General features: G+C 67.1%; 47 protein-coding genes, 1 tRNA gene and 2 riboswitches (2 of these 50 cut by a window edge). Of the genes, 24 read left to right on the forward strand and 24 right to left on the reverse strand.

What is annotated here, in order from left to right:
• Positions 1-515: the 3' portion of an Hsp33 family molecular chaperone HslO gene (locus LVB87_RS00850; RefSeq protein ID WP_232899035.1), read on the forward strand. Its footprint begins 424 nt before the window's first position; 515 of the gene's 939 nt are visible here — the last part of the coding sequence; its start codon lies beyond the left edge, outside the window; the stop codon is at positions 513-515.
• A 139-nt stretch (positions 516-654) separates the two neighbouring features.
• Positions 655-1,500: a hypothetical protein gene (locus LVB87_RS00855; RefSeq protein WP_232899036.1), complete on the forward strand. Its 846-nt coding sequence runs from the start codon at positions 655-657 to the stop codon at positions 1,498-1,500.
• Between the two features lie 29 nt (positions 1,501-1,529).
• Here LVB87_RS00855 and LVB87_RS00860 read toward each other — a convergent pair whose 3' ends face one another.
• The 7 genes from LVB87_RS00860 to LVB87_RS00890 all read right to left on the reverse strand — a co-directional run bounded on the left by LVB87_RS00860 (position 1,530) and on the right by LVB87_RS00890 (position 17,191).
• Positions 1,530-3,095: a sulfotransferase gene (locus tag LVB87_RS00860; RefSeq protein ID WP_232899037.1), complete on the reverse strand. Its 1,566-nt coding sequence runs from the start codon at positions 3,093-3,095 to the stop codon at positions 1,530-1,532.
• Positions 3,092-4,663, reverse strand: a complete 1,572-nt coding sequence (locus tag LVB87_RS00865) for a sulfotransferase (protein ID WP_232899038.1) — start codon at positions 4,661-4,663, stop codon at positions 3,092-3,094. The genes LVB87_RS00860 and LVB87_RS00865 overlap by 4 nt, the downstream gene beginning before the upstream one ends.
• A 106-nt stretch (positions 4,664-4,769) precedes the next feature.
• On the reverse strand, positions 4,770-7,844 hold the full coding sequence (locus LVB87_RS00870) for a TonB-dependent receptor (protein ID WP_232899039.1): 3,075 nt from the start codon (positions 7,842-7,844) through the stop codon (positions 4,770-4,772).
• 298 nt (positions 7,845-8,142) lie between these two features.
• A complete protein-coding gene (locus LVB87_RS00875; protein WP_232899040.1) occupies positions 8,143-11,232 on the reverse strand; it encodes a TonB-dependent receptor in 3,090 nt (1,029 codons plus the stop codon).
• A 333-nt stretch (positions 11,233-11,565) separates the two neighbouring features.
• Positions 11,566-14,580 (reverse strand): TonB-dependent receptor, encoded by a 3,015-nt coding sequence (locus LVB87_RS00880; protein ID WP_232899041.1) that lies wholly within the window; start codon positions 14,578-14,580, stop codon positions 11,566-11,568.
• Between the two features lie 238 nt (positions 14,581-14,818).
• A complete protein-coding gene (locus LVB87_RS00885) occupies positions 14,819-16,570 on the reverse strand; it encodes a phosphoenolpyruvate carboxykinase (GTP) (RefSeq protein WP_232899042.1) in 1,752 nt (583 codons plus the stop codon).
• 33 nt (positions 16,571-16,603) lie between these two features.
• Positions 16,604-17,191: a TetR/AcrR family transcriptional regulator gene (locus LVB87_RS00890; protein ID WP_232899043.1), complete on the reverse strand. Its 588-nt coding sequence runs from the start codon at positions 17,189-17,191 to the stop codon at positions 16,604-16,606.
• 139 nt (positions 17,192-17,330) lie between these two features.
• On the opposite strand from LVB87_RS00890, the gene LVB87_RS00895 reads away from it, so the two are divergent.
• Together LVB87_RS00895 and LVB87_RS00900 are read left to right on the forward strand one after the other, a co-directional pair.
• The gene (locus tag LVB87_RS00895; protein ID WP_232899044.1) at positions 17,331-19,805 is read left to right on the forward strand and encodes an acyl-CoA dehydrogenase; all 2,475 of its coding nucleotides are present in this window, start codon (positions 17,331-17,333) and stop codon (positions 19,803-19,805) included.
• Between the two features lie 61 nt (positions 19,806-19,866).
• Positions 19,867-20,274: a hotdog fold domain-containing protein gene (locus tag LVB87_RS00900; RefSeq protein WP_232900395.1), complete on the forward strand. Its 408-nt coding sequence runs from the start codon at positions 19,867-19,869 to the stop codon at positions 20,272-20,274.
• Here LVB87_RS00900 and LVB87_RS00905 read toward each other — a convergent pair.
• Genes LVB87_RS00905 through LVB87_RS00915 form a run of 3 tightly spaced genes read right to left on the reverse strand, consistent with a single transcriptional unit; the run spans position 20,271 to position 23,225 of the window.
• Positions 20,271-20,624 (reverse strand): DUF1304 domain-containing protein, encoded by a 354-nt coding sequence (locus LVB87_RS00905; protein ID WP_232899045.1) that lies wholly within the window; start codon positions 20,622-20,624, stop codon positions 20,271-20,273. The two genes, LVB87_RS00900 and LVB87_RS00905, sit on opposite strands and share 4 nt — an antisense overlap.
• Position 20,625: 1 nt before the next feature.
• Positions 20,626-21,867: an NAD-dependent epimerase/dehydratase family protein gene (locus LVB87_RS00910; protein ID WP_232899046.1), complete on the reverse strand. Its 1,242-nt coding sequence runs from the start codon at positions 21,865-21,867 to the stop codon at positions 20,626-20,628.
• Positions 21,864-23,225: an MFS transporter gene (locus LVB87_RS00915; protein ID WP_232899047.1), complete on the reverse strand. Its 1,362-nt coding sequence runs from the start codon at positions 23,223-23,225 to the stop codon at positions 21,864-21,866. Before LVB87_RS00915 ends, LVB87_RS00910 begins: the two co-directional genes overlap by 4 nt.
• Positions 23,226-23,316: 91 nt before the next feature.
• On the opposite strand from LVB87_RS00915, the gene LVB87_RS00920 reads away from it, so the two are divergent.
• Complete coding sequence (locus LVB87_RS00920) at positions 23,317-24,903, forward strand: choline dehydrogenase (protein ID WP_232899048.1); 1,587 nt, start codon at positions 23,317-23,319, stop codon at positions 24,901-24,903.
• Positions 24,904-24,924: 21 nt separating this feature from the next.
• Here LVB87_RS00920 and LVB87_RS00925 read toward each other — a convergent pair whose 3' ends face one another.
• Positions 24,925-26,829, reverse strand: coding sequence for a M48 family metallopeptidase (locus LVB87_RS00925; RefSeq protein WP_232899049.1), 1,905 nt, complete (start codon positions 26,827-26,829; stop codon positions 24,925-24,927).
• Positions 26,830-26,841: 12 nt separating this feature from the next.
• Positions 26,842-27,438, reverse strand: a complete 597-nt coding sequence (locus tag LVB87_RS00930) for a LemA family protein (protein ID WP_232899050.1) — start codon at positions 27,436-27,438, stop codon at positions 26,842-26,844.
• 82 nt (positions 27,439-27,520) lie between these two features.
• Here LVB87_RS00930 and LVB87_RS00935 point away from each other — a divergent pair, with 82 nt between their 5' ends.
• Positions 27,521-28,927, forward strand: a complete 1,407-nt coding sequence (locus LVB87_RS00935; RefSeq protein ID WP_232899051.1) for a serine hydrolase domain-containing protein — start codon at positions 27,521-27,523, stop codon at positions 28,925-28,927.
• Between the two features lie 91 nt (positions 28,928-29,018).
• Here the strand turns inward: LVB87_RS00935 and LVB87_RS15655 are convergent, their stop codons facing one another.
• The 5 genes from LVB87_RS15655 to LVB87_RS00960 all read right to left on the reverse strand — a co-directional run bounded on the left by LVB87_RS15655 (position 29,019) and on the right by LVB87_RS00960 (position 33,224).
• A complete protein-coding gene (locus LVB87_RS15655) occupies positions 29,019-29,459 on the reverse strand; it encodes a hypothetical protein (protein WP_343223403.1) in 441 nt (146 codons plus the stop codon).
• Between the two features lie 757 nt (positions 29,460-30,216).
• The gene (gene gcvH, locus LVB87_RS00945) at positions 30,217-30,612 is read right to left on the reverse strand and encodes a glycine cleavage system protein GcvH (protein ID WP_232899052.1); all 396 of its coding nucleotides are present in this window, start codon (positions 30,610-30,612) and stop codon (positions 30,217-30,219) included.
• Between the two features lie 54 nt (positions 30,613-30,666).
• A complete protein-coding gene (gene gcvT / locus LVB87_RS00950) occupies positions 30,667-31,767 on the reverse strand; it encodes a glycine cleavage system aminomethyltransferase GcvT (protein ID WP_232899053.1) in 1,101 nt (366 codons plus the stop codon).
• A 50-nt stretch (positions 31,768-31,817) separates the two neighbouring features.
• On the reverse strand, positions 31,818-32,255 hold the full coding sequence (locus LVB87_RS00955) for an NfeD family protein (protein WP_232899054.1): 438 nt from the start codon (positions 32,253-32,255) through the stop codon (positions 31,818-31,820).
• Between the two features lie 3 nt (positions 32,256-32,258).
• Entirely contained in the window at positions 32,259-33,224 is a 966-nt protein-coding gene (locus LVB87_RS00960; protein ID WP_232899055.1) for an SPFH domain-containing protein, read from the reverse strand.
• 97 nt (positions 33,225-33,321) lie between these two features.
• On the opposite strand from LVB87_RS00960, the gene LVB87_RS00965 reads away from it, so the two are divergent.
• The 3 genes from LVB87_RS00965 (at position 33,322) to LVB87_RS00975 (ending at position 35,678) form a co-directional block, all read left to right on the forward strand.
• Complete coding sequence (locus LVB87_RS00965; protein ID WP_232899056.1) at positions 33,322-33,894, forward strand: sigma-70 family RNA polymerase sigma factor; 573 nt, start codon at positions 33,322-33,324, stop codon at positions 33,892-33,894.
• On the forward strand, positions 33,887-34,465 hold the full coding sequence (locus LVB87_RS00970; protein ID WP_232899057.1) for a hypothetical protein: 579 nt from the start codon (positions 33,887-33,889) through the stop codon (positions 34,463-34,465). Before LVB87_RS00965 ends, LVB87_RS00970 begins: the two co-directional genes overlap by 8 nt.
• 67 nt (positions 34,466-34,532) lie before the next feature.
• Positions 34,533-35,678, forward strand: a complete 1,146-nt coding sequence (locus tag LVB87_RS00975) for a PDZ domain-containing protein (protein ID WP_232899058.1) — start codon at positions 34,533-34,535, stop codon at positions 35,676-35,678.
• 12 nt (positions 35,679-35,690) lie between these two features.
• Here the strand turns inward: LVB87_RS00975 and LVB87_RS00980 are convergent, their stop codons facing one another.
• Positions 35,691-36,662: an aldo/keto reductase gene (locus tag LVB87_RS00980; RefSeq protein WP_232899059.1), complete on the reverse strand. Its 972-nt coding sequence runs from the start codon at positions 36,660-36,662 to the stop codon at positions 35,691-35,693.
• Between the two features lie 289 nt (positions 36,663-36,951).
• Here LVB87_RS00980 and LVB87_RS00985 point away from each other — a divergent pair, with 289 nt between their 5' ends.
• The 5 genes from LVB87_RS00985 to dusB all read left to right on the forward strand — a co-directional run bounded on the left by LVB87_RS00985 (position 36,952) and on the right by dusB (position 42,065).
• A complete protein-coding gene (locus LVB87_RS00985; RefSeq protein ID WP_232899060.1) occupies positions 36,952-37,512 on the forward strand; it encodes a TMEM165/GDT1 family protein in 561 nt (186 codons plus the stop codon).
• Positions 37,513-37,567: 55 nt separating this feature from the next.
• Positions 37,568-38,701 (forward strand): GGDEF domain-containing protein, encoded by a 1,134-nt coding sequence (locus LVB87_RS00990; protein ID WP_232899061.1) that lies wholly within the window; start codon positions 37,568-37,570, stop codon positions 38,699-38,701.
• Between the two features lie 92 nt (positions 38,702-38,793).
• The gene (locus tag LVB87_RS00995; protein ID WP_232899062.1) at positions 38,794-40,089 is read left to right on the forward strand and encodes a nucleoside transporter C-terminal domain-containing protein; all 1,296 of its coding nucleotides are present in this window, start codon (positions 38,794-38,796) and stop codon (positions 40,087-40,089) included.
• A gap of 4 nt (positions 40,090-40,093) precedes the next feature.
• Positions 40,094-41,053, forward strand: a complete 960-nt coding sequence (locus tag LVB87_RS01000) for a ribokinase (RefSeq protein WP_232899063.1) — start codon at positions 40,094-40,096, stop codon at positions 41,051-41,053.
• A 13-nt stretch (positions 41,054-41,066) separates the two neighbouring features.
• A complete protein-coding gene (dusB, locus tag LVB87_RS01005) occupies positions 41,067-42,065 on the forward strand; it encodes a tRNA dihydrouridine synthase DusB (RefSeq protein ID WP_232899064.1) in 999 nt (332 codons plus the stop codon).
• 181 nt (positions 42,066-42,246) lie between these two features.
• Here the strand turns inward: dusB and LVB87_RS01010 are convergent, their stop codons facing one another.
• A complete protein-coding gene (locus tag LVB87_RS01010; RefSeq protein ID WP_232899065.1) occupies positions 42,247-43,254 on the reverse strand; it encodes a metal-dependent hydrolase in 1,008 nt (335 codons plus the stop codon).
• 102 nt (positions 43,255-43,356) lie between these two features.
• On the opposite strand from LVB87_RS01010, the gene metK reads away from it, so the two are divergent.
• The 6 genes from metK (at position 43,357) to LVB87_RS01040 (ending at position 49,389) form a co-directional block, all read left to right on the forward strand.
• Positions 43,357-44,583 (forward strand): methionine adenosyltransferase, encoded by a 1,227-nt coding sequence (metK, locus tag LVB87_RS01015; RefSeq protein ID WP_232899066.1) that lies wholly within the window; start codon positions 43,357-43,359, stop codon positions 44,581-44,583.
• A 43-nt stretch (positions 44,584-44,626) separates the two neighbouring features.
• Positions 44,627-44,704, forward strand: a riboswitch (S-adenosyl-L-homocysteine riboswitch).
• Between the two features lie 16 nt (positions 44,705-44,720).
• Positions 44,721-46,142 carry an adenosylhomocysteinase gene (ahcY, locus tag LVB87_RS01020; protein WP_232899067.1) on the forward strand — a complete coding sequence of 474 codons (1,422 nt, stop codon included), beginning with the start codon at positions 44,721-44,723 and terminating at the stop codon, positions 46,140-46,142.
• A 62-nt stretch (positions 46,143-46,204) separates the two neighbouring features.
• Positions 46,205-47,038 (forward strand): methylenetetrahydrofolate reductase [NAD(P)H], encoded by an 834-nt coding sequence (metF, locus tag LVB87_RS01025; RefSeq protein WP_232899068.1) that lies wholly within the window; start codon positions 46,205-46,207, stop codon positions 47,036-47,038.
• A gap of 87 nt (positions 47,039-47,125) precedes the next feature.
• The gene (locus LVB87_RS01030) at positions 47,126-47,803 is read left to right on the forward strand and encodes a hypothetical protein (protein WP_232899069.1); all 678 of its coding nucleotides are present in this window, start codon (positions 47,126-47,128) and stop codon (positions 47,801-47,803) included.
• 28 nt (positions 47,804-47,831) lie between these two features.
• Positions 47,832-48,419 (forward strand): hypothetical protein, encoded by a 588-nt coding sequence (locus tag LVB87_RS01035; RefSeq protein WP_232899070.1) that lies wholly within the window; start codon positions 47,832-47,834, stop codon positions 48,417-48,419.
• A 49-nt stretch (positions 48,420-48,468) separates the two neighbouring features.
• Positions 48,469-49,389, forward strand: a complete 921-nt coding sequence (locus LVB87_RS01040) for a branched-chain amino acid transaminase (protein ID WP_232899071.1) — start codon at positions 48,469-48,471, stop codon at positions 49,387-49,389.
• A gap of 3 nt (positions 49,390-49,392) precedes the next feature.
• Here the strand turns inward: LVB87_RS01040 and LVB87_RS01045 are convergent, their stop codons facing one another.
• From LVB87_RS01045 to LVB87_RS01060, 4 genes are all read right to left on the reverse strand, one after another.
• A complete protein-coding gene (locus LVB87_RS01045) occupies positions 49,393-50,721 on the reverse strand; it encodes a HAMP domain-containing sensor histidine kinase (protein WP_232899072.1) in 1,329 nt (442 codons plus the stop codon).
• A complete protein-coding gene (locus tag LVB87_RS01050; protein ID WP_232899073.1) occupies positions 50,708-51,391 on the reverse strand; it encodes a response regulator transcription factor in 684 nt (227 codons plus the stop codon). Before LVB87_RS01050 ends, LVB87_RS01045 begins: the two co-directional genes overlap by 14 nt.
• A gap of 341 nt (positions 51,392-51,732) precedes the next feature.
• Positions 51,733-52,650: a 30S ribosomal protein S6--L-glutamate ligase gene (gene rimK, locus LVB87_RS01055; protein ID WP_232899074.1), complete on the reverse strand. Its 918-nt coding sequence runs from the start codon at positions 52,648-52,650 to the stop codon at positions 51,733-51,735.
• Complete coding sequence (locus LVB87_RS01060; RefSeq protein ID WP_232899075.1) at positions 52,647-53,096, reverse strand: RimK/LysX family protein; 450 nt, start codon at positions 53,094-53,096, stop codon at positions 52,647-52,649. Before LVB87_RS01060 ends, rimK begins: the two co-directional genes overlap by 4 nt.
• A 160-nt stretch (positions 53,097-53,256) precedes the next feature.
• On the opposite strand from LVB87_RS01060, the gene LVB87_RS01065 reads away from it, so the two are divergent.
• Positions 53,257-53,330: transfer RNA gene (locus LVB87_RS01065), tRNA-Gly, on the forward strand.
• A gap of 58 nt (positions 53,331-53,388) precedes the next feature.
• On the opposite strand, the gene LVB87_RS01070 is transcribed toward LVB87_RS01065, so the two are convergent.
• Positions 53,389-55,221 carry an autotransporter domain-containing protein gene (locus LVB87_RS01070; RefSeq protein WP_232899078.1) on the reverse strand — a complete coding sequence of 611 codons (1,833 nt, stop codon included), beginning with the start codon at positions 55,219-55,221 and terminating at the stop codon, positions 53,389-53,391.
• A 78-nt stretch (positions 55,222-55,299) separates the two neighbouring features.
• Between LVB87_RS01070 and thiS the strand changes: the two genes are divergently transcribed.
• The 3 genes from thiS to trmB all read left to right on the forward strand — a co-directional run.
• Complete coding sequence (thiS, locus tag LVB87_RS01075; protein ID WP_232899080.1) at positions 55,300-55,500, forward strand: sulfur carrier protein ThiS; 201 nt, start codon at positions 55,300-55,302, stop codon at positions 55,498-55,500.
• 60 nt (positions 55,501-55,560) lie between these two features.
• Positions 55,561-55,651: riboswitch (cyclic di-GMP riboswitch) on the reverse strand.
• 192 nt (positions 55,652-55,843) lie between these two features.
• Positions 55,844-56,647 carry a thiazole synthase gene (locus tag LVB87_RS01080; protein WP_232899081.1) on the forward strand — a complete coding sequence of 268 codons (804 nt, stop codon included), beginning with the start codon at positions 55,844-55,846 and terminating at the stop codon, positions 56,645-56,647.
• Positions 56,647-57,243 carry the 5' portion of a tRNA (guanosine(46)-N7)-methyltransferase TrmB gene (gene trmB, locus LVB87_RS01085; RefSeq protein ID WP_232899082.1) on the forward strand. 144 nt of this gene lie beyond the right edge of the window, so only the first 597 of its 741 coding nucleotides appear in the window; its start codon is at positions 56,647-56,649; its stop codon lies beyond the right edge, outside the window. Before LVB87_RS01080 ends, trmB begins: the two co-directional genes overlap by 1 nt.

The raw sequence follows: 57,243 nt of genomic DNA on the forward strand, positions 1-57,243 counted from the left end.
ACCCGCAGCGCTACCAGGGCCTCGTGCCGCTGGAAGGCGCCGACCTGCGCGCCGCGTTCGAGCACTACTTCCAGCAGTCCGAGCAGTTGCCCACGCGCCTGCTGCTGGCCTCCGACGGTGATCGCGCCGCAGGCCTGATGCTCCAGAAGCTCCCGGGCGACGGCGGCGACGACGACGGCTGGACGCGGGCGACGGCGCTGTTCGACACCCTCACCGAGGACGAGTTGCTCGGGCTGCCCGGCCCCACCCTGCTCCATCGCTTGTTCCACGAAGAGGCACCGGAAATCCTGGCCGGCCGGCCCCTGCGGTTCGGCTGCTCCTGCTCGCGGGAGCGGGTCGAGGCGATGCTGGTCTCGCTGGGCGCCGACGAAGCCAGGGCGGCCGTGGCCGATGGCACCGCCCGGGTGCGTTGCGAGTTTTGTGGGCAGAGCTACGTGTTTACCGGGGAAGAGATCGAGGGGTTGTTCGCCCCTTCCCCGTCGGCTCCCATGCCCGCGCCGGAACGTACGCAATGATCGGGATCGGGACCGGTTTCATGGTTCGGAGGCAGCTTCCGCAGTAGAAAACGATTGTTAAATAAACATAAACGGAATAGGATCGTCGCACCCGTCCAGCAAGGAACTTCGCCCGACCGACCCGGTCACAGGCACCGCCATGCGCAACCTGTTCCGCCACCGATGCCTGACCGTCGCAGCCGCTCTTTTGCTGGCTGCTGGCGCGCATGCGCAGGTGCGTAACAAGCAGGGCACGGTCGAAGTTCCTGTGTATAACCAGGCGAGCGGCAAGGTCGAAGCGGTGCTGCTGCTGGAGCCGACGACCCAGTCGTTCGGCGTCCGCAAGCAATTCAGCGAAGGCGCGATCGAAGCGGCCTTCGGCCTCGGCGACGGCGATTCCCTCGGCCTCCTTTGCGACCGCCAGACGGGCCTGGGCGGCGCGATCTCCAACCTCGCCAACCACTGCCTCCTCGCCTCCATGGGCGACGACGGCACGGAAAGCCACCATTTCAACGCGACCACCGCGTTCAGCCGCAACGGCGGCCGCGTCGGCCTGAGCCTCGGCACCGGCCAGGAAACCCTGCCCGCCTGGCTCAGCCCGAATGCGCGCGGCAAGGTCGAACAGCACGACGTCGCGGTCTTCGGCCAGAAGGACATCGGCCGCGAAGGCTTCATCACCATCGGCGGAACGCTCGCGAAGGCACGACTCGTGTCGGCCGCGGACGAGCCGGAACTCGCCGATCGCTGGAACACCCGCAGCGTCACCATCGGCGGCGGCTACGGCAACTTCAGCGGCAACATCATCGGGCGCGTCATCGACGTCCCCGGCCAGCCGAACCAGTGGCAGGGCCTCGGCCTCGGCTTCACGTGGCGCACGCCCTGGAGCGGGCAGCTCACGGTCGGCGCGGAGAACGTGATCACCCGCGGCAAGAATCCGTTTGCGGTTCCCGCGGGCTCCGAAGAACAGGGCACCGTGCCCTACGTGCAATACCAGCAGGATCTCTGATCCCTGGCACGCGCCTCACGGGCGCGCGCTCATTCCCTGCGCAACGCTTCGATCAACGGCTGCAGCTGCGCCTCGTAGGGCGCCCACTTCGGCGTTTCGCGCGCCACCACCTTGTTGCGCACTTGCACCGCACTCGCGGTGGCCACGCCGCGCTTGCGCTCCTGCATCGCCAGCATCGCCGGATCGAACTCCAGTTCGCAGAACGCGGCGACGTCGCGCATGACGGTGTCGGGGTCGCGCGTGAGCCCGGCATAGTCGACGTCGAAGATGCGTCCCGGCCACACCGTGTGCCAATGCGCCATCAGGCGCTTGTATTGCGCGTGGAAGTCGCCGAGTTCGGCCTGGTCGTAGGAATACGGATTGGCGTCGGAGAACAGCTCGCGCAGGTTCGAGAAGCAGGTTTCCAGCGGGTCCCGCACCATGTGCAGGATCTTCGCGTGCGGCAGCGCGCGGCAGATGAAACCCAGGTTGAGGAAGTTCGACGGCAGCTTGTCGGTGAAATGGCGCTCGCCGGCGAGCCGCCATTCCATGTCGCGCAGGTAGCCCGCGCCGACCGCCGCGAGATCCGCCGCGCCCGACCGTTCGACGATCGTGCGATCGATGACGCCGCGGCAATGGTGGTCGGTCGCCAGGCGCATCTGGCTGGTGAAGTCGTAGAGCTCGCCGACGCCGCGCACGTCCGGATGGCCGTCGAGCAACTGTTCCAGCAGCGTCGTGCCGGAGCGATGCATGCCGACGATGAAGATCGGCGTGCGTGCACCCGGGTCGGGCGTCGCCGCGACATCGCCGGCGGGCACCGCGACCAGGTCGTCGACGAGGGCGCGTGAGTCGGCGGCGCGGTAATCGAGCGTCGCGCGCTTGGTGCGGCACATCAGCTCCAGCGCGGACCAGGCGCCCGGATAATCGCCGAGCTCGTCCAGCGCCTTGTGCAGCGCTTCGGCGAGCTGCGCGACTTCCTGCGGACGCCGTCCCGGCCGCTGCAGCTGCGTATGCAGCTCGGCGACGATGTTCGACGCAGGCGTCTGCTTGCACAGGCGCGAGAGCAACCACCAGCCTTGTGCGATTTCGGGGGCGCGTTTCACTGCGGCGCGCGCATCCTTCTCCGCCTCGTCGAATCGGCCCAGGTACATGAGCACGTGCGAGCGCGCGAGCAGCGTCGGCGGGAACATCGGATCGGCACGGCGTGCCTCATCGAGCAGGGCGAGCGCGCGGTCCTGTTCGTTGAGGTAACTGTATTGCGCCGCGCACACGAGGAGCACCGGGATCGGGACGCTTGCGAGCGGGCCTTGTGCGCGCACGAGTGCGTCGAGTTCGCGCGCGGCATTGAAGGTACGCAGGCGCGGTGCGAGCTCGCGGATCACGCCCGGATCGCGCGGCGCCAGTGCGGCGGCGCGCAGCGCGTATTCGCGCGCGGCGCGATAGCCACCGGCGAGCGACTGCACGTACGACAGCTGCACGAGCACGCGCGCGTCCCTCGGCCGGCGCGCATGCAGCGATTCGAACAAGGCGATCGCCTGCGGCCACTCCTGGCGGCTCGCATGCCATTCGGCCTGGCGCCAGGCCGGGTCGGCCTGCAGGTCCTGCGGGGTGCTCATGCCAAGGCTCCCGCACCGAGGCGATCGACCAGCGGCGCGAGCGGGCCGGCGTAACGACGCCAGGCGCCCACTGCGCGCGCGTGGATCGGTTCGCGCACCTGCGAACTGCTTGCCGTCGACGATGGGGTCGTGTTGCGCGTGATGTCCACCGCGGCGGCATCGAAGGGCAGCCCGCAGAACGCCATCACCGCTTCGGTCGTGCGCTCGGGCTCCGACACCAGCGCTTCGTAGGACACCGCCATGAACCGCCCCGGCAAGCTGCGCTCCCAATGCGCGACGAGCGCGCGGAAGCGCAATGCATGGTCGGCCAGTTCGCCAAGGTCGTAGCTGTAGGCGTAGGCGTCGCCGGCGAACAGCTCCTTGAAGTTCGAGAAGCACGCATCCACCGGCTCCCGCACGAGGCACAGGATGCGTGCCTGCGGCAGCGCGCGCGCGATGAAACCGGCGAAGAAAACGTTGAGCGGATTCTTGTCGACCAGGTGCGTGTGCGTGCCATAGCGATGCGCGGTGCGCGCCATGTACTCGCGGCCCGCGGCATCGAAGTCGATCCGCGACAGACGCTCGACCATCGCCTCGCTCGGCGGCGAGGAGACGAACAGGTCGCCCGCTTCCGCGAGCGCATGCGCAAACGCGTTGAGCTCCCCTGCACTGCCGACCTGCGCGTGGTTGCCGAGGATGCGCTCGAGCACGGTTGTGCCGGATCGCGGCATGCCGACGACGAACAGCGGTGTATGCGGCGCTGGCGTCGCATCAGGCGGCGCCAGCGCCGGTAGTGCGTGCAGCGCGTCGATGCCGCGCGCTTCGGCCGCCGCGTCGTAACGCGCCTGGCTGCGCATCAGTCGTGCACCGGCCGCGAGCTCGCGCCAGGCGGAGTCGGCATCGCCCGCATCGTCGTATTCCTTGAACAACGCGTAGCGCAGGTGCGCCTGCGCGATGGGATCCTGCGCATTCGCGGCAAGCGCCTGCGTGATGCGTGCGACGCGGCTGCGGGGCGGATCGGACTTGGCGTGGTAGGCCAGCGACCAGTGCGCGTAGGGATACGTGGGCGCGAGCGCGATGCTGCGCTCGAATTCGTCCGTGGCCTCGCGCATGCGCCCGGAATAGCGCAAGGCATTGGCGCGCGAGTAATGCAGCAGGTGGTGCGGCTGCGCACGCTGCATCGCCGTGTCGATCAGGCGCAGCGCCGCATCGAACTCGTCGATCAGCCACAGGTGTTGCGACAGCACCGCCGACTGCGCGAGCACCGCGGGTTGCGACCAGTCGGCATCGAGGATCAGGGCGCGCACGCGATCGCGCTCGTCGAACGCGAGCAATCGCATCGTCGCGAACGGCAGCATGTCCCAGCGGCGCATGTCGCCCACGAGGTCCGCGGCCGCGATCGCCTCGCGTCGCGCATCGCGGTAGCGACCCTCGCGCGCGGCGAGCTCGGACAGGCGCAGGCGCACCATCGGTTGGCGCGGCGCCGTCGCGAGGATCGCCTCGTAATGCGCGCGCGCCTGCGACAGCTCGCCCTTCGCTTCGCTCGCCTGGGCCTGCCGCCAGCGCTGTTCCAGTTCCTGTTGCTGCATCGGCGTTCCCGGGGTGGGTCGCCAGCATATCGGAGCGGCTTTCCGCGGCGCAAAAAAAGACGGCCACCCGAAGGTGGCCGTCCTCTTGAAGCTACAACCGTATCGCTTAGAAGTCGTACTGGACCATGAAGCGGACCGAACGCGGCGCCTGGAACGAAGCCGGAGCGAGGTACGTCTCCAGCGGCGTGCCGGTGGCGGCGTCTTCGGCGACTTCGGAGACCGAGGTGACCTTCTGCGAGTTCAGCACGTTGAACACGTCGATCTTGAACTGCAGGCCTTCCGCCCAATTCGGCGCGTAAGCCACGTTCATGTCGATGTTCGTGGTCCACGGCAGACGACCGGCCGTACCACGCGGCACCGGCGAGTTCAGGCAGCGCATGAACGACGAGCCGTACGGGTGCGGGTTGAAGCCCGGGCCCGGCAGCGTGCCCGGAGCGCGGTTCGGGTCGCGGTCGAGGTCGCCGAGGCAGTTGATCGGACGACCCGACTGCACGAGCAGGTTCGTACCGACCGACCACTGGTCGGTGATCTCGTAGTTGCCGAACAGCTTCAGGCTGTGGCGACGGTCGTTCGGCAGGTAGCCGTACGTGTCGACGGTCAGCTCGATGTAGTCGAAGTCCTGCGTGACCGAGGTGTTGTTCTGGCCGATGTCCGACTTCACGCCGCCTTCGGTGTTACCGATCGACTTGGCGTAGGTGTACGAACCCTGCAGGAAGAACTTGTCCCAGTTGCCGTCGAAGAAGAACTCCATCGCCTGGTACTTACGCTTGGCCTTCGGGCTGAGCGTGGCACCCGGAACGGTGACGGTGGTCAGGTTGCCGTTGTTCTGGAAGTCGGTCACGAAGATCGCGTCCGCACCCGGGTTGAACATGCGGCAGTACGGGAAGCCATCGTTCGGGATGACCGCCGCTTCACCAGCGCTGTTCAGCCACGCACCAGCAGCGTCGTCGTAGTTGTAACCACCGGCGTGCATGACGGCCGTGTAGTCGCAGTTGTCGTCGATCGCGGCCTTCAGGTTGCGGTAGATCGCGCGGACGCCGAGCGAGAAGTGATCCGTCAGCGCCTTCTGCATGCCGAGGATGTACTCGTCCTGGTACATCGGATCCAGGTTCTTCGAAGCGATCGTCAGCGGGTTCTTCGGCGTGCCGGCTTCGCCGTTCACGTAGCGGAAGGTGCCGCGGCTGGTCGCGCCGTTGTGCACGTACGGGTTGCCGGCGGCGTCCAACGGGGCGCCGGTCAGCGGGTCGACGGTGCCGCCCACGGTCGTGAAGTTGTAGTCCTCACGCGTGAAGAGCGACTGCGAGGCACCACGGACCGCGACGCTCGGGGTGAGCGGCAGGGCGTAGCGACCGGCGTTGCCGAACACCTTGAACGTCGAGTCACCGAAGACGTCCCACGAGAAGCCGAGGCGCGGGCCGAACTGGTTGTTGATCTTGACGAACGTGTTGCCCAGGCCGTCGATGTTCTCGAACGTATCCCAACGACCGCCGAGGTAGGCGATGAAGTTGTCGGTGATGTTCCAGGAATCCTGGATGTAGTACGCGTGCTGCTTGACCTTGTTCGTCGAACCCTGGTTGACGATCTGCTCGCGAACGCGATCGACGTCGTCAGGCGTGTCGAGCACGCCGTCCGGACCGGCGGCGGTCGAGTAGCGCCATTGGCGGCCGCCTTCGATCGACTGGCCGGCGATGGACTCGTAGTTGTCCACGTCGTAACCGAAGCGGACCAGGTGGTCGCCCAGCTGCCATTCGGCGTCGATGCGGAACTGGTCACGCTTGTCGCCCGAGTCGGTACGATCGATCGAACCGCCGGTGATGTTGCACTGGCTGACGTACGTACCGGTGATGTTGCGGCGGTACGCGCGACGCGCGTCCGTGATGACCGGGCAGCCCGACGCCGGGTTGTTCAGGTCGCCGGAGTAGGCCACGTCCACGCCGCCTGCGGTGCGCAGGTGCTGCGAACGCGAGAACTCACCGTGGCCGTACAGGGCCGACAGGGTGAACGTGTCGGTCAGGAAGCCGGTGTACTTCAGGATGTAGTTGTCGCCACCCTGTTCGGCGAAGTTCGTGCCGATCAGCGCACCGCGGTCGAGCGAGCCCGGGACGTTGCTGTAAACGTCGGTGTCCGTCTTCTGCTTGTCGGAGAAGGCGGTCAGTTCGAGCAGGTTGCTGTCGGTGATGTTCCAGTCCATCTTCAACAGCCAGGCCGGGGTCTTGGCAGCGGCGCTGGTGTTGGTGGAGGAAACGATCGAACCGAACGCTTCGTCATCCTGCTTGCGGTAGGAGACGAGGCCGTAGGCGAACAGCTTGTCCTTGATCAGGGCACCGGAGGCCCAGGCCGAGGCGACCCACTGGTTGGTGGTGTCGTTCGAGTTGTCCTGGCGCAGCGTGCCGTTGGTCAGGAACACGTCCTTGCCGTTTTCGCGCAGTTCTTCCGGAGCCCAGAAGACGTTGCCGCCGGCGTGGAAGTCATTCGTACCGCGCTTGGTGATCTGGTTGACCACGCCACCGAGCGAGCGGCCGAATTCGGCGCCGTAACCACCGGTCTTGATCTGCTGTTCCTGGATCGCTTCGAACGGAACGTTCGAGAAGTTCAGGCTGCGGAACGAGTTGGTGATGTTGAAGCCGTTGACGTAGTACTGGTTTTCCGCGACGGACGCGCCGCCGAACGAAGCCAGGTTGCCGAACGCGGCGTCGCCACGCACGGTGCCCGGGGCGAGCAGCGCCACCGAGGTCGTGTCGCGCGGAACCGGGATCTTCGCGATCTGTTCGGCCGTCAGGATGGTGGTCGACTCGACCGACGAGACGTCGATCGGGTTGATCGCACCGGCGCCGACGACTTCGATCGTGTCGAGCTCACCGCCCGATGCGGCGACGAAGTCGACGTTGGCAGCCGTACCGACGCTCACGTTGACAGTGCGCGGGGCACCGCCGTTGCGCGAGACCTGGTACTGGCCGATCGGCAGCTGCGAGAAACGGTAGGCGCCATCGGCGCCGACGGTGATCGTGCGCGAGAAGCCGGTGGTCGGATTGGTAACGGTGATGGTGTCGCCCGATGCAGCCTGACCGGTGACCGCACCCGCGGTATTGGTCTGTGCGGAGACGCCGCCGACGAAGCAGAGACCGAGTGCAACGGTCAGCGCGCTTCGCTTCAAGCCTTTCGACAGGTACTGAGAAGCCATGTGTATGAAACCCCCAAGGGACTTGTTTGATCTGGTGTACGCAACGTCAGCCGCAATTGGCGACCGACCGACTCTACAGTCGAAACAAATCCTTAACAAGGCCTTTTCTGGACTTTAAGAACCCAATTTCGCATTCAGGCGGGAAATCATCCTAAGCGCCTGAAATAGCGGGATTTCCGGGTTCTGTGACGGCGCACACGCAGTGACCCGGAGGGTCCAATTCATTCGCTTTTTGTTAGCCAAAACGCAGGACGGCCGCCTTTCGGCGGCCGTCCCGTCCCACTTTTGCTGCAGTGCGTCAGAACTCGTACTGGACCATGAAGCGGATCGAGCGCGGCGCCTGGAAGCTCGCCGGCTGCAGGTACTGCTCGGACGGCAGGCCGGTTTCCGGCACTTCCGCGGTTTCGATCACCGAGGTGACCTTCTGCGAGTTCATGATGTTGAAAACGTCCATCTTGAACTGCAGGCCCTTCGCCCAACCCGGCGAGTACGCGACATTCAAGTCGATGTTCGTGGTCCACGGCAGGCGACCTGCGGTACCACGCGGCACCGGCAGGTTGTTGCAGCGCATGAACGACGAACCGTACGGGTGCGGGTCGTAGGTCGCGTCGATGGGCGGCGTACCAGGCGCACGGTTCGGGTCGCGATCGAGCACGCCGATGCAGTTGAGCGGACGGCCCGACTGGATCAGCAGGTTCGCGCCCATGGACCACTCATCCGTGATCGAGTAGTTGCCGAACAGCTTCAGCGTGTGGCGGCGATCGTTCGGCAGGTAGCCGTACGTATCCTGGGTCAGCTCGATGTAGTCGAAGTCCTGCGTGACGCTGGTGTCGTTCTGCCCGATGTCCGACTTCACGCCGCCTTCGGTGTTACCGATCGACTTGGCGAAGGTGTACGAACCCTGCAGGAAGAACTTGTCCCAGTTGCCGTCGACGAAGAACTCCATCGCCGTATAGTTGCGCTTCGCCTTCGGCGAGAGGCGCGCACCCGGGATGGTGTTGGTCGTCAGCACGCCGTTGCCGAGCAGGTCGGTGACGAACACCGCGTCGCTGCCGGGGTTGAACATGCGGCAGTACGGGAAGCCGGGGTTCGGCAGCACGGCCACGTCGCCGTTGGCGTTGACGAAGCCACCGACGTTGCCGTCGTAGGAGAACCCGTTCGCGTCGAGCACGGCGGTGTAATCGCAGTTGTCGTCGATCGCCTGCTTCAGGTCGCGATAGATCCCGCGGATGCCCAGGGAGAAGTGGTCCGTCAGCATCTTCTGGAAGCCGAGGATGTATTCGTCCTGGTACATCGGGTCGAGGCTCTTCGACGCGATGGTCACCGGGTTCTTGCCGCGACCGTCTTCCGAGTTGAGGTAGCGGAACGTGCCACGGCTTTCGGCGTTGCCCGAGGTGTATTCCACGCCGTTGACGTCCAGCGGCGCGCCCGTGATCGGGTCGACCGTGCCGCCCACCGAAGTGAAGTTGAAGTCCTCGCGGCTGAACAACGAAGCCGATGCACCGCGGACGGCCACGCTGGGCGTCAGCGGCAGCGCGTAGCGGCCTGCGTTACCGAACACCTTGAACGTCGAGTCACCGAAGACGTCCCACGAGAAGCCGAGGCGCGGGCCGAACTGGTTGTTGATCTTGACGTAGCTTTCGCCGGCGCCGTTGAGGTTTTCGAAGGTATCCCAGCGGCCGCCGATGTAGGCGATGAAGTTGTCGGTGATGTTCCAGGAGTCCTGGATGTAGTACGCGTGCTGCTTCACCTCGACCGTGGCGCCCTGCTGGAAGAACTGCTGGCGCACGCGGTCGACGTCGTCGGCCGTGCCCAGGACGCCGTCGGCACCCGCGGCCGTCGTGTAGCGCCACTGGTAACCACCTTCGATCGCAACGCCGGCCTTGGACGTGAAGTTGTCCTCGTCGTAGCCGAAGCGCAGCAGGTGGTCGCCCAGCTGCCACTCGGCGTCGACGCGGAACTGCTTGCGCGTATCGCCCGAGTCGGTGCGGTCGATGGTGCCGCCGGTGATGTTGCAGGTGCTCGCGTACGTGCCGGTGATGTCGCGGCGGAACTGCGGACGCGCATCGACGATCTGCGGGCAGCCCGTACCGGTCGAGTTGATGTCACCGGTGTATCGCACGTCCAGGCCGTTGGCCGTGCGCAGGTGCTGCGAGCGGGAGAACTTGCCGTACCCGTACAACGCCGACAGGGTGAAGGTGTCGGTGAGGTAGCCGGTGTATTTCAGGATGTAGTTGTCGCCACCCTGTTCCTGGAAGTTCATGCCGAGGAACGAACCGCGCTGCGTCACGCCCAGCGGGTTGTTGTAAACCGTCTGGTCGGTGTTCTGCTTGTCGGAGAACGCCGTGAACTCGAGGATGTGCTTGTCGGTGATGTTCCAGTCCATCTTCAAGAGCCAGGTCGGGCTCTTGATTTCGTCGTGCACGTTGGTCGAGGCGACGATGGAACCGAAGGTTTCGTTCTGCACGTAGTTATAGGAGAACAGGCCATAGGCGAACAGCTTGTCCTTGACCAGCGCGCCACCCGCCCAGACCGAGGCCGAGTAGCCCTCGACGCTGTCCTGCGAGTTGTCCTGGCGCAGCGTGCCGTTGGTCAGGTAGACGTCCTTGACGTCCTCGCGGCCCCAGTCGGGCCGCCAAAAGACGTTGCCGCCGGCCTTGAACTCGTTCGTACCGCGCTTGGTGATCTGGTTGACCACGCCACCGAGCGAACGGCCGAATTCCGCGCCGTAACCACCGGTCTTGATCTGCTGTTCCTGGATCGCCTCGAACGGCACCTGCGAGAAGTTGAGGTTGCGGAACGAGTTGGTGATGTTGAAGCCGTTGACGTAGTACGCGTTCTCCGCGACCGACGCGCCACCGAAGGACGCGAGGTTGCCGAACGCCGCGTCGCCGCGGACCGTGCCGGGGGCAAGCAGCGCGACGCTGGTGGTGTCGAGCGGGACCGGGATCTTCGCGATCTGTTCGGCCGTGAGGATGGTGGTGGATTCGACGGACGTGACGTCGATCGGGTTGATCGCGCCGGTACCGACGACTTCAACGGTTTCGAGTTCCTGGCCCGGCGCGGCGGCCGGCGTCGCGGAGTAGTCCACGTTCGCGGCGGTGCCGACGTTGACGGTCACCTGCCGCGGCGATCCGCCGTTGCGCGTGACGGTGTACTGGCCGATGGGCAACTGCGAGAAACGGAACGAGCCGTCCGCGCCTGCCGTGATGGTGCGTGAAAAGCCTGTTGCCGGGTTGGAGACGGTGATCGTGTCGCCGGACGCGGCGCGACCCGCCACGGCACCTGCCGTATTGGTCTGGGCCTGCACGCCGCCGATGAAACACAGGCCGAGTGCAGCTGCGAGCGTCGTGCGCTTGAGGCGCCGTGAGAATCGATTTGAAGCCATTGCCATTCCCTCCTGCCGTTGGACGAAGAAGAAAGTGCGTAGGCCATCACGCTGGCCAATGCGGCCGACTATGGACTCGCAACGAATCCTTAACCAGCCCCTTCCCAGTGCGTAACGAAAAAAAGCAACGCGAATTCAGCTGCGGAGAAAGGGCCAAGCGCCTGATTTGACGGGAAAACTTCCACGGCCCGTTGGGGGCATTTCTCTGCCGTTTGCCGACGAACGGTAGGCCCGCCGTGGCCGCCCTAGGGCCCGGGAGCGTTTACAGCGGCCATGAAAAAGGCCGCCGGCTTTCGCCGGCGGCCCTGGGTGTTGCAACTCAACGCGTGGCTATCAGAACTCGTAACGGGCGGTGAAACGCACGTAACGCGGGGCCTGGAAGTTCAGGTCGTTGAGGAAGTCCGGGTCACGCACCTGCGCACCGGCGTTGACCTGCGAAGCTTCGTTGTACTCGGTCACCGTACCGGCGTTGAGCACGTTGAAGACCTTCATCTGCAGGGTCAGGCCTTCGAGCCAGTTCGGCGTGTAGGACACGCCCACGTCGAAGGTCTTCATCCACGGGGTGCGGCCGTACTCGCCACGGTTGGTCAGGCGGTAGCGCGTGCCGGTATCCGGGTCGACGATCGGGCCCGACGGGTCGATGCAGTAGAAGCTCGAGCCGCTGTAGTTGCCGATCGAACCCGCATCCGGCTCGCCGATGCCGAGGCCGCCGACCGGCACGAAGCCGTTGCAGTTGACCGGACGGCCCGACTGGATCAGCGCGTTGCCGCTCACCGACCACTCGTCGGTGATGTCGTAGGCGCCGAACAGCTTCAGCGTGTGGCGACGATCGTTCGGCAGGTAGCCGTAGGAGCCGTCTTCGAACGCAGCGAAGTCGAAGTCCTGCGTGGCGCCCGCGTCATCCTGCTCCAGCGTCGAGTTCACGTAACCTTCGACGTTGCCGATGCTCTTGGCGAAGGTGTACGAACCCTGCAGGTACCAGCCGTCGGACTTGGCGCGCTCCCAGAAGAATTCCACCGCGTGGTACTTGCGCTGGTACTCCGGCAGGCCGAGGTACGAGGCCGGCACGTTGTAAACCTGCAGGGTGCCCGAGTTCGTCGGGTCGAGCGCGATCGAGACGTCCTTGCCCGGGTTGATGATGTAGCAGGTCGGCATGTCGATGCCGAGGCCGTCCTGCGAGAAGCCCAGGCCATCCGGATCGGACACGACTGGCACGATGCCCTGATCGCGCGCCCACTGGTCGAAACCGTTGTGGGTGCACGCGTCGTCCATGCCCGCCTTCACTTCGCGGCTGATGCCACGGATGCCGAGCGACCACTTGTCGTTCAACTGCATCTGCATGCCCAGGATGAACTCGTCCTGGTACATCGGCTTGAGGTTGGTGGCGGCGACGGTGCGCGGATCCGGCGGGGTGAACGAGCCATTGACGTTGGTGTCGATGACCACGTCGCCCAGCTGCGGGGTGCCGTCGGCGTTGATACCGTTGAGCATGTACCAGGTTTCGTCGCTGTACTCGTAGCCCGAGCCACGGATGTTCGTGTTGGACGCGACCGGGATGTAGTAACGGCCGGCGTTGCCGAACACCTTGAACGTCGAGTCACCGTTGACGTCCCACGAGAAGCCGATGCGCGGCGCCCACAGGGTGTCGGACTTGATGAAGGTGACGTTGTCGGCGTTCTTGTTCTCGAACGTTTCGGCACGGATGCCGCCGTAGATCATCAGCTTGTCGTTGAGCTGCCAGCTGTCTTCCAGGTAGGCGGCCTGGTTGATCACGTCGAACGAACCGCTCTGGCCGAACGTGGTACGACGACGCGCGACGTCGCCGATGTCGACGCCGAAGATGTCGATCGAACGGAAGTAGCGGAAGTACTCGCCACCGGAATACGTCGTGCCGGCGTGCGTGGACTCGTACTTCTCCTGGTCGATGCCGAAGCGCAGCTTGTGCGAAGACACCTGCCATTCCGCGTCGATGCGCCAGGCGCGACGGTAGTCCATGTCGCCGCCGTGGAAGGCGTTGTCACGGACGGTGAACTGGTCGGGGTTCCAGCAGCCGATCGGGTTCAGCGTCAGGTTCGGGTCGCGGCTGTCGTAGATCGCGGGGCACTCGGCGCCCGGCAGCGACTTCTGGTAGTTGTTGACGTTGCTGAGGTAGCCGTACTGGGCCGCGATGGTGAAGGTGTCGGTGATGTAGCCGGTGTACTTGCCGATGTAGACCTCGCCACCGTTCTCCAGCGTCGAGTTGCTCGCCGGGCCGCTGTGGCTCGTCGGGAACGGGACGTCGGGGAAGTTGTAGGACGTGCGCTCACGCGTGTCCTTGTTCCAGATCCCCGTCAGTTCGAAGATGTGGTTGTCGGTAAGGTTCCAGTCCAGCTTCAGCATGCCGCTCGGATCGGTGTAGCTGTCGTGCGTCGAGCCGGCGTCGGTGAAGTTGTCGAACGTCTGGTCCTGGCCCTGGATCAGGCCGAAGAAGAACAGCTTGTCCTTGATCAGCGGGCCGCTGCCGAAGACGTTGTAGGTCAGCTGGTCGGATTCGTTCGAGGAACGGTAGACGATGCGCTGGCCTTCGAGATCCGGGTTGCGCGAGTACACGTCCTTGCCGCTTTCCTGCGCCCAGTCGGGGGCCCAGTACACGCTGGCGCCGCCGTGCCAATCATTCGTACCGCGCTTGGTCACGATGTTGACCACGCCGCCGAGCGAACGGCCGAACTCGGCGCCGTAGCCGCCGGTCTTGACCTGCTGCTCGCCGATCGCGTCGAACGGAAGGTCCGCGAACGAAACGAAGTTGCGGATGTTCGTGACGTCGAAGCCGTTGATGTAGTAACCGTTCTCCGCGACGGACGCGCCGCCGAACGAAGCGAGGTTGCCGAAGCCCGAGTCACCGCGGACGGTACCCGGCGCGAGCAACGCCACGTTGGTCACGTCGCGCGCCACCGGCAGCTGGTCGATCTGCTCGGCGGTGAACACCGTGGTGGATTCGACCGACGAGACGTCGATCGGGTTGAAGCTCGTCGCGCCGACCACTTCGACCGCATTGAATTCCTGCTGGGCGAAGCTGACGGTGCTACCGGTACCGACCTTGACCTGAACGTCACGGCTGGAGCCACCCGAGGTCACCTTGTAGTGGCCGGGCGCGAGCTGCGGGAAGTTGAAGCGGCCGTTGGAATCGACCGTCACTTCGCGCGAAACGCCGGTGTCGACGTTCTGGATGGTGACGGTCGAACCAGCCGCCGCGTCACCGTTGATGGAGCCGACCGAGCTCTGCGCGTAGACGCCGCCTGCAAAGCACAGGCCCAGCGCCAGCGTCAGCGCGCTGCGCTTGAAGCCTTTGGAGAACTGCCTGGAAGCCATTATTCCCCCCACGGGAAGTTGAATAAAGAAAGTCACAGCCCAATGCGGTCATGACCAACCGACTATAGGCGAAATAACAAATTCGTCACAACTGCCCAATGCAGGGTTAACGAAAAGAAACGTTCCATTCCTCGCGTCAACGCGTCGCTGGGTGGTGCGTTGCCGGCCGCGCGAACAAAAGAAAACGGGCCCAATGGGCCCGTTTCTTCAATGGTTTACAGCGTTTTCAGCACTCGACTCAGGAACGCAGCTCCGCCGCGATGCGACCGTGCTCTTCCTTCAGCGCTTCCGGCAGGCGGGTGCCGAATTCATCCAGGAAACCTTCCAGGCTGTCGAACTCGGCCTGCCAGCCGGCACGGTCGAAGCCGAAGAGGATCGAGCGGGCTTCGTCGGACAGGCGCACGCCTTCCAGGTGGATGTCCTCCGCGCGCGGCAGCGCACCGATCGGCGTGTCCTGCGCCTCGGCCTTGCCTTCGACGCGACCGATCATCCACTCGAGCACGCGCAGGTTCTCGCCGAAGCCCGGCCACAGGAACTTGCCGTCGTCGCCCTTGCGGAACCAGTTGACGTGGAAGACCTTCGGCAGCTTCGCGCCCGGCTTGTCGAACGACAGCCAGTGCGCGAAGTAGTCGGCGAAGTTGTAGCCGCAGAACGGCTTCATGGCCATCGGATCGCGACGCATCACGCCGACCGCGCCGGTCGCCGCCGCCGTCGTTTCCGAACCCATGGCCGCGCCGACGAGCACGCCGTGCGTCCAGTCCCGCGCTTCGAACACCAGCGGCACGAGCGAGGCGCGTCGACCACCGAAGACGATCGCCGAAATCGGCACGCCCTGGGCGTCCTCGGCCTTGGGCGACCAGCTCGGGCACTGGCGCGCGCTCACGGTGAAGCGTGCGTTCGGATGCGCCGCCGGACCGGCATTGAAATCGTATGCATTGCCACGCCAATCAAAGGAAGGCACGCGGTTGTCCAGGCCCTCCCACCACGGCTGGTTGTCCGCCGTGACACCGACATTGGTGAAAATCGTGTCGTGCTGGATCGTCGCGAGCGCATTCGGATTCGACTTCTCGGACGTCCCCGGCGCGACGCCGAAGAAGCCCGCTTCCGGGTTGATCGCGTACAAACGGCCATCGGGGCCGGGGCGCATCCAACAGATGTCGTCGCCGACCGTCCACACCTTCCAGCCCGCGTTGCGGTAGCCCTCGGGCGGAATGAGCATGGCCAGGTTGGTCTTGCCGCACGCCGACGGGAACGCCGCGGCGATGTAATGCGTTGCGCCCTGCGGGTTCTCGATGCCCAGGATGAGCATGTGCTCGGCGAGCCAGCCTTCGCTGCGCGCCTGGTGCGAGGCGATGCGCAGCGCGTGGCACTTCTTGCCGAGCAGCGCGTTGCCGCCGTAGCCCGAACCGTAGGACTGGATCGTCAGCTCTTCCGGGAAGTGCATGATGAAACGGCGGTTCGGATCGAGTTCGCCGATCGAATGCAGGCCGCGCACGAACGCGCCTTCGCGCTCGATGCGCGCCAGTGCCGCGGCGCCCATGCGCGTCATGATGCGCATGTTGGCGACCACGTACGGCGAGTCGGTGATTTCCACGCCGCAACGCGACAGCGGCGAATCGATCGGGCCCATGCAGTACGGGATGACGTACATGGTGCGGCCGCGCATGCAGCCTTCGAACAGTGCGTCCATCTTGGCGTGCGCATCGGAGGGCGCCATCCAATGGTTGTTCGGGCCGGCGTCCTCGCGCTGCGTGGTGCACACGAACGTCAGGTGCTCAACGCGCGCCACGTCATCCGGGTGCGAGCGGTGCAGCCAGCTGCGCGGATGCGTTTCGCTGTTCAACGGCAGGAGCGTGCCGTCTGATTCCATCTGCTTCACGAGTTCGGCGAACTCGGTGTCGCTGCCATCGCACCATTGGATGCGGTCGGGCTGGGTCAGCCTCGCGACGTCCATGACCCATTGGTTCAACGCTTCCAGCTGACTACCCATTGCGGTGTTCTCGACATCAAGGGGGTAAACGGTTCAGGCGCCCGGAATGAGCGTTTGCATCATGTGCTCCACGTAGGCCTCGAACTCCTCGTGCTGCATGTTCATCTGGTGCAGCTGCAGGTTGAGCTGGAGGAAGCCCACGTAGGCGGAATACAGCAGGCGCGCGCGGTGCTGCGCATCGGTGCGGCTCAGGCCGGCCTGGCGGAAGGACGCGGTGAGATAGTCCAGGCGACGCTCGGAGACGCGCACGATCACCGGCTGCACGGCGGGATGGTCCATCGCCTTGAGCAGTTCGGAATAGATGATGTGCGATTTGGCTTCGTGCGCGACCAGCTGGAACAGGGCGCGCAGGCGCTCGCGCGGGTCCGGGATCGGTTCGAGGGAACCGAAGACGGTTTCCTGCTCCACTTTCTCCCAGCGCTCGAGAGCCGCAACCAGCAATGCTTCGCGCGACGGGAAGTGCCAGTAGAAGCTGCCCTTGGTCACGCCGAGGCGGCGGGCCAGGGGTTCGACCGCGACGGACGCGACGCCGGTTTCGGCGATCTGGTCCAACGCCGCCTGCGCCCAATCTTCGGCGCTCAGGCGCGTACTGCGTTCGGTGCGGGCGGCTGCGGTCGTCATCGTGACAGTCTACCGTACGGTTCCATTCTCCAGAGTATGCACGCGGTGAGGTCCTGCGTTGACAGGGCTCGAAACCGCTGACCATACTTCGACGTATGGTGCCCTCCGGCACCCGCAACATCAACCCACCGAGGCCGAAATGAGCGTCGTCGTTCCCTTTCTCTTGCTGATCCTCGCGGGCGGTTTCGCGGCCTACCACCGGCTGCGGCTCGCGTACTGGGCGGCGATCACCGCCAGCCTGCTGGTCGTGGCCTTCCTGCTCGGTGCGAACGGCGTGGCCACCGGGATCGCCGCGGTGCTCGTCGCCGCCATCGCGATCCCCCTGCTCGTCCCGACCTTCCGCAAGTCGCGCATCACCACGCCCTTGCTCGCCTTCTATACGAAGCTGCTGCCCCCGCTCTCGGACACCGAACGCACCGCGCTCGAAGCCGGCACCGTCGGCTTCGAGGGCGAGCTGTTCTCGGGCAAGCCCGACTGGGACAAGCTGCTCTCGCTGCCCAAGCCGCAGCTCACCGCGGAAGAGCAGGCCTTCCTCGACGGCCCGTGCGAAGAGCTGTGCCGCATGACCAACGACTGGGACATCACCCACGTCCGCGCCGACCTGCCGCCGGAGCTCTGGGAGTACTGCAAGAAGCACAAGTTCTTCGGCCTCAACATCCCGAAGGAATACGGCGGCCTGGGCTTCTCGGCGCTGATGAACCACAAGGTGATCCAGAAGCTCGCCTCGATCTCCAGCGTGCTGAGCTCCACCGTGGGCGTGCCGAATTCGCTCGGCCCGGCCGAGCTGCTGATGCACTACGGCACCGACGAGCAGAAGGCCGAATACCTGCCGCGCCTGGCCGACGGCCGCGACGTGCCCTGCTTCGCGCTGACCGGCCCGTTCGCCGGTTCCGACGCCACCTCGATCCCCGACTACGGCATCGTGTGCATGGGCGAGTGGAACGGCGCGAACGTGCTCGGCTTCCGCCTCACGCTCAACAAGCGCTACATCACGCTCGCCCCCGTGGCCACGCTCATCGGCGTCGCGTTCCGCATGTACGACCCCGACGGCCTGCTCGGCGACAAGAAGGACATCGGCATTTCGCTCGCGCTCGTGCCGCGCGAAACGCCGGGGCTCGACATCGGCCGTCGCCACTTCCCGCTCAACTCGCCGTTCCAGAACGGCCCGATCCACGGCAAGGATGTGTTCGTCCCGCTCTCGCAGCTGATCGGTGGCGAGGACTACGCAGGCCGCGGCTGGCAGATGCTGATGGAGTGCCTGTCGATCGGTCGTTCGATCACCCTGCCCTCCACCGCCAGCGGCGGCGCGAAGATGGGCGCGATCGTCACCGGCGCGTATGCGCGCATCCGCAAGCAGTTCGGCCTGTCGGTCGGTCGTTTCGAAGGCGTGGAGGAAGCGCTCGCGCGCATCGCCGGCAAGGCGTATGCGATCAGCGCGTTGTCGCAGGCCACCGCCGCGGCGGTCGCGCGCGGCGAAAACCCCGCGGTGCCGTCGACCATCGCGAAGTACCACTGCACGGAGATGGGACGCGAGGTCTCGCGCGACGTCATGGACGTCCACGGCGGCAAGGGCATCATCCTCGGCCCGCGCAACTATGCCGGCCGCGGCTGGCAGGCCACGCCGATCATGATCACGGTGGAAGGCGCGAACATCATGACGCGCTCGCTGATGATCTTCGGCCAGGGCGCGATCCTGTGCCACCCGTGGGTCATGAAGGAAATGAAGGCGGCGCAGCTGGCCGATGCGAACGAACGCATCGACACGTTCGACGACGCGCTGTTCGGCCACATCGGCTATGCGATCTCCAACGCCGTGCGCAGCTGGTGGTTCGGCCTGACCAGCGCGCGCATCGGCAAGGCGCCGGGCGACGAATACACCAAGCGCTTCTATCGCAAGCTCGATCGCTATTCCGCCGCGCTCGCGGTGATGGCCGATACGTCGATGCTGCTGCTCGGCGGCAAGCTGAAGTTCAAGGAGTCCCTGTCGGGCCGCCTGGGCGACGTGCTCTCGCAGCTGTACATCTGCAGCAGCATGCTCAAGCGCTACGAAGACGAAGGCCGCCCGGTCGGCGACCAGCCTCTGCTCGCCTGGGCCTTCCACGATTCGATCAACAAGATCGAAACCGCGTTGTCCGGTGCGCTGCGCAACTTCCCGATCCGTCCGGTGGGCTGGGTGCTGTGGGCGCTGATCTTCCCGTGGGGCCGCCGCGCGCAGCCACCGAGCGATCGTCTGGGCCATCGCGCCGCCTCGCTGCTGATGACGCCGTGCGATGCGCGCCAGCGCCTGGCCGAAGGCGTGTTCACCGCGCCCACGGCGAACAACCCCGCCGGCCGCATCGACAGTTACCTGCCGAAGGTGATCCTCGCCGAACCGGTCGAGCGCAAGTTCCTCAAGGCGCTGAAGAACAGCGACATCGAAGCGCTCGAGTTCGATGCGCAACTCGACGAAGGCGTGCGCGAAGGCTGGATCACCGCGGACGAGCGCAAGCAGCTCGAAGAACTGCGCGCGATGACGCTGGATGCGATCAGCGTCGACGACTTCGAGTCGTGGGAGCTGCGCGCCGCGTCGTTCGAACAGGCGGCCGGCGTCGGCCATCCGCGCGCCGCGGCCTGACCGCGGCGTGTCGGTCCTCTCGCTCTACCGCCGCGTCACGCGCTGGCCCGGCGGCCATTGGATGTTCGCGCGCGCCGTATGCTGGCGCGCGCCCTACTTCGCCAGCATCGCCCCACGCATCGCGGTGCTGGAACCGGGCCGCTGCGAAGCCTCGATCGCGCACCGCCGCAAGGTGACCAACCACATCGGCACCGTGCATGCGATCGCGCTGTGCAACCTCGCCGAGTTCGCGGGCGGGCTGGTGACGGATGTGTCGATCCCGCCCTCGATGCGGTGGATCCCGAAGGGCATGCAGGTCGAATACCTCGGCAAGGCGAACGGCACGATGCACGCCGTCGCCACGCCCGACATCCCCGCCGTCGAAGCGGCGCAGGGTTACGAATTGCCCGTCACCGTGCTGGTCAGCGATCCGCAAGCCGCGCCCGTGTTCCGCGCGCGCATCGCGATGTGGGTGTCGCCGCGCCGTTAGGGCGACCAGGCCACCAGCGCGGCGGCCATCAAGCCCGGGAACGCCTGGATGAAGAAGATCTTCCGGTTCGCCGTCGCGCCACCGTACAGGCCCGCGAGGATCACGAACGCGAGGAACAGCAGCACGATCTCGCGCGACTGCACGATCAGGCCATAGAGCAGGCCCGCGGCGAGGAAGCCGTTGTACAGGCCCTGGTTGGCCGCCAGCACGCGCGAGGCCGCCGCCGATTCCGCGCCCTGGCGGAACGTGCGCAGCCCGATGGGTTTGGTCCACAGGAACATCTCGAGCACCAGGAACCACGCGTGCAGCAGCGCGACGAACACGACGACGAGCGTGGCGGCGAGGGTCATGTCAGTGTTTCTTCTTCTTGGAGGAAGACTTCTTCGTCGATGATTTCTTCGACGACTTCTTCGACGTCGATTTCTTCACCGGCTTGGGCTCCAGCGACGCATGCCACGCCTTCAGCACCGCGGCTTCGCGTTCGGGCGGCAGGCCCGCCTTCGGATTCGCGCGACGGTCCGGCGGCAACGAGCGCCAGTACGCGAGCGTGTCCGCCACCGTCGTGTCGAGCGGGCGATATGTCAGGCCCGCGGCCTGCGCCTTCGCGCTGCTCATGCGGCCGAAGCCCGCGTTCTCGCCTTCGGCCGGGATCCACACCGGCATGTCCTGCCACGCGCTCACTTGTTGCTTGTCGAGGAAGGCCGCCGGCACCCACGTCACCGTCGAGGGCTTGGCCGCGATGCGCTGGCAGCTGTCAAGCAACTCGCCCATCGTCAACTTGCCGCCGGGCGCATCGGCGTTGAACGTGCCGAAATTGCGCTGCTCGATCACGTGCAGCATGAAGGCCGCGAGGTCGCGCACGTCGATGAACTGCGTCGGGTCCGCCGCACTGCCCGGCCCGAGGATTTCGCCGCCGCGATCGGCGCGCGCGGGCCAGTAGGTGAAGCGATCGGTCGTATCGCCGGGGCCGACGATCAATCCGGGACGCACGACGGTCACGTGCCCGGGGATCTCGCGCTGCGCCGCCGATTCGCACAAGGCTTTCAGCCCCCCGTAGGTCTCGCCCGTCACTTCGGTGACGTTGGGATCGGCGAGCTGCGCAACGGGCGCGCTCTCGTCCTGGTTCGGCACGTCGAGCCTGGCGTACACCGAGATGGTGGACACGAGCAGGTACTGGTCGACGCGCTTGGCGAGCAGTTGCGCCGAACGCGTCACGTCGGCCGGCAGGTAGGCCGAGGTGTCCAGCACCGCGTCCCACTTGCGGCGCCCTTCGAGCGCCTTCATGTCGGTCTTGCGGTCGCCCTGCAGTTGTTCGATGTCCTTGAACTCTTCGCCGCTGAAGCGCGTGGGATTGGTCTTGCCGCGGTTGAACAGCGTGAGCTTGTGGCCCTTCGCGCGCGCGGCCTCGACGAAATGCGGACCGAGGAAACCGGTGCCGCCCAGCACGAGGATGCGCAGCGGTGCGCCGGGCTTGCGGAACGCGTCGTCGTTGGTGTCCTCCGCAGCGGGCTTCTTTTTCCGTGCGAACGCGGGCATCGCGGCAAGGCCTGCGGCGGCGAGCGACACGGTGAGGAAATCGCGGCGGCTGGTCATCGAGTCGGGTCTCCTGGTTGTCCTCCGGATGCTCCCGGGAGTGTGCGCTGGAGGCGCACCACGCGCCATGCGCAAAGCGTGAACGCGCATGCAAGACCGGCGCCCGCCAGGAACACGATCCGCGAACCGAACAGGCTCAGCGCCTTGTGCAGCCACACGAAGCTGACATCCCCCGTGCGGTACACGAAGGTGTCGATCGCGGCCTTGGCCTTGTAACGCCATTCGCGCGCAACGCGCGTGTAGATCGTCTCGCGGCCGGGCTTGCCCAGCGCGAACTCGCCGCCGCGCGTGACCACCTGCACCACCGCAACCAGCATCGGGAATGGCGAGGCGGCCAGCAGGCAGAAGCCGAACAGCACCAGGATGCCCGGGAGCAGCAATGCCGGCCCCACGCCATGGGTGCGCAGCAACCAGCGTGTGAAGAGCAACTGCACCGTGATGGCGAGCAGGTTGATCGCCAGGTCGATGTTGGCGAAGTACGTCGTCGCGCCTGCGGCATCGGCGGCGAACAGATGGCGCACGATCGCGGCCTGTTCGTTGTACAGCAGCGTGCCCACGCCGACGCCGAAGAACATCAGCAGCGCCAGTGCGCGCAGCAGGGGTTCGCGCCACACCAGCTGCAGGCCGGCCCATACCGAACCGCCGATCGCGTGCTCGCCGCTGGCCTCGCCATGCGCACGTTCGCGCCGCAAGGCCCAGGGCCGCAGTTGGAAGATGCACACCACGCAGGCGCCGAGGAACGCGATGGACACCAGCAACAGGTTGGCCACGCCCACGCGCTCGGCCAGCGTGCGCGTGATCGCCGGGCCGAGCAGCGCGCCCACCGTGCCCGCCGCGCCGATGTAGCCGTAGTAACGCTTGGCGTGCGCGTCGTCGAACACGTCCGCCATGAAGCTCCAGAACACGGTGACGGCGAACAGGTTGAACACCGCCGTGAAGATGAAGAACGCGACGCCGCGCCCCGCCACCTGCCGATCGAAGGCCAGGTAGAAGGCCATCAGGCAGGCGATGAACACGGCGTACACCACGGGCAGGAACACGCGCCGCGGGAAGCGCGCGACCAGCGCGCCGTACAGGGGCTGCAGGACCAGCATCACCAGGAAGGTCCCGGTGAAGAGCAACTGCAGCGTGAAATCCCGCAGGTCCCAGCCGCGCGCGTCGGCCCACGCGACCCAGGCGCGCGGGAACACGGCGAGTGCGTCGCTGGAGGCGCCCATCGCGTCGCGCACCGGGCGCAGGACGTAATAGCCCGTCAGCAGGCAGAAGAAATAGAGCATCGCCCACCACAACGGGGGCGACTCGGCCAGCGCGCCGCGGAACCGCGCCAATCCGGGCTTGGTGTCTCCAGCGTGCGGCATGGGGGTCCCGGCAGCGAGGTGCGCCGCACGTTAGCCCATGGCGCCTGCGCCCCGCTACCATCGGAGGCTCGCCTCCCCCTGGAATCCCCGCTTGCACGCGTTCGACTACATCATCATCGGCGCAGGTTCGGCCGGCTGCGTGCTCGCCAATCGACTGTCGGAAGACCCGAACGTCCGCGTGCTCCTGCTCGAGGCGGGCGGGCGCGACTGGCATCCCTTCATCCACATGCCCGCGGGCCTGGCGAAGCTGTCGGGCACCAAGGGCGTGAACTGGGATTACTACACGGTCGCCGAGAAGCAGCTCGACAACCGCACGCTGTGGTGGCCGCGCGGCAAGGTGCTCGGCGGTTCGAGTTCGATCAATGCGATGTGCTACATCCGCGGCCATGCGCGCGACTACGACGACTGGGCCGCGCACGGCGCGACCGGTTGGAACTGGGCGTCGGTGCTGCCCTACTTCAAGCGCAGCGAAGGCAACGTGCGCGGCGCGGATGCGTACCACGGCGCCGAGGGCCCGCTCACGGTCTCCGACCTGCGCTACGTCAATCCGCTGACCGAGGTGTTCGTCGAAGCGGGCCGGCAGGCCGGCATTCCGCACAATCGCGACTTCAATGGCGCGTCGCTCGAAGGCGTGGGCCTGTACCAGGTCACGCAGCGCGACGGCGCGCGGTGTTCGGCTGCGGTCGGCTACCTGCATCCGGTGCGCGCGCGGAAGAACCTGGTCGTGCGCACCGATGCGATGGTCACCCGCATCACCTTCGACAAGGGGCGCACCAACGGCGTCACCGCCGTCGTGCGCGGGCAGGCCTACCACTTCGAAGCCACCCGCGAGGTGCTGCTCAGCGGCGGCGCGATCAATTCCCCGCACCTGCTGATGCTCTCCGGCATCGGCCCCGCGCGCGAACTGCAGCGCCATGGCATCGCGGTGGTGCACGACGCGCCGGGCGTCGGCGAGAACCTGCAGGATCATCTCGACATCTGCACGCTCGAGCATTCGACGCAGCCGATCACCTACGACCGCATCAGCGACGTCAAGGTGGCCTACGACTATTTCCTGCGCGGCCATTCCGGCGCCGGCAGCAGCAACATCGCCGAGGGCGGCGGCTTCGTGCGTTCCTCGCTGGCACCGGACGAACGCCCCGACATCCAGCTCCACTTCCTGCCCGCGATGCTCGACGACCACGGGCGCCACCGCCTGCGCGGCGACGGCTATACGGTGCATGCCTGCTTCCTGCGCCCGCGCAGCCGCGGCCGCATTGCGCTCGCCAGCGGGCGCGCCGGCGACAAGCCGCGCATCGAAGCGAACTACCTGACGGATCCGGACGGGTTCGACATGCGCATGATGGTCGAGTGCGCGAAGGTCTCGCGCACGATCCTGGCGCAGAAGGCGTTCGACCCGTATCGCGGCGAGCCGATCTTCCCCGCGCGCCGCGACCTCGACGATCGCGACCTGGAAGCGTTCGTGCGTGCGAAGGCGGAGACGGTGTACCACCCGATCGGCACGTGCCGGATGGGCAGCGATGCGCAGTCGGTGGTCGATCCTTCCCTGCGCGTGCGCGGCGTGGAAGGCCTGCGCGTGATCGATGCGTCCGTCATGCCCGCACTCGTCAGCGGCAACACCAATGCGCCGACGATCATGATCGCGGAGCGTGCGTCGGACCTGATCATCCGCGCCTGAAGCAGAAGCCGCTGACGCGCCTCAGGCGCGCTCGAGCATCGGCGGCAAGGGGCAATGCAGCGCTGCGCAGATCGTGCGCAGCAATTCGGATTCGGCCACGGTCACCGTGCCGTCATTGCCGATGGTCGCGACCAGGCCTTCGACCACCGCCTGCTTCGCCAACGGATCCAGCGCATCCAGCGGCGCCCAGGTCGCATCGAGCGCGAGCACGCCTTCCTTGCGCGGAAGGTAGGGCAGGTGGTCCTGCGGGAGCACGCGCTGGATGCCGGTGAGATAGGCGCGCTGCGCGGCCTCGGGGCTCTCGTGGCCGGACTGCGCCACGACGCAGAGCATCGTCGCGATCTCGCTGCGCACGTCGGACAACTTGTTGCGGCCGAAGCGCATGTGCCGCGCGGGGTCCAGCGATTCGGTCACCTGCACCTGCAGCAGGCGGCCCAGGCAGTATTCGAACAGCGATACGCGGCCGTCGGTGTGCACGACGGCGTGCACGGCGTCGAGGAACACGTCGAGCTCCGGGCGCGGCCGCAGGCGCAGCTCCGGGAAGGCGAGCGAGGCGAGCGGAAGGCGTAGCGCGGGATGCAGCGCGGCGAGGTGCTGCGTGCGCAGTTCGGCCGCATGCGTGGCCATCGCCAGGCCCAGGCGTGCCGCGATCTCTTCGCGCTGCAGCGCCTGCAGGCGCTTGTCGTCATCGAGCAGCAGGCCGAGCAGCAAGGGCATGACCAGGTCGCGGCGACGCACCAGCGCGCGCACGGTGTCGGGGATCTTGTCGACGATCGCGTCCGCGCGCTTGTAGTCGTCCGCATTGGGCCGTGCGACCTGCGCCACGACCATCGGCGGCGTCACCGCCAACTGCGCCTGCTCCGAGGGCAACTGCGCGCCGCTGCCGGCGACGAGCCCGAGCTGCACGTCTTCCTCGAGCCCGTTCGGCGGATTGGCCAGCCAGCGCTGTTGCAGCGCCTTGAGGTTCTCCGGGCGAAACGAGGGCTCCAGTTCCTGGATGCGTTCGATCAGCGGCGGATGCGTTGCGAACAGGCCGGAGAATCCGACACCGTCGCCGAACAGCATGTGGCTGACTTCTTCCGCATCGTTGCGTTCGTTGAGGCGCGAGCCTTCCTCCAGTCCACCGATCTTCTTCAGCGCACCGGCCAGGCCCGTCGTCTGGCGCGTGAACTGCACCGCCGAGGCGTCCGCGAGCTTCTCGCGCTGGCGGCTCACGCTGGCCTTGATCATGCGGCCGAAGAACAGGCCGATGTAGCCGACGACCATCGCGATCAGCGCGGCGACCAGCACCGCGCCCGCGCCCTTGTTGCGTCCGCCGAACCGCCCGTGCTGCAGGATCTTCCGGCCGATGAGCCCCAGCATGAGGATGCCGAACAGCACGCCCATCAGGCGGATGTTGAGCCGCATGTCGCCGTTGAGGACGTGGCTGAACTCGTGCGCGATCACGCCCTGCAGTTCGTCGCGGTTGAGGCGGTCGAGCGCGCCGCGCGTCACCGCGATCACCGCATCCGACGGCGAGTAGCCCGCGGCGAACGCGTTGATGCCCGCCTCGTGTTCGAGCACGAAGATCTTCGGCACCGGCACGCCGGAGGCGATGGCGATCTCCTCCACCACGTTGCGCAGGCGCCGCAGGTTGAAGTCGGTGGTGTCCGCGGCGATCGGCGTGCCGCCCATCTGCAGCGCCACCGATTCACCGCCGCCGCGCAGCGAGGCGATGCGATACAGCGAGCCCAACCCGATCACGCCGAGCGTCAGCACCGTGCAGAACACGAGCAGCGCACCGCCGTCCCCGCCCCCGGTCGCGCCGAAGGCCAGGAACGCGGCGAAGTCGACCGAGAGGACGATGCCAAGTACCGCCAGCCCGAACAGGAGGATCAGGCGCGACGAATTCCGCCGCGCCGCCGCCTGGCGCTCGAAGAAGTTCATGCGGGGATCGGTTTAGAACTGCACTTTCGGCGCCGCACGCACCTGCGCCTGTTGCTCGTTGGGAATTTCGAGCAGGGCGGCGGGCAGGAACTGGAACATGCCCGCGAAGATCGACGACGGGAAGGTCTCGCGCTTGTTGTTGTAGGCCATCACCGAATCGTTGAAGGCCTGGCGCGCGAAGGCGACCTTGTTTTCCGTCGAGGTCAGCTCCTCGGTGAGCTGCATCATGTTCTGGTTCGCCTTGAGGTCCGGGTAGGCCTCGGCGACCGCCATCAGGCGGCCCAGCGCGCCATTCAACACGCCCTGCGAGTTGGCGAGTTCGGCCATGGCCGACGGGTCGCCGGGACTGGCCTTCGCGGCGGACAGGCCCGACATCGCGGCGCTGCGCGCGGCGATCACCGCCTCCATCGTCCCGCGCTCGTGGGCCATGTAGCCCTTCACGGTCTCGACCAGGTTGGGAATGAGGTCGAAGCGGCGCTGCAGCTGCACGTCGATTTGCGCAAAGGCGTTCTTGAATGCGTTGCGGGCGACGACCAACCCGTTGTACATCCCCATCAACCAGAAGCCCACGACCGCCACAATTGCGAGCAGGATCAAGAAAGCAAGCATCACATTCCCCTTGTTCATGCAAAGCGCGGATCTGGCGCTATGATCGGCCAGCATTTCGCAGCATACGCAGGGGGCACGCCCGATGAAAGGCGCTTCACTTCGGGTGGTAAGGACATGGCGGGCCGCCCTGGTCGGCCTGCTCGTCCCCATCGCCCTCGGCTCCGCCGCCCAGACGCCGTTGCGTTGGGAAGGCTCACCGAATCCCGCGCCTTCGTCTGCGACGCCCAGCACGCCTTCCGCACAGCCCGTCCAGCTCGCCACCGCGTCGCCGGTGCGCAGCCAGGGCCTGGTGCCCAACCCGCTTCCCGTCGCCCCCGGCTTCGACGTGCGCCAGTTCGAAGACATGGCGCAGCAACTCGTCTCCGACCAGCGCATCCCCGGCATGGCGATGGCGATCGTGCAGAACGGGCGCATCGTCTCCATGCGCGGCTACGGCATCACCGACACGCGCGCAGCCGAACCGATCGATGCGCACACCGTGTTCCGCCTGGCGTCGCTGTCCAAGGCCTTCGCCGGCACGATGACGGGCTTGCTGGTGAACGACGGCGTGATCCGTTGGGACAGCCGCATCACCGACTACCTGCCCGACTTCCACCTGCAGAACGACTACGCGACGCAGCGCCTGACCGTCGCCGACGTCCTGAGCCACCGCGTCGGCCTGGTGCACAACACCTACGACCGCGACCTCGAAGGCAACATGGACTACCGCGCGCTGACGCAGAGGCTCGCCTTCGCGCCGTCCGCGTGCCTGCCCGGCGATTGCTACGGCTACCAGAACGTCGCCTTCAGCCTGATCGGCGATGTCGTGTTCGCCGCCACCGGCACGTTCTACCAACAGGAAGTCGAGCGCCGCATCTTCAAGCCGCTCGGCATGGACGACGCGTCCATCGGCCTGGAAGGCATCGAAGCGAGCCCGCGCTGGGCGAAGCCGCACGTGCGCGGCCGCGGCGGTTGGGTGTCGATGATGCCCAAGCCGGCTTACTACCGCGTCGCACCGGCTGCCGGCGTCAACGCGAGCATCTCGGACATGGCGCAGTGGCTGCTCGCGCACGGTGGCCATCGCCCCGACGTGCTGCCTGCGCCGCTGCTCGCGACGCTGCACGCACCGCTCGTCTCCACGCCCACCGAACTGCGCGGCACCTGGCGCCGCCAGCGCCTGTCGTCGGCGGGCTACGCCATCGGCTGGCGCGTGTACGACTACGCGGGCCACCAGGTCGTCTTCCATGCCGGTGCGGTGCAGGGCTATCGCGGGATGGTGGCGCTGCTGCCGGAACGCGACCTCGGGATTGCGATCCTCTGGAACAGCGAAAGCTCGCTGCCCTCCGGCCTGTTGCCGAGCATCCTGGACAAGGCGATCGGCCTGCCGGCGCAGAAGTGGCTCGACGTCGAACCCTTCGACGAAGGCCTGTACGCCGAACGCAACGCGCCGGCCTCCCCGAGCGACACCACGGGCACCGACGCTTCGACCGCGACCGCCTCGCCGAAGTAATCACGGCCAGCTCGCCGTAAACGCCGCCCAATAAAAAACCCCACCCCGCCTGGGCACGCGGGATGGGGCTCGATTACGGCTTCGGGGTTTCTTACATCATCGGCATGACGGGCGCCGGCATGCTCACCGGGGCCGACTTGCGCGAGGACTTGCGTGCCTTCTTCGCTGCAGGCTTCTTGGCGGCCTTCTTCGCAGCGCGCTTCTTGGTGGCCTTCTTCGCGGCCTTCTTGGCAACGCGCTTCTTGGCGACCTTGCGGACGGCCTTCTTCGCGGCTGCCTTGCGGACGGCCTTCTTCGCGGCCTTCTTGACGACGCGCTTCTTGGCAGCCTTGCGGACAGCCTTCTTCGCGGCCTTCTTCACGACGCGCTTGGCGGCTGCCTTGCGGACGGCCTTCTTCGCGACCTTCTTGGCAACGCGCTTCTTGGCGACCTTGCGGACGGCCTTCTTCGCAGCAGCCTTGCGGACGCCCTTGCGGGCGGTCTTCTTCGTCGCCTTCTTGGCGGACTTCTTCGCAGCTTTCTTCATGGCCATGGGATGGCTCCTCGTCAGTGGACTTGCTTGGCTAGAACTGCCCAGTTCGAAGCGACGTCGCGGGAGTCGGACCCGCGACCAACCGCCGACGCGCCAGGCGCGCCGGGACGGATTCGGTGTGCCGCGCGAGGGACCGCGCGGCAATAAAAAACCCGCGGCGCCGGGCGTCGCGGGTTCCAATAAGAATGGTGTCCTTGCGTTTCGCGAGGGAAACGAAGCCTGCATCCACCGTCATCTGCGTCCGGGCGGAGGTGCGTTTTGTGCTTCGCGCTGTCGTGTATTTTCGACTCACTCGTTTCCGCAGTTATGTCTGCTTGGCGCGAAACCTAATTACGGTTTTTTTCTTTGTCAACAACCCCCTACGATTTTTTTCCACGGGCACCGCGCCGTTCGTCGCCCCGCGGCATGCCGTCGCGGGCGATGCACGCGGCATCGGGACGGCATGCGCCAGCGTTGCATGCATGGGACGCCTCGCGCGAAAACATCTTGATTTAAGCACTCTGCGAAACTTGCGCGGGCGAACGCGACGCCTTGCGCGCCGTTCCGCGACACGCCCGCGACGCATGCCCGAAGGGGCATCGACATGCCTGGAACGCCCTCGACGATCGGCGAAAAAAAGTTGCCCGATGGCGCGTCGCAACAAACCCGATTGGCACGAAATGCGCGAAGTGCGCGGCGTCGCCGGAAACGAATCCGGCCGCGCGAGGCGGCCGGATCGAGGTGCCGCGACACGCGCGGCGGACGTCGGAACGCGACGTCAGTGGTCTTCTTCTTCGAGCAGTTCGGCGTAGTCGTCGGGGCCGAGCAGGTCGTTGAGCTGCTCCGGTTCCTCGGCTTCGATCACGAAGATCCAGCCGTCGCCGTAGGCGTCCTCGTTGATCGTTTCCGGCTTGTCCGACAGCGCGGCGTTGACCTCGACGACCTTGCCGGTGACCGGCGAATAGACGTCGGAGGCAGCCTTCACCGACTCGACGACGGCGACTGCGGTGCCCGCTTCGACGCGGTCGCCGACATTGGGAAGTTCGACGTACACCAGATCGCCGAGCAGGCCCTGCGCATGGTCGGAGATGCCGATGGTGACCTTGCCATCGCCTTCGACGCGCGCCCACTCGTGGGACTTCATGAACTTCAGGTCGCCGGGAATCTCATTCATCGGGGTGCTCCGTGCATCGCTTCGTCTTGGGGAGGGTGTGGATTTTATAGCGCATCAAATGCCCGGCTGCGCCTTGCCTTCGCGCACGAACGGGAACTTCACGACGCGGACCGGGACTTCACGCCCGCGGATGTCGACGCGGACGTTGCCCGGCTCGCCGGCCGGTACGCGGGCGAAGGCGATGGCCTTGCCGAGCGTCGGGGAGAACGTGCCCGAGAGGATCTCGCCCTCGCCGTTGTCGGTGAGCACCTTCTGGCCGTGGCGCAGCACGCCCTTCTCGTCCATCACCAGGCCGATCATCTGGCGCGGCACGCCGGCGGACTTCTGCGCTTCGAGCGCGGCGCGGCCGGTGAAGTCGCGGCCTTCGTCGAGCGCGACCGTCCAGGCAAGGCCCGCTTCGTACGGCGAGACCGTGTCGTCCATGTCCTGGCCATAGAGGTTCATGCCGGCTTCCAGGCGCAGCGTGTCGCGCGCGCCGAGGCCGGCCGGCTTCACGCCTGCGGCAAGCAGGGCGTTCCAGAAATCGACTGTGCGGGCTTCCGGCACGAGGATCTCGAAGCCGTCTTCGCCGGTGTAACCGGTGCGCGCGACGAACAGCGGCACGCCGTCCTTCGAGGTCGCCTCGGTGGCGGCGAAGCGCGCGATCTTGCCGACCGCCGCGGCGCTCGCATCATCGAGCAGGCCGATCACGCGCTCGCGCGCCGTCGGGCCCTGCACGGCGACCAGGCCGAACTCGGGGCGTTCGATCACGTCGATCGCGAAGGGCTTCGCCTGTTCGCCGATCCACTTGAGGTCCTTCTCGCGCGTGGCGGCGTTGACCACCAGGCGGAAGAATTCCTCGCCCATGTAATAGACGATGAGGTCGTCGACGACGCCGCCCTGCGGATTGAGCATCGCCGTGTACAGCGCCTTGCCCGGCACCTTGAGCTTGTCGACGGAATTGGCGACCAGTTTGCGCAGGAAGTCACGCACCTTCGCGCCGCGCAGGTCGACGACCGTCATGTGCGAGACGTCGAACATGCCCGCGTCGCTGCGCACCAGATGGTGTTCGTCGACCTGGGAGCCGTAGTGCAGCGGCATGTCCCATCCGCCGAAGTCGACCATCTTGGCGCCGAGTGCGCGATGGGTGTCGTTGAGGAGGGTCTTCTGCGTCATGCGGGCTGCCGTGGGGTCGGAAGCCCGCGATTATCGCACCAAGGGCTGGCTCAGCCGGCCGCGCCCACCCGCAGGGTCATGCCATCGGCACCGATCACGCGGACCGGCGTGCCTGCCGGCAGGTCCGGGCCGACCACGTCCCAGAACGCATCGGCAATCTGCACGCGCCCATGGCCGTTGACGATCGCGCGCTCCAGCGGCACCACGCGCCCGACCAGGGCGGCGGTGCGTCGGTTGAGGGTCGCCGACCCGTCGGCCGATTCGCGGCTGCGACGGAACCAGCGCCGCCAGACCAGCAGCGACACGATCGCGAGCACGCCGAAGACACTGGCCTGCATCAGCACCGACAGGCCCGGCAACACCAGCACGAGCAGCAGGGTCGCCGTCGCGGCGAACCCGAGCCACAGCATGAAGGCGCCGGGCGCGAGCACCTCGGCCGCGAACAGCAGCAGCGCGATCGCCGCCCACACGAAGACGTCGATGCGCATCGGTCAGCCTCCGCTCCGCGGTGTTGCGGCTGCGGGCGCGGCCACGCGCGGCGCCGGGCGATCGAAAGCTTCGCGCGCGAGTTCGGCGATGCCGCCGAGCGAACCGATCACGCCCGCCGATTCCATCGGCATCAGCACGAACTTCTGGTTCGGCGCTTCGGCCAGCGACTTGAACGCCTCGATGTACTTCTGAGCGACGAAGTAATTGATGGCGTTGACGTTGCCGCCCGCGATCGCGTCCGAGACCATCTGCGTCGCCTTCGCTTCGGCTTCGGCCAGGCGCTCGCGCGCTTCGGCCTGGCGGAACGCGGCTTCGCGCTGGCCTTCGGCTTCGAGGATCGCGGCCTGCTTCTCGCCTTCGGCGCGCAGGATCGCCGAGGCGCGGTGGCCCTCGGCTTCCAGGATGTTGGCGCGCTTCTCGCGCTCCGCCTTCATCTGCCGCGCCATCGAATCGATCAGGTCGCGCGGCGGCTGGATGTCCTTGAGCTCGATGCGGTTGACCTTCAGGCCCCACGGGTGCGTGGCGGCGTCGACGGCGACGAGCACCTTGGCGTTGATCTCGTCGCGCTTGGACAGCGACTCGTCCAGGTCCATCGAACCGATCGAGGTACGGATGTTGGTCATCACCAGGTTGAGGATGGCGATCTCCAACTGCGCCACCTCGTAGGCGGCCTTGGCCGCGTCGAGCACCTGGAAGAAGACGATGCCGTCGACCTTCACCACGGCGTTGTCCTTGGTGATGACGTCCTGGCTCGGCACGTCCATCACCTGCTCCATCATGTTGATCTTGCGGCCGATGCGCTGGTAGATCGGCACCAGCAGGTGCAGGCCCGGGTCCAGGGTATGGGTGTAGCGGCCGAAGCGCTCCACCGTCCATTCGTAGCCCTGCGGCACCATGCGGACCGCCTTCATGACGGCCACCAGGACCAGGAAGACGACAATCGCACTCAGCATCCAGCTCAAGGTCATTCTTGCGTTCCCCCATTCGGTGTCGGCCGGAGTATAGGGTCGGCCGGTGCCACCGGCATTGCGACGCTTTCGCCCCTTCGGGCATCCACGGCTGCAGATGACCGCCCATTCGAGTTTCGCCATCGATGTCCCCGACGCCCTGCTCGCCCGTGCGCGTGCCGGGGACCACGCGGCGCTCGAGCAGCTCTACCGTTGGTTCGAACGCCCGGTCTACACCCTGGCTTTGCGGATGAGCGGCGACCGGGAGGAGGCGCGCGACGTGTTGCAGGAGACGATGCTCAAGGTGATCGGCCGGATCGGCGAGTTCCGTGGCGCGGGCAGCCCGTTCTGGGGCTGGCTGCGACAGATCGCGGTGAACGAAGCGCTGATGCGCCTGCGTCGCGATCGGAAATTCGCGCAGGAAGTCGGCGTGGACGACGCCTCGATCTTCCCCGAGGACAACGCACCGCTCCCGCCTGCCGCTGCCGACGCGGCGATCCTGCAACGCGCGCTCGCCTCCCTGCCTCCGGCGACGCGCAGCGTCCTCTGGCTGTACCACGCCGAGGGCTACACCCACGACGAAATCGCGACGCTGATGCAGCGCACCGCGAGCTTTTCCAAATCCCAGCTGGCGCGCGGCACCAAGAAACTGCGCGCCGCCCTCGCGATCCCGGAGGACGCCCATGCGTGACGACATCCACCGCACTGCCCCTGGTGGCGCAGGTGCACCGCGCGATTGGAGCGCGGCCTTCGCAGCGCTCCCGCTCGAGCGCCCCGACACCGATGCATGGCAGGACATCGCGCAGCGCTTGCCCGTGCGCCATCGCGCGAACCGTTGGATCGCCGGCCTGGCCATCGCCGCTGTGCTCGCGCTCGCCGTGGTCGTGCCGCTGCGCCTGCTCGGCCCCACGCCGTCGAAGGTCGAAGCGCCGACGCAGACCGTGGTCGCGACGACGCCCGCGCCGACCGATCCGCTCGAACAGCTCTACGCAGAATCCGCGCAGCTGGAGAGCGTGCTTGCGATCGCGCGCGACGACACTGTCTCCAGCGGCAGCGCCGCCGAAGTGGCCGCCAACCTCGACGCCGAACTCGCCCGCATCGACGCACAGCTGCGCACCCCCGACCTGCCGCGCGACCGCCAGATCGCCCTGTGGCAGGCCCGCGTGGAAGCGCTGCGCTCCAGCGTGACCTTCGAAGGCACGCGTCGCCTGCTCGCCTCGCACGGCGAGGGCTACGACGGCGCGCTCGTGCGCGTCGACTGACTGCGACGCTTTCGCGCACTGCCGCATCCCTGACTACGTACATCCACTCGAAGCTCCCGAGGACACCATGAAGCCCAGCACGCCCACCCTCCTCGCCACCGCGCTCGCCTGCGTGCTCGCCGGCAGCGCGGCCATGGCGCAGACCGCACCGAAAGCCAAGTCCGATGCCGCGCTGCAGGCCCAGCTCGCCGCCGCGCAGAAGGACCTGGACCAGGCCGCGCGGCGCGTCGCCGAAATCAACCGCGAACTCGGACGCGAAGGCGGCCCCGACGTCCAGATCATCCAGCGCCACGGGCCCGGTCGCCCGGTCATCGGCGTCGTGCTCGCGCCCGACGAACAGTCCGGCGTGCGCATCGCCGCCGTGACACCCGACAGCGGCGCGGCGAAGGCCGGCCTCAAGGCGGGCGATCGCATCACCAGCGTCAACGGCACGCAGGTGCTCGGCAGCAACGGCGAGTTGCGCCTGGACAACGTGCGCAAGCTCACCGCCGACCTCGACTCGGGCAAGACGGTGCGCATCGGCTACGCACGCGACGGCAAGGTGCAGACGGTGAACGTCACGCCGACCCTGGAGAAGGACGTGTTCTGGGTCGGCACCGGCGGGCCTCAGCCGGACATCCAGCTGCGCAAGATCCGCCTGCCGGGCATGGCGCCGGACGTCGGCGAAGAAGTCATCCGCATCGGGCCGCGCGGCGATTGCAAGGGCAAGGACTGCAAGTTCCCCGCGCTCGCCGAAGCCTTCCGCTGGAACGGCCTCAACCTGGCGTCCATCGATCCGAAGCTCGGGCGTTATTTCGGTACCGACCAAGGCGTGCTCGTACTCAGCACGGGGCCGGAGTTGGCGAACCTGCAACCGGGAGACGTGATCCAGAAGATCGACGGACGCGCGGTGGACTCGCCGCGCGAAGCGATGGATGCGCTGCGCGGCAAGGACGCCGATCAGCTCGCGCTGGTGGAATACCTGCGCGACCGCAAGACGGCGAGCACGCGCATCAAGGCGCCGAAGCTGGACTTCGTGCTCCCGCCTCCGCCGCCGCCGGCACCGCCCGCGCCGCCTGCAGCGCCGCGCGCTCCGAAGGCGCCGCTGCCGCCTCCGCCGCCTCCGGCGCCGACCGCTTCGCTGGACCTGAAATGGGATGACACGACCGCTGCACCCGATGCGGCGCGCAGCGTCATGATCATCGACACCGACATGCGCGGCGAGACGCTCTGACCGACGTTCGACTCAGGTGGTCGCGGCCTCGAGCCGCGACCACGTCGCATCGTCGAAGCGGCCGACCAGGTCGAGCGCTTCGAAGTTCTGCAGCAACTGGTCCTTGCGCGTCGCGCCGAGCAGCACCGTCGACACGTGCGGATTGCGCAGGCACCAGGCGATGGCCAAAGGTGCCGGCGCCACGCCCAGTTCCTTCGCGATCGACGTGAACTTGCGCGCACGTTCGACGCGGCGCGAATCCGCATCGCCCAGCACCCACTTCTGCAACCACGCGTAGCCTTCCTGGCCCAGGCGCGCATCGCTCGGCACGCCGTCGTTGTACTTGCCGGTGAGCAGGCCCGAGCCGAGCGGAGACCACACGGTGGTGCCGAGGCCGAGTTCGGCATACAGCGGCGCGTATTCGAGTTCGACGCGCTCGCGATGCAGCAGGTTGTACTGCGGCTGTTCCATCGTCGGCGCATGCAGGTGGTGCGCCTTGGCCACCTTGTGCGCTTCGCGGATCGCCTGCGCCGGCCATTCCGACGTGCCCCAGTACAGCACCTTGCCCTGGCGAACGAGGGTGTCCATCGCCCACACGGTCTCTGCGATCGGCGTGTCCGGATCCGGCCGGTGGCAGAAATACAGGTCGAGGTAATCCACGCGCAGCCGGCGCAACGCATCGTTGCAGGCATCGTGCACATGCTTGCGCGACAGGCCCTTCTGCGTCGGCCGCGGACCCGTGGAAGAACCGAAGAACACCTTGCTCGACACGCACCAGCTGTCGCGCGGCAGGCGCAGGTCGGCGAGCACGTCGCCCATCACCCGCTCGGCCTCGCCGTCGGCGTAACCCTCTGCGTTGTCGAAGAAATTGATGCCGTGGTCCCACGCGGCCGCGATCAGTTCGCGCGCCTCGCCCCGCCCCACCTGGTTGCCGAAGGTGACCCACGCACCGAAGGACAGCGCGGACAACTGCAGGCCGGAAGAACCGAGTCGACGGTATTGCATGGCAAGCGGCCGTAGGGGATGAGGGCGGCCAGTCTACGTCGCGCCGTGCGAGCGGGACGATTACAATGCGCCCCACTTACCTCCGGGGAGTAGCTCGCCGCGCCGCTTCATGCCGCGCGGACCGTGCGCCAACACACTTGGTCGACAGGCCATGGCGCACGGCTGCAGCACGCGCTGCAGGAGCAAGACCGAAGGCGAGCGCTGCGCACGAACTGGCGATGAGCCGGGCCGGGCTGCGTGGCGTCGCCTTCGCGTCCATGCGAATGCCCGGCCCCCGGAGTTTCCAACGATGCAGACGTTCCTCGTCTCGACCCTCGCCGTCGCCGTCGCCGAGATCGGCGACAAGACCCAATTGCTGGCCTTGCTGCTGGCCGCGCGCTTCCGCAAGCCGGTGCCGATCGTCGGCGGCATCCTGCTGGCCACCATCCTCAACCACGCACTCGCCGGCTGGCTCGGCGTGATCGCCGCGGCGTGGCTCACGCCCGAAGTGCTGCGTTGGGTCGTGGCCGTCAGCTTCTTCGCCATCGCGCTGTGGACGCTGAAGCCCGACAAGATCGACGACGACCAGTCCCTGCCCGCGCGCAACGCCTTCATCGCGACGACCATCGCGTTTTTCCTGGCGGAGATCGGCGACAAGACGCAGGTCGCCACCGTGCTGCTGGCCGCGAAGTACCACCCGCTGTGGCAAGTGGTGGCCGGCACGACGGTGGGCATGCTGCTGGCCAACGTGCCGGTGGTGCTGCTCGGCAGCCGCTTCTCGCAACGCTTGCCGCTGCGTGCAGCGCGCATCACGGCGGCGCTCTTGTTCCTCGCGCTGGCGCTGTGGACCGCGTTCCGCGGCCTGCACTGACGCGCTATCCTCCGGCCGGGGAGCGTCCGCACGAGGCGGGCCACCGGGGACATCGATGCACGCCGAGAGTCGCCACTACCGCGATATCGCGTCCGCGATCCTGCAACGACCCGACGAGGTGATGCTCGAGGTCGGTGCGGGCGGCGAGCTGCTGGTCGCGCGCCTGCGCGTGGTCATTGCCGCGATGCTGCTGCTCCTGCCGCTCGCGAACGCGATCACGGGCGGGCAGTTCAACGAAACGCTGATCGGCCTGGCCGGTGCGGTGTTCGTGAACCTGTTCGCGCAGGTGTGGCTGGCATTGGCGCGGCAGAAGCGCCGCTATCGGTGGCTGCCCTACGGCTCGGGTGCGTTCGATGTCAGCGCCACCACCATCGTGCTGGTGATGCTCGCGGCGAACCACCTGCCCGCGGGCCTCAACAGCATGATCGTGTGGTGCGGCTACCTGCTCGCCATCGCGCTGACCGCCTTGCGCAACGACGGGCGCGTCACCTTGTTCGTCGGCGGGCTCGCGGTGCTGCAGTACACGCTGCTCACCGCGATCGTGTTCCGCATCGCTTCGCCCGACCAACTCATCTCCAGCGACTACGGCACCGTGAGCCTGGGCGGCCAGTTGCAACGCCTGGTGCTGCTGATCGCCTTCACGCTGATCATGGCGATGGTGGTCTATCGCATGCAGCGCCTGGTGGAAATGTCGGGCACCGATGGCCTGACGGGGCTGCCGAACCGCACCTGGCTCGTGCACCGCTTCCCGCGCCTGCTCGACGCGGCCAAGCGCGATGGCGTGAGCCTGTGCGTGGCGCTCATCGACCTGGACCACTTCAAGCGCATCAACGACGAGATCGGCCACCACGCTGGCGATCGCGCGCTGATGCACGTGGTCGACCTGGTGCGCGACACGCTCGAGGACGGCGAATGGCTCGTGCGCCTGGGCGGCGAGGAATTCGTGCTGGTGCTGCGCAAACCGCTGGGGACGGCGTGGGAACGCGTGGACGGCATGCGGCGCACCTTGTTCTCGCGTCGCTTCGTGCCAGACCAGGGCGCCGATCCCTTGCTGCTCACTTTCAGCGCCGGCGTGGCGAGCTTTCCGCACGAGGCCAGCGATCTCTCGGGCCTGCTGCGACGCGCCGACCAGCGCCTCAACGTGGCCAAGAGTTCGGGCCGCAACCGCGTGCTCGCGCGCGATACCTGAATGCGTTGCGCACCGGGGCAAGCCTCGGTTGCCCGATCCGGCACCCTGCACTAGGCTGCGCCGTCGGCCGCAGGGGCCTATGGGGATAATCGATGGATGCGCTGGCCCGGGTCGGTTTCGGCCTGTTCGGCCTCGTGGTGCTGATCGGCATCGCGTGGCTGTTTTCGAACAATAAAAAGGCCGTCGACTGGCGCCTGGTGGTCACGGGTGTGTCGCTGCAGATCGGCTTTGCCGCGCTCGTGCTGCTCGTGCCGGGCGGACGCGATGTGTTCGACTGGCTCGGCCAGGGCTTCGTGAAGGTGCTCAGCTTCGTCGCGGCGGGCTCGACCTTCATCTTCGGCTCGCTGATGGACACCTCGAAGTACGGCTTCATCTTCGCCTTCCAGGTATTGCCGACGATCATCTTCTTCGCCTCGCTGATGGGCGTGCTCTACCACCTCGGCGTGATGCAGGCGGTGGTGCGCGCGATGGCGTGGGCGATCACCAAGGTGATGCGCGTGTCGGGCGCGGAGACGACCTCGGTGTGCGCGAGCGTCTTCATCGGCCAGACCGAAGCGCCGCTGACGGTGCGTCCCTACATCCCGCGCATGACCGAGTCGGAACTGATCACGATGATGATCGGCGGCATGGCGCACATCGCCGGCGGCGTGCTCGCCGCGTACGTCGGCATGCTCGGCGGCGGCGATCCGGTGCAGCAGGCGTTCTACGCCAAGCACTTGCTCGCGGCGTCCATCATGGCCGCGCCTGCGACGCTCGTGATCGCCAAGGTGCTCATCCCTGAAACCGGCACGCCGCTCACGCGCGGCACGGTGAAGATGGAAGTGGAGAAGACCGCGAGCAACGTGATCGACGCCGCGGCGTCCGGTGCGGGCGACGGCCTGCGCCTGGCGCTGAACATCGGCGCGATGCTGCTCGCCTTCATCGCGCTGATCGCGTTGATCGATTCGCCGCTCACTTGGCTCGGCCACGTCTCGGGCATCGAAGCCGCGATCGGCAAGCCGACGAGCCTCGCGACGATCTTTGGTTACGTCCTCGCGCCGGTCGCGTGGGTCATCGGCGTGCCGTGGCAGGACGCGACGACCGTGGGTTCGCTCATCGGCCAGAAGGTCGTCATCAACGAGTTCGTGGCCTACCTGCAGCTGGCCGACATCGTGAACGGCAAGGTCCCCGGCGTCCTGCTGACCGACCAGGGCAAGCTGATCGCGACGTATGCGCTGTGCGGCTTCGCCAACTTCTCGTCGATCGCGATCCAGATCGGCGGCATCGGCGGCCTTGCGCCGGAACGCCGCGGCGACCTCGCGCGCTTCGGCCTGCGTGCGGTGCTCGGCGGGTCGATCGCCACGTTCATGACGGCGACGATCGCGGGCGTGCTCACCTACTTCGGCTGATCGAATGAGCGCCGTGCGCGATCGCGTGGTCGTCGTCGGATCCTTCAACGTCGACCACGTGTGGCGCTGCGAAACGCTGCCGCGCCCGGGCGAGACGCTCGCCGGTCGTTACGCGACCGGCCCCGGCGGCAAGGGCTTCAACCAGGCGGTGGCGTCTGCGCGCGCCGGTGCATCGACACGCTTCCTGTGCGCACTCGGCGACGATGCCGGCGCCGCGCTCGCGCGCGCGCTCGCGCAAGCAGATGGCATCGACCTGATCGAACAACGCAGCCCGCAGCCGACCGGCACGGCGGGCATCTACGTCGACGCCGAAGGGCGCAACAGCATCGTGATCGGGCCGGGCGCGAACGCGGATCTCGACGTGCATTGCATCCAGGCGCAGCGCGCGGCATTCGAGGATGCGCGCGTGGTGCTCGTGCAATGCGAAACGCCCGGCGAGGCGGTGCTGGCCGCGTTGGGCTTCGGACGCACGCACGGTGCGATCACGTTGCTCAATCCGGCGCCCGCGAATGCCGACGTCGACGCGGCACTGCTCGCGGCCGCCGACATCGCAACGCCGAACGAAACCGAATTCGTCGCCCTGCTCACACGCCACGTGGGCGAGCGCGTCGAAGCCAGCGACGTCGCCGACCTCGACGACGCCCGCCTGCATGCACTGTGCCGCCGCCTCCTGCCCCATGGCACGGTGGTGGTCACGTTGGGCGCGGCCGGCGCCTTCGTCTCCCATGGCGATCTTTGGCGCGGCGACGACGCCGCTTGCCTACGCATCCCCGCCTTCCCCGCGACCGCCATCGACACCACCGGCGCCGGCGACGCCTTCAGCGGCGCCCTCGCTGCTTCGCTGGCACAGGTCGAGGTCCCGTTCGCCGAACACGTGCGCTTCGCGGCCCGGTATGCGGCGCGCTCGACCGAGTTCGCGGGTGCGGCCGTATCCATGCCCAGGCTCTCGCCGCGACCCCTGTAAACTCGCCGGCGCCATGCGCATCGGCCCCTACGCCCTCGCTCCGAACGTGATCCTCGCGCCCATGGCGGGCGTGACGGACAAGCCGTTCCGCGTGCTCTGCAAACGCATGGGCGCGGGCCTGTGCGTCTCGGAAATGACCACGTCCGATCCGCGATTCTGGAACACCGCCAAGTCCCTGCACCGCATGGACCACGTCGGCGAGCCTGCGCCGATCAGCGTCCAGATCGCCGGCACGGAGCCGGCCATCATGGCCGAGGCGGCGCGCCACAACGTGGACCACGGCGCGCAGATCGTCGACATCAACATGGGGTGCCCCGCGAAGAAGGTGTGCAACGCCTGGGCCGGCTCGGCGCTGATGCGCGACGAGGCTTTGGTCGCGCGCATCCTCGACACGATGGTCGCCGCCGTGGACGTGCCGGTCACGCTGAAGATCCGCACGGGCTGGGCCGCCGACCGGAAGAACGCGCTCGCGATCGCGCGCATCGCCGAATCCGCGGGCATCGCCGCGCTCGCCATCCATGGCCGCACGCGCGACCAGCAATACACCGGTACGGCCGAGTACGACACGATCGCCGAAGTGAAAGCCGCGCTGTCGATTCCCGTCATCGCCAACGGCGACATCGACGCGCCGGAGAAAGCCGCCGCCGTGTTGCGCCACACCGGCTGCGACGCAGTGATGATCGGGCGCGCCGCACAGGGACGGCCGTGGATCTTCCGCGAGATCGCGCATTTCCTGGCGACCGGCGAACACATGGCACCGCCGACGCTGTCGGAAATCCGTGAGCTCCTGCTCGGTCATCTCGAGGCCTTGCACGCGTTCTACGGCGAACCCTCGGGCGTGCGTATCGCGCGCAAGCACCTGGGTTGGTATGCGAAGGATCGGCCGGAGAACCATGCGTTCCGCCACGTGGTGAACCAGGCGGAATCCGCCGAGGCGCAGCTGCGCCTGACGCGGGATTACTTCGACGCGCTCGTCGCGGGCGTGGCGCCGGAGCTGCCTGCCGCCGCTTGAAGCCGTGGATGACGAGCGCGACGTCGGTGTGCGAGTCACAGGTATGCAGGGGAATGTGTCGTCGGCGCCGTCTCACGACGGGCGGCTGCGCAACCGTCAACCACGGACGCAGTGTGTGCGTCCAGCGGCGGCGTGTCTGGTCGATCCCTCTTGTCGCTCGTGCGAACGGTCTGCGCGTCGATCAGCTCGTCGGCTCGACCCAGATGCGCGTCCACATCTCGCGCAAGCGACGACGCGCATCCCACGGCCACGCCATTTCTTCCGTCGGGATCGCGCGCCATGCATCGCCTTCGCGCTCGGCCACCGCGAAGCGGAAGGCGTAATCCGGTTCCGCGCCCATGCGCAGGTCCGTCAGCATGAGCTTGTTTTCGTGGACCTCGGCCTTCGCGAAGTGGTGGTTGAACCACAGCAGGCGCGCCACGTTCGGTTGCGCGCGCACTTCCTCCAGCGCGCGGGTGTCCGAAGGATGGTGGGTGAACGGCATCGGCCCGCGGTCGGCGACCACCGAGCGCTGCCCTTCGACGAACCCGTCCGGCGTCATCGCCACCACGCGCCACAGCAGCGTGTTGAACGGCATCGGCGTGACGAAGCGCGGCGCGTCGCCCAGGCCCATCGCAGCGAGCGAACGCTGGGCCGCGCGATCCACCATCGACTGCGCGAAGAAGGCCCACCCGATGTAGGCGCAGGCGATCGCGATCGACGCGGCCAAGGCCTTGCCCGCCGCGGGCCGGGCACCGAACCACGCCGCCATCAGGCAACCGATCACCAGTGGCAGGGTCAGCGCGGGGTCGAAGATGAAGAGCGCGCCCTGCATCGTCGGCTGCACCGGCAATGGCCACCACAGCTGCGTGCCGTAGATCGTGCAGGCGTCGAGCAACGGGTGCGACAGCAACGCGCACTGGAAGATCCAGAACCATCGTCGCGGCGCTTCCGCCACGCGCCCGCCCCTGCCCCGGAACCACCACCACAGCAGCAGCCCCACCCAGGGAAGCACGAGCAGCGAGTGCGTCGCCGCGCGGTGCCAGGTCATGCGCACGACCGGGTCGCCGCTCAGCAGTAAGGGCAGGACATCGATGTCGGGCAGCGTGTTGAGGGCCGCGCCGGCCAGCAAGGCCGCGCGGCGATGGCCCGGCGGGGCGATGGCGGCGGCGATCGCGCCACCGACGAACAGGTGTGTGAACGAGTCCATACCCCAATTTGCCACCTCGAAGGGGCAAGATGCGCAATTCCGTCCGGGGGCCTGTACAATGCCCGGCCATCCTTTCATCCGAATCAAAGGATATAAGCAGCGATGACCAGCTCCAGCTACCTGTTTACCTCCGAATCCGTTTCCGAAGGCCATCCCGACAAGATCGCGGACCAGATCTCCGACGCGGTGCTCGACGCCATCCTGGCGCAGGACAAGCGCGCGCGCGTGGCTTGCGAAACGATGGTGAAGACGGGTGCCGCAATTGTTGCCGGTGAAGTGACCACCGGTGCGTGGGTCGACATCGAATCCCTCGCGCGCAAGGTCATCAACGACATCGGCTACGACAACTCCGACGTCGGCTTCGACGGCCACACCTGCGCGATCATCAACATGCTCGGCAAGCAGTCGCCGGACATCGCCGCGGGCGTGGACCGCAAGAAGCCGGAAGAACAGGGCGCGGGCGACCAGGGCCTGATGTTCGGCTACGCCTGCAACGAAGCGCCGGAATTCATGCCCGCGCCGATCTACTACTCGCACCGCCTGGTCGAGCAGCAGGCCAAGGTGCGCAAGGCGAAGAACTCCAAGCTGCCGTGGCTGCGCCCCGATGCGAAGTCGCAGGTCACGCTGCGCTATGAAGGCAACAAGATCGTCGGCCTCGACGCCGTCGTGCTTTCCACGCAGCACGATCCGGGCATCAAGCAGAAGGACCTGGTCGAGGGCGTGTACGAGCACATCCTCAAGCCGGTGCTGCCGAAGAACTGGCTCGACAAGCTGCCGAAGAACAAGGTGCACATCAATCCGACCGGCATCTTCGTGATCGGCGGCCCGGTGGGCGACTGCGGCCTGACCGGCCGCAAGATCATCGTCGACAGCTACGGCGGCATGGCCCGCCACGGCGGCGGCGCGTTCTCGGGCAAGGATCCGTCGAAGGTCGACCGTTCGGCCGCCTACGCGGCGCGCTACGTGGCGAAGAACATCGTCGCGGCGGGCCTGGCCGACAAGTGCGAAGTGCAGGTCTCCTACGCGATCGGCGTCGCCGAGCCGACCTCGATCTCGGTGACCACCTTCGGCACCGGCAAGATCTCCGACGACAAGATCGAAAAGCTGATCCGCAAGCACTTCGACCTGCGTCCGTACGGCATCGTGAAGATGCTCGACCTGATCCACCCGGTGTACCAGGCCACCGCCTCGTACGGCCACTTCGGCCGCAAGCCGAAGGAAGTGGAATACGTCGACGGCAACGGCAAGAAGCACAAGGCCACCGCATTCTCCTGGGAGAAGACGGACAAGGCCGACGAGCTGCGCAAGGATGGCGGCTTGAAGAAGTAAGCGACACGAAATCGGGCGCGCGGCGCAATGCCGCGCGCCCTGCTTCTTCGAGGGGCGCTGCGACCGTGGATAGGCACGGCCAGGCTCGAAGGAGTGCACCAAGCAACGGCGCCCGCTCGATATACGGAGCAAACGCCATGAACGCACAAGTCAAACCGTCCCACGATTACAAGGTCGCCGACATCTCGCTCGCCGACTGGGGCCGCAAGGAAATCGACATCGCCGAGCACGAGATGCCGGGCCTGATGTCCATCCGCCGCAAGCACGCCGCCGCCAAGCCGCTCAAGGGCGTGCGCGTGACCGGCTCGCTGCACATGACCATCCAGACCGCCGTGCTGATCGAGACGCTCAAGGACGTCGGCGCCGACGTGCGCTGGGCCTCGTGCAACATCTTCTCGACGCAGGACCACGCCGCCGCCGCGATCGCCGCGACCGGCACGCCTGTGTTCGCGTGGAAGGGCGAGACGCTGGAGGAATACTGGGACTGCACGCTCGACGCAGTGACCTTCCCGGGTGGCAAGGGTCCGGAACTCGTCGTCGACGACGGCGGCGACGTGACACTGCTGATCCACAAGGGCTATGAACTCGAACAGGGTTCGGATTGGGTGAACACGCCGTCCGACTCGCACGAAGAGCAGATCATCAAGAACCTGCTCAAGCGCGTCGCCAAGGAGCGCCCGGGCTTCTGGACCAACGTCGTCAAGGACTGGAAGGGCGTCTCCGAAGAGACGACCACCGGCGTGCACCGCCTCTACCAGATCGCCGAACAGGGCAAGCTGCTGGTGCCGGCGATCAACGTCAACGACTCGGTCACCAAGTCGAAGTTCGACAACCTCTACGGCTGCCGCGAATCGCTGGCCGACGGCCTGAAGCGCGCGATGGACGTGATGCTCGCCGGCAAGGTCGCGGTGGTGTGCGGCTACGGCGACGTCGGCAAGGGTTCGGCGCACTCGCTGCGTGCCTACGGCGCGCGCGTCGTGGTCACCGAGATCGACCCGATCTGCGCCCTGCAGGCCGCGATGGAAGGCTTCGAGGTCAACACCCTCGAAAGCACGCTCGGCCGCGCCGACATCTACGTGACGACGACGGGCAACAAGGACGTCATCACGCTCGAGCACATGAAGGCCATGAAGGACCAGGCCATCGTCTGCAACATCGGCCACTTCGACAACGAGATCCAGGTCGACGCACTGAATGCCTCCGGCGCCCAGCGCATCAACATCAAGCCGCAGGTCGACAAGTACGTCTTCGCGAACGGCAACGCGATGTTCCTGCTCGCCGAAGGCCGCCTGGTGAACCTCGGCTGCGCCACCGGCCACCCGAGCTTCGTCATGTCGAACTCGTTCTCGAACCAGACGCTCGCGCAGATCGACCTGTGGGCGAACAAGGACAAGTACGAGAAGACGGTGTACCGCCTGCCGAAGCACCTCGACGAGGAAGTCGCGCGCCTGCACCTGGAGAAGATCGGCGTGAAGCTGACCAAGCTCACGCAGGCCCAGGCGGACTACCTCGGCGTGTCGCTCGAGGGCCCGTTCAAGCCCGAGCACTACCGCTACTGAGCCACGTCGCGGGCGGCTTCGGCCGCCCGCTTCGTATTGAAGACCCGCAACGGATCTCCGACATGACCCTGCGCGTTCCGGTTTCCTTCGAGTTCTACCCGCCCAAGACCGACGAGCAACGCCTGCAACTGGATCGCACCGCGGCCCGGCTGAAGTCGCACAAGCCCGAGTACGTGTCCTGCACCTTCGGCGCCGGCGGTTCGACGCTCTCCTACACGCCCGAAACCGTGCAGCGCCTGCGCGAGGAACACGGGTTGGACGCCGCTCCCCACGTCTCCTGCATGGGCGGCACGCAGGAGGAACTGCGTTCGCTGCTCAAGCTGTATCGCGCGCTGGGCTGCCGTCGCATCGTCGCGCTGCGCGGCGACCTGCCCTCGGGCATGGCGCGCATGGGCGACTTCCGCTATGCGTCGGAGCTGGTCGAGTTCATCCGCACCGAGCACGACGGCTTCTTTCACATCGAAGTCGGCTGCTATCCGGAGATGCATCCGCAGGCCGAAGATGCCTTCGCCGACATGAAACATTTCAAGGCGAAGGCCGACGCGGGCGCGGACGGGGCGATCACGCAGTATTTCTACAACGCCGACGCGTACTTCCGCTTCGTCGACGACGCACGCAAGCTCGGCATCGACATCCCGATCGTGCCGGGCATCATGCCGATCTCCAACTTCGCGCAGTTGCGGCGTTTCTCCGAAGCTTGCGGCGCGGAGATCCCGCGGTGGATCGGCAAGCGCATGCTCGCTTACGGGGACGATGCCGATTCGATCCGCGCGTTCGCGGCCGAGTTCGTCGCCAACCTGTGCGACCGGCTGATCGAAGGCGGCGCACCGTCGCTCCACTTCTACACGCTCAATCTTTCGAAACCGACTCTGAACGTCCTCGATCTCATGCGTTGAATTCGCAAGGAATTCACGTGTTCAGGCACGACGCGTTGACGCGCGCAGGCGAATGCTGCGCGCTCCGACACAACGCGCAGTGCCCACATGAAATCGTCGCTGGTCGCCGGCTTTGTCATCGCGCTGTGCTGCGTCGCACTGCCGGCGCCGCAACGCGCACAAGCGGCAGGCCCCATCCGCGCATGCCAGGCAAGCGACGGCAGCGCCGTCTACACCGACAAGCCCTGCCGCGCCTTCGGTGCGCGCACGGTCGCGATGCGCGATGAACTCGCCACGCGCATCGTGCGCGAACAGGCGCTGGAAGCGGAGATCACCGGCGTTGCACCCGACGGCTACGAAACCATCGCCCCTGCCTCGCTCGACGAAGACACGATGTCCGCTGCGCGCGATGCGATCGGCCGGCGCGCCGTCGCCGGCGGATGCGCGCACACGCCGACGCAACTGGCGATGGACCTGCGCGGCTCGTTCGCACTCGGCGACGTGAACCGCATCGCCGAGAGCTACCACTGGGTGGGCATGTCGCAGCGCGAGGCCACCGCCACCATGCGGCGGCTCGAACACCTGGCGAAGCAACCGCTCGTGGACGCGAGCTACTACGACGCATCGATCGGCAGCGGCTGGATCGCCATGGCCGACGCCAGCGACTCCGCGCACGCGCCCCCCTCCGGCGGCGTGATGCAGCTCCAGTTCGGCAGTGGCGGCGCGACGACGATGCAGGACTTCGACGTCGCGCGTTACCGGGGTTGCTACTTCGTTCGCTTCTGATGCCGGCGCCGCGCGGTAGGCTGCGCGGATGGCGACCTTCCCCCGACGCCTTGCCCCCGCCGTCGCCCTGCTGGCGCTTGCCTGCGGCGGGCCCGCGTCCGCGCAGGTCCGCAAGTGCGTGATGCCCGACGGCAAGCCGCTGTACACCGACCAGAAATGCGAAGCGCTGGGCGCGACGGCGTTTCCTTCGCCACCGGCGAGCGCCCGGGCGGCCGCAGCGGGCAACGTCAATACCGGGCTCTACCGCGCCGGCTGCTCGCGCACGCTGCAGGACCTGGCCTTCGAGATCCGGACCGCCATCGAATCGCAGGATCCGAACCGGCTTTCCGGCGTCTACGACTGGGCCGGCATGTCCGATGCCGCCGCCAACGCCGTGATGGACCGCCTCGACGCCATCACCCATCGCCCGCTGCTCGACCTCTCGCCCATCAGCGACAGCACGGCAGAGGAGACCACGGTGGTGCCGCCAGGCGGCTCCGACGACGTCCCCCGGACCACCGCCCGCCGACCGCCCGTCGGCCTGCGCCTGGAGCAGACCCAAGGCAACGGCATCACGCCCTCACGCACCACGCTTGGCTTGCGGCGCAAATACGGCTGCTGGTGGATCTCGCTCTAGGCCTCCGCCGCTTACAATTTGCGGCTTCCCCACGACGCGAGCCGCCGGCATGACGATGCGCTACCCCGAATGGATCTGGCACAACGGATCCATCAAGCCCTGGGCCGAGGCCACCACGCATGTCATGTCGCATGCGCTCCACTACGGCTCGTCGGTTTTCGAAGGCATTCGCTGCTACGAGACGCCCGACGGCCCCGCGATCTTCCGACTGACCGACCACAACCGTCGCCTGTTCGCCTCCGCGCGCATCTACGAGATGGCGATGCCGTACACGGTGGACGAGATCAACGCCGCGTGCCGCGCCGTGATCAAGAAGAATGCGTTGGGCAAGGCCTACCTGCGCCCGGTCGCGTATCGCGGCCTCGGCGGTTTCGGCCTCTCTGCCGACACGCCGACCGACGTCGCCGTCGCCGCGTGGCAGATGGGTGCGTACCTCGGGGAAGGCGTGCTCGAGGAAGGCATCGATGCCTGCGTGTCGAGCTGGCAGCGCTTCGCGCCGAACACCATCCCCGCGGGTGCGAAGGCGGGCGGCAACTATCTCTCCGGCCAGCTGGTCGCGCGCGAAGCGCGTCGCCTCGGCTTCGGCGAAGGCATCGCGCTCGCTTCCACGGGCCTGCTCAGCGAAGGCGCGGGCGAAAACCTGTTCCTGGTGTTCGACGGCGCGCTGCACACCACGCCCGTCAGCGCCGCGCTGCTCAACGGCATCACGCGCAACACGCTGATCACGCTCGCGCGCGACAACGGCATCGATGTCGTCGAACGCGACCTGCCGCGCGAATACCTCTACCTGTGCGACGAACTCTTCATGTGCGGCACGGCGGCGGAAATCACGCCGATCCGTTCGGTCGACGGCCGCCAGGTCGGCGCCGGTCGCGCGGGCCCGGTGACGCGTCGCATCCAGGAGCTGTTCTTCGGCCTGTTCAACGGCAAGACGCCGGACAAGTACGGTTGGCTCGAACCGGTCGGCTGACGCTCAGGGCTTGACTTCACCGAAGCGAAGCGTGGCGACGACGCCACGCTTCTCGCCCGGCACCACGCGCACGTCCCAGCCGTAGAGCGCGCAGAGGCGGCGCACGATGGACAGACCGATGCCCGCGCCCTGCGAATGCTCGGCGTGCGTGCCGCGGAAACCGCGCTCGAACAAGCGCGCCGCTTCTTCTGCCGTGAGCCCCGGGCCGGTGTCGATCACCTCGACCGCATCGGACAGCATGCGCACGACGACCTCGCCCTCGTGCGTGTACTTCACCGCGTTGCCGATGAGGTTGCCGAGCGCCACCGCGACCGCGGCCTCCGGCGCATCCACCACCACGCCGCCCTCGCCTTCCATCCGCAGCACCAGCGGCTTGCCGCCCAGCTGCGCGCGATGGGTGTCGAGCAACTGGTCGGCCACCTTGCGCACATCGCACACGCCATGGCCGCGCTCGTTGCGCGAGAGCAGAAGCAGCGCGCTGATCAGGTCCGTGCACTGTTGTTCGGCGCGCTGGATGCGACGCAGGCGCGCCTGCATGCGATCGTCGAGTTCGGGGCGCGCGAGCAGCAGCTCGGTCGCACCGCGGATCACCGCCAGCGGCGTGCGCAATTCATGGCTGACGTCGGCGTTGAATTCGCGGTCGCGCTGCACGACTTCGGTCAGGCGCGCGGCGTAATCGTCGAGCGCGGCGGCGAGCTGGCCGACTTCGTCGTTCGGGAAATGCGCGGCGAGCGAAACCGGATCGGTACTGCGCCCCGAGCGCTTCAGTCGGTTCGCCAGTTCCGACACCGGGCTCATCACGCGCGAGGCCGCCCACCAACCGACGAGCAGCGAAAGCAGCGTGAACAACACCACCGAGCCGTAGATCGCACGATTGAACTGCTCCTGCCCGCGCAGCGTCTGCGTCATGTCGTAGGCGAGGAAGAACCACACCTGCGGCGTCTTGCGCACCGCGAGCTTGTAGGAGAACGCCGCGCCGCTTTCGTCCACGCCGCTGAGGCCGTGGATGCCGTCGGGCAGCTCGTACCACTGCGGCTGGTTCTCGCGCACGCTCTCGAACTTGTCGGGCGTGAACGCGAACGCGCGGATCTGGTCGACCGGCAGGCTCGGGTTCTGCGGATCGCGCGCGTACTGCTGCGCGTACAGGTCGATGTTGCGGTTCATCAGGTCGACGACGAGTTTGTCCTCGACCTGGTTGCGCACCTTGTCCACCGCGTAGGCGAACAGCGCCGTCAGCCCGAACCCGAGCAGGACGAACGACAAAATGATGCGGCTGCGGAGCTGCCGCCGGTAACGGCGGACGGGGCGGCGCGCGGTGTCAGCTTGCGGCATCTGGCGCGGCGATCCGGTAACCGATGCCGTGGCGGGTCTGGATCAGCGGCGTGTCGAACGGCTTGTCGACCACCGCGCGCAGGCCATGGATATGCACGCGCAAGGAATCCGAATCCGGGAGTTCTTCGCCCCAAACGCGCGTTTCCAGTTCCTGGCGCGTCACCACCGCGGGCGAGGCTTCCATCAGCGCCTGCAGGATCTTCAGCGCGGTGGGATTGAGCTGGAGCAGCTTGCCTTCGCGCCGCACTTCGAGCGTGTCGAGGTTGTATTCGAGTTCGCCGACGTTGAGCACGCGCGTCTGCACGCCACGGCCACGGCGCGCGAGCGCGTTGAGGCGCACTTCGACTTCCTGCAGCGCGAAGGGCTTGATCAGGTAATCGTCTGCGCCGGAATCGAAACCGGCGAGCTTGTTGTCGAGCGAATCGCGCGCAGTGAGCATCAGCACCGGCGTCTGCTTGCGTGCTTCATTGCGCAGCTTGCGGCACACCTCCAGGCCATCCAGGCCCGGCAGGCTGAGGTCGAGCACGATCGCATCGAAGTCGTGCACCACGGCCAGGTGCAGGCCGGTGACGCCGTCCGCCGCGAAATCGACCGTGTGGCCACGGTCCTCGAGGTAGTCGCCGAGGTTGGCTGCGATGTCCTGGTTGTCTTCGATGACAAGAATGCGCATCCGGGCGGTGTCCTCGATGGGGGGTGTTGTTCGACCCGGCGCGCGTGCCGGGGTTCCGGCAAGCGGCAGTGGACGGGCGCGATTCTGCCATTTCCGGAAGCGACGACGGCATCAACGCACGCACCACTATCGAACGGGGCGCCGAAAAAACAAAGGCCCAGGCACGTTGACCGTGCCTGGGCCAAATCAAGCCCCGATGACCGTAATCTGCTTCGTCCGTTGCGTGTCGCCGAGCGGCCTACAGACAGATCTGCGGTAGGGCACAGGCTAAGGCCGGGCCGATTAAACCCTTGTTAAAAACCGGCGGCCCGAAGGCTGTAACGGCGGGAAAATGCGAACCCTCACCCCGGGTGGACCAGGGCCTTGGGGGCGGGCGAAGACGACCGTTTGGCGCTCTTCGCCACGCATTCGATGATGCTCCCTGCAATATCGACGCCGCTGGCCGTCTCGATCCCCTCCAGGCCGGGGGAGGCGTTGACCTCCAGGATCAGGGGGCCGCGCCGGGACCGGATGAGGTCCACGCCCGCCACCCCCAGCCCGAGCAGCTGGGCGGCCCGAACCGCCGTCTGCTGTTCGGCCGCGGTCGCGGTGACGGCCTTGGCCGTGCCGCCGCGATGGAGGTTCGAACGGAAATCGCCGCGCGGTGCCTGCCGCTTCATCGTCGCGACGACCTGTCCACCGACGACGAAGCACCGCAGGTCCGCACCCTTGGCTTCGGCGACGAACTCCTGCACCAGGAAATTCGCATACAGGCCGCGCAAGGCTTCGATCACGCTGCGCGAGGCGGAGAGCTTTTCGGTGAGCATCACGCCCGCGCCCTGCGTGCCCTCATTGAGCTTGATGACGTGCGGCGTGGGGCCGAGCATCTTCAGCAAATCGCCCGTGTCGTCGGGGTTGTCGCCGAACACGGTGGCCGGCAGGCCCAGGCCCTGCGCGGCGAGGATCTGGTGGCAACGCAGCTTGTCGCGCGCCTTGAGGATCGAATCGGACGGATTGGGCGTGTAGGAACCCATCAGCTCGAACTGGCGCAGCACGGCCGTGCCGTAGCGCGTGACCGATGCACCGATGCGCGGGATCACCGCCTGGTAGCCCGTCAGCGGCCTGCCCTGGTGGTGCATGGCGAAGCCGTCCACGGCGATGCGCATGTAGCAGCGCAAGGGATCGAGCACGCGCACGCTGTGGCCGCGTTCGCGCGCCGCCTCGACCAGGCGCCGGGTCGAGTAGAGCTTGGCATTGCGCGAGAGGATCGCGAGTTTCATTCGGTGGGGGCTCCGAAGGAGGGCTTGCCGTGCAGGAAAGAGCGGGCCGGATCGATGACGAACGCACGGGCGAGCGCGGTCCGGCCGAGCAGCATCGGAAACAGCATGCCGCGCCGATCGGTCAGGTTGATTTCCACCTCGCGCTCCACGCCGGCCACGCGCAGCGGCGTGCGCAGGAACACCCGGAGGCTCGCGTTGCCCCCCGAATCGGTGACAGGCCGTTCGTCGTGCACCGGCGCCTGCGCTTCGATGACCTGCCCGCCCAGGATGCCCGTGGAGATGCGGAAGCCCGCCCAGGGCGCGCCGCCTTCGGTGAAGCGCCATTGCTTGTCCACGTGCAGCGAAGAACTGCGCGCGCCGGTATCGACTTTCGCGCGGATGGCGACGATGCCCAGTGCCGGCAACGCCAACCATTCCCGCCAACCGAGCACGACTCGCGGGGCCATCGCTCCTCCGGGAATACCGAGCCGGCCGGGGCGATCCGGCCGGGGTTCATGACGTGGGGCGCGCAGCATAAACGAGCGCGTGTTAGCGGAATGAAGGCCTGTCGGCAGTCTGCGCCGCGCGTTGCCAGCGGTGGGCCCGGGGCATAGACTGCCGCCCACCGCGGGTGTAGTTCAATGGTAGAACTGCAGCTTCCCAAGCTGCTAGCGTGGGTTCGATTCCCATCACCCGCTCCACTCTTCGAACAACAAAAAAGCGCCGGCCCCGAAAGGCCGGCGCTTTTGTTTTCGTCGATCAGAAGTGCTTGCCGAAGGTCACGAAGACCGTCGCATAGTCGCCGCCGGTCTGGTCGAAGCTGCCCATCGCGCCGATGTCGGTGTCCACGCCCCAGAACTGCGTGCGCACGCCGAGCGAGAGCGTGCCGTAGTTCTCGTCGTGCTGCAGGTTCGGCACGGCATACGGCAGCGTGCTCGCGAGCGTGAGCGAACGTGCGAACGCTTCTTCCGGCGCGTCTTCGAACTCGTGTTCCCACGCGATCTTCGCGTACGGCATGGCCGTGTCGTGGATCTTGTAGCTGGCCTGCCAGCCGAGGCTGCCGACCGTCGAGTCGAGATCCTGGTCGGGATAGGCCAGGCCCGCGGAGTCGACGCGGTTTTCGGCATAGCCATCGACGCTGATGCGCTGGACGAGCACCGACGCCACCGGACCATGCGTGAACGCGCCGGCGTGGAAGTCCCAACCGCCGTTGAGGCCGAAGGTGGTGTTGTCGCCGTCCGGGGAGCCTTCATAGCCGCGCTCGACCGGGCCGAGGTGCACGCGACGGTCCACGTCGTAGCTGGTCTTGGTCCAGCTCAGCTGCGCGTTGACCCAGGCATCGCCCGAATACCAACCGGCGAAGCCGCCGATCGACAGGTCGTCCTGCTGGAAGTCGCCCATGCGATGGCCGAAGTCGAAGTCCTGCGAGCCCCAGCCCGCGAAGCCGCCGAACACGAAGTCGCCGCTCGACCAGTCGACACCGAACAACACCGCCGGACCCGTGCCGTCGTAGTTGTTCGCTTCCGAGCGCTGGTTGTCGCCGCGCACGTTGCCCCACCACGCCACGCCGTCCTGTTCCGGCTTGCCGGCGACGTGCGAGGACACCTGCTCGGCGCGCATCTTGCCGGTCAGCGATTGCGTGTACGGCAACAGCGCGATCTGGCGCGGTGCTTCGAGGATCGATTCGGCGTACTGCGCGATCATCTCGTGCGTGCGGCCCGTGGGATGCACGCCGTCGGCGAACAGGTAGGTGTTCGGCGCATCTCCCGACACGTACGTGCCCGGGTTGCAGGTGAGCGAGGACGCGGTGATCTGCGGCTGGCACGCGGTGCCGGTGATGTTGGTGAAACCGTAGGCGCCCGGATCGGCGATGACTTCGCGCAACAGGTTGAAGGTGTCGAGCGGAATCACGCGCAGGCCCTGCGAGGCCAGGCCGTTGAACAGCGCGTCGTTGTACGTGGACGCCAGCGCGGTGCCGGTGGCTTGTGCAACCGGGCCCTGCGCGCGGAAGGCCGGCGTCGCGCCGAGGTCCGGCACCGTGGCCACCATGATGTAACGCGCGCCGGCGCCGGAGAGCATCGCGACGTTGGTCACTTGCGCGCCGACCGCCTGCGCCATCGTGGTCGCCGGATCGGCGCCGTCGGTGATGGCGAACAGGTCGTTCGCGCCGCCCCACACGCTGTACAGCGCGTTGGCGTCCGCATGGCCGCCGTTGGCGGTGAGGTAACGCGTGATCTGCGTATTGAGCGATGCGATCTCGCCAAGCGGACCGGCGTACGTCGTGCCGGTGCGCGCACCGCCGGTGGCCCAGTTGGTGCCGCCCTGGTTGGCGCTGGTCGCATTGGTGCCGTAGTAATCGGCGAGGTGTTCGGACCACACCTGCGTCGGGTTGGTGCTGAAGCGCCCAAGCACCGCGGCCGACGGACCACCGACCTGGATCAACGCCGGACGGAACCAGCCCGAGTCGGTGAGGCTGTCGCCGAAGAACACGGTCTGCGAATAGGTCTGCGCGGCGGCCGGCAAGGCGGCGAATGCGAGCGCGGCGGCAAGGAGACGGCGGACGGGCCGGAAGGCCCGGTGGTTCGACTTCATCGAAACGCTCCTGATCCCTGGGGTGTGAAGGCCATGCTACACGCGACGGCCCGTCGTGCGACCGGCGACAATACGCCCATGAACATTCTGCTCAACGGCGAGCCGCGGACCCTGGCCCCGGCCGCTTCCATCGCCGACCTCCTCCGCCTGGAAGGACTGGCCGACCGGCGCGTCGCGGTCGAGGTCAACGGCGCCATCGTCCCGCGCGGCCAGCACGCCACGCATGCGCTGCAACCCGGGGACAAGGTGGAAGTCGTGCATGCGCTCGGCGGGGGCTGAGCCCACCGCCGAGCGCCTCCCTCCCTCAAAAAAAACCGCGCGATGACACCATCGGGCGGTCACGGGAACCCGGCTGTCCGCGGCAGGGGGAATGCCGGAGGACCCGTAGCTTTGCGACCCCGGCTTTCGCGCGGGTGTGCTCTTTGCGTACCGCGCGATGGGCATCGCGCGCAGTGGGACGGCCACGGCGGTCCGGGTCAGGGGTGTGCCCGTTCGACGCATCCTTGCCCCACTCCTCCTGCCTTACGCGACGCCCGGGGCGCAGCGGACAACCGCGCATGTTTTCCACATGAATCGCGATGCCCGGGGCGCTGCGACCGACGAACGGCGGTACCATTCGCACATGCAAGACACCCTCGCCCTCGCGGCCGACGACAGCCTGGTCGTCGCGGGCCGCCGTTACCGTTCCCGTCTGCTCACCGGCACGGGCAAGTTCAAGGATTTCGACGAGACCCGTCGCGCCACCGAGGCCGCCGGCGCGCAGATCGTCACCGTTGCGATCCGCCGCACCAACCTCGGGCAATCGCCCGACGAGCCGAACCTGCTCGACGTCCTCCCGCCCGACAAGTTCACGCTGCTGCCCAACACCGCCGGCTGCTACACGGCGGACGACGCCGTGCGCACGTGCCGCCTGGCGCGCGAACTGCTCGACGGCCACAAGCTCGTGAAGCTCGAAGTGCTCGGCGATGCGCGCACGCTCTACCCGGACGTCGTGCAGACCATCAAGGCCGCCGAAACGCTCGTCGCCGACGGCTTCGACGTCATGGTCTACACCTCCGACGACCCCATCCTCGCCAAGCGCCTGGAAGAGATCGGTTGCGTCGCCGTGATGCCGCTCGCCGCGCCGATCGGTTCGGGCCTGGGCATCCAGAACAAGTACAACCTGCTCGAGATCGTCGAGAACGCGAAGGTGCCGATCATCGTCGACGCCGGCGTGGGCACGGCGTCCGACGCCTCCATCGCCATGGAGCTGGGCTGCGACGGCGTGCTGATGAACACCGCCATCGCCGGCGCGAAGGATCCCGTGCTGATGGCGCATGCGATGAAGCTGGCCGTCGAAGCCGGCCGCGCGGCGTTCCGCGCCGGCCGCATTCCCCGCAAGCGTTTCGCGTCGGCGTCGAGCCCGATCGATGGCCTGATCGGCTGATGTCCGATCCGGTCGACAAGAAGCCCTTCACCGCCGAACCCGGGCAGCGCAAGGTGCGCAGCTTCGTGCTGCGGCAGGGGCGGTTCACGCCGGCGCAGCAGCGCGCATTCGAAGAACTCTGGCCGCGCTTCGGCCTGGACTACGCGGGCGCCCCGCGCGATTTCGACGCCGCCTTCGGGCGCCGCGCCCCGCGCGTCCTCGAGATCGGCTTCGGCAACGGCGAGGCGCTGCGCTACGCCGCACAGCACGACCCGGCGCGGGACCTGATCGGCATCGAAGTCCACGCCCCGGGCGTGGGCCGATTGCTCAACGCCCTGGCCGCCGACGACGCCCGCAACGTGCGCCTGTACCACCACGATGCGGTGGAAGTCCTGCAGCATGAAATCGCCGACGCCTCGCTCGACGAGATCCGCATCTACTTCCCCGATCCCTGGCACAAGAAGCGCCACAACAAGCGTCGACTGGTGAACCCCGCCTTCGCCGCGCTGCTGGTGTCGAAACTCGCGCCCGGCGGGCGCTTGCACCTCGCCACCGATTGGCACGACTATGCCGAGCAGATGTGGGACGTGCTCGATGCGACACCGGGGCTGGCCAAC

It is taken from the genome of Lysobacter sp. KIS68-7 (assembly GCF_021284745.1).
Taxonomy (GTDB): domain Bacteria; phylum Pseudomonadota; class Gammaproteobacteria; order Xanthomonadales; family Xanthomonadaceae; genus Noviluteimonas.

Bases quoted from the DNA above. Each gene is read 5' to 3' on its own strand.
- LVB87_RS00855 (WP_232899036.1), top strand. From the start codon at position 655: ATGCGCAACCTGTTCCGCCACCGATGCCTGACCGTCGCAGCCGCTCTT.
- LVB87_RS00860 (WP_232899037.1), bottom strand. From the start codon at position 3,095: ATGAGCACCCCGCAGGACCTGCAGGCCGACCCGGCCTGGCGCCAGGCC.
- LVB87_RS00865 (WP_232899038.1), bottom strand. From the start codon at position 4,663: ATGCAGCAACAGGAACTGGAACAGCGCTGGCGGCAGGCCCAGGCGAGC.
- LVB87_RS00870 (WP_232899039.1), bottom strand. From the start codon at position 7,844: ATGGCTTCTCAGTACCTGTCGAAAGGCTTGAAGCGAAGCGCGCTGACC.
- LVB87_RS00875 (WP_232899040.1), bottom strand. From the start codon at position 11,232: ATGGCTTCAAATCGATTCTCACGGCGCCTCAAGCGCACGACGCTCGCA.
- LVB87_RS00880 (WP_232899041.1), bottom strand. From the start codon at position 14,580: ATGGCTTCCAGGCAGTTCTCCAAAGGCTTCAAGCGCAGCGCGCTGACG.
- LVB87_RS00885 (WP_232899042.1), bottom strand. From the start codon at position 16,570: ATGGGTAGTCAGCTGGAAGCGTTGAACCAATGGGTCATGGACGTCGCG.
- LVB87_RS00890 (WP_232899043.1), bottom strand. From the start codon at position 17,191: ATGACGACCGCAGCCGCCCGCACCGAACGCAGTACGCGCCTGAGCGCC.
- LVB87_RS00895 (WP_232899044.1), top strand. From the start codon at position 17,331: ATGAGCGTCGTCGTTCCCTTTCTCTTGCTGATCCTCGCGGGCGGTTTC.
- LVB87_RS00900 (WP_232900395.1), top strand. From the start codon at position 19,867: ATGTTCGCGCGCGCCGTATGCTGGCGCGCGCCCTACTTCGCCAGCATC.
- LVB87_RS00905 (WP_232899045.1), bottom strand. From the start codon at position 20,624: ATGACCCTCGCCGCCACGCTCGTCGTCGTGTTCGTCGCGCTGCTGCAC.
- LVB87_RS00910 (WP_232899046.1), bottom strand. From the start codon at position 21,867: ATGACCAGCCGCCGCGATTTCCTCACCGTGTCGCTCGCCGCCGCAGGC.
- LVB87_RS00915 (WP_232899047.1), bottom strand. From the start codon at position 23,225: ATGCCGCACGCTGGAGACACCAAGCCCGGATTGGCGCGGTTCCGCGGC.
- LVB87_RS00925 (WP_232899049.1), bottom strand. From the start codon at position 26,829: ATGAACTTCTTCGAGCGCCAGGCGGCGGCGCGGCGGAATTCGTCGCGC.
- LVB87_RS00930 (WP_232899050.1), bottom strand. From the start codon at position 27,438: ATGCTTGCTTTCTTGATCCTGCTCGCAATTGTGGCGGTCGTGGGCTTC.
- LVB87_RS00935 (WP_232899051.1), top strand. From the start codon at position 27,521: ATGAAAGGCGCTTCACTTCGGGTGGTAAGGACATGGCGGGCCGCCCTG.
- LVB87_RS15655 (WP_343223403.1), bottom strand. From the start codon at position 29,459: ATGGCCATGAAGAAAGCTGCGAAGAAGTCCGCCAAGAAGGCGACGAAG.
- gcvH (WP_232899052.1), bottom strand. From the start codon at position 30,612: ATGAATGAGATTCCCGGCGACCTGAAGTTCATGAAGTCCCACGAGTGG.
- gcvT (WP_232899053.1), bottom strand. From the start codon at position 31,767: ATGACGCAGAAGACCCTCCTCAACGACACCCATCGCGCACTCGGCGCC.
- LVB87_RS00955 (WP_232899054.1), bottom strand. From the start codon at position 32,255: ATGCGCATCGACGTCTTCGTGTGGGCGGCGATCGCGCTGCTGCTGTTC.
- LVB87_RS00960 (WP_232899055.1), bottom strand. From the start codon at position 33,224: ATGACCTTGAGCTGGATGCTGAGTGCGATTGTCGTCTTCCTGGTCCTG.
- LVB87_RS00965 (WP_232899056.1), top strand. From the start codon at position 33,322: ATGACCGCCCATTCGAGTTTCGCCATCGATGTCCCCGACGCCCTGCTC.
- LVB87_RS00970 (WP_232899057.1), top strand. From the start codon at position 33,887: ATGCGTGACGACATCCACCGCACTGCCCCTGGTGGCGCAGGTGCACCG.
- LVB87_RS00975 (WP_232899058.1), top strand. From the start codon at position 34,533: ATGAAGCCCAGCACGCCCACCCTCCTCGCCACCGCGCTCGCCTGCGTG.
- LVB87_RS00980 (WP_232899059.1), bottom strand. From the start codon at position 36,662: ATGCAATACCGTCGACTCGGTTCTTCCGGCCTGCAGTTGTCCGCGCTG.
- LVB87_RS00985 (WP_232899060.1), top strand. From the start codon at position 36,952: ATGCAGACGTTCCTCGTCTCGACCCTCGCCGTCGCCGTCGCCGAGATC.
- LVB87_RS00990 (WP_232899061.1), top strand. From the start codon at position 37,568: ATGCACGCCGAGAGTCGCCACTACCGCGATATCGCGTCCGCGATCCTG.
- LVB87_RS00995 (WP_232899062.1), top strand. From the start codon at position 38,794: ATGGATGCGCTGGCCCGGGTCGGTTTCGGCCTGTTCGGCCTCGTGGTG.
- LVB87_RS01000 (WP_232899063.1), top strand. From the start codon at position 40,094: ATGAGCGCCGTGCGCGATCGCGTGGTCGTCGTCGGATCCTTCAACGTC.
- dusB (WP_232899064.1), top strand. From the start codon at position 41,067: ATGCGCATCGGCCCCTACGCCCTCGCTCCGAACGTGATCCTCGCGCCC.
- LVB87_RS01010 (WP_232899065.1), bottom strand. From the start codon at position 43,254: ATGGACTCGTTCACACACCTGTTCGTCGGTGGCGCGATCGCCGCCGCC.
- metK (WP_232899066.1), top strand. From the start codon at position 43,357: ATGACCAGCTCCAGCTACCTGTTTACCTCCGAATCCGTTTCCGAAGGC.
- ahcY (WP_232899067.1), top strand. From the start codon at position 44,721: ATGAACGCACAAGTCAAACCGTCCCACGATTACAAGGTCGCCGACATC.
- metF (WP_232899068.1), top strand. From the start codon at position 46,205: ATGACCCTGCGCGTTCCGGTTTCCTTCGAGTTCTACCCGCCCAAGACC.
- LVB87_RS01030 (WP_232899069.1), top strand. From the start codon at position 47,126: ATGAAATCGTCGCTGGTCGCCGGCTTTGTCATCGCGCTGTGCTGCGTC.
- LVB87_RS01035 (WP_232899070.1), top strand. From the start codon at position 47,832: ATGGCGACCTTCCCCCGACGCCTTGCCCCCGCCGTCGCCCTGCTGGCG.
- LVB87_RS01040 (WP_232899071.1), top strand. From the start codon at position 48,469: ATGACGATGCGCTACCCCGAATGGATCTGGCACAACGGATCCATCAAG.
- LVB87_RS01045 (WP_232899072.1), bottom strand. From the start codon at position 50,721: ATGCCGCAAGCTGACACCGCGCGCCGCCCCGTCCGCCGTTACCGGCGG.
- LVB87_RS01050 (WP_232899073.1), bottom strand. From the start codon at position 51,391: ATGCGCATTCTTGTCATCGAAGACAACCAGGACATCGCAGCCAACCTC.
- rimK (WP_232899074.1), bottom strand. From the start codon at position 52,650: ATGAAACTCGCGATCCTCTCGCGCAATGCCAAGCTCTACTCGACCCGG.
- LVB87_RS01060 (WP_232899075.1), bottom strand. From the start codon at position 53,096: ATGGCCCCGCGAGTCGTGCTCGGTTGGCGGGAATGGTTGGCGTTGCCG.
- LVB87_RS01070 (WP_232899078.1), bottom strand. From the start codon at position 55,221: ATGAAGTCGAACCACCGGGCCTTCCGGCCCGTCCGCCGTCTCCTTGCC.
- thiS (WP_232899080.1), top strand. From the start codon at position 55,300: ATGAACATTCTGCTCAACGGCGAGCCGCGGACCCTGGCCCCGGCCGCT.
- LVB87_RS01080 (WP_232899081.1), top strand. From the start codon at position 55,844: ATGCAAGACACCCTCGCCCTCGCGGCCGACGACAGCCTGGTCGTCGCG.